Origin of the sequence: Pseudomonas tritici (assembly GCF_014268275.3) — a bacterium.
GTDB classification, from domain to species: Bacteria; Pseudomonadota; Gammaproteobacteria; order Pseudomonadales; family Pseudomonadaceae; genus Aquipseudomonas; species Aquipseudomonas tritici.
On sequence record NZ_CP077084.1, the window covers coordinates 3,792,726 to 3,848,241 of the forward strand.

The 55,516-nt window shown below is 59.7% G+C and carries 57 protein-coding genes and 1 pseudogene (2 of these 58 only partly in view); 32 read left to right on the forward strand and 26 right to left on the reverse strand.

The genetic code is table 11. The features are described from left to right. Positions 1-352 carry the beginning of an OprD family outer membrane porin gene (locus tag HU722_RS16955; protein WP_065890839.1) on the reverse strand. The gene continues 1,058 nt to the left of window position 1, outside the view, so the window shows 352 of its 1,410 coding nt (coding positions 1-352); the start codon lies at positions 350-352; its stop codon lies off the left edge, out of view. A gap of 288 nt (positions 353-640) precedes the next feature. Here HU722_RS16955 and hglS point away from each other — a divergent pair, with 288 nt between their 5' ends. Continuing rightward, entirely contained in the window at positions 641-2,017 is a 1,377-nt protein-coding gene (gene hglS, locus HU722_RS16960; RefSeq protein ID WP_065874692.1) for a 2-oxoadipate dioxygenase/decarboxylase HglS, read from the forward strand. Positions 2,018-2,173: 156 nt separating this feature from the next. Here hglS and HU722_RS16965 read toward each other — a convergent pair whose 3' ends face one another. Continuing rightward, positions 2,174-2,398, reverse strand: a complete 225-nt coding sequence (locus tag HU722_RS16965; protein WP_065874693.1) for a DUF465 domain-containing protein — start codon at positions 2,396-2,398, stop codon at positions 2,174-2,176. Between the two features lie 175 nt (positions 2,399-2,573). Between HU722_RS16965 and tkt the strand changes: the two genes are divergently transcribed. After that, positions 2,574-4,637, forward strand: coding sequence for a transketolase (gene tkt, locus HU722_RS16970; protein WP_065874694.1), 2,064 nt, complete (start codon positions 2,574-2,576; stop codon positions 4,635-4,637). Positions 4,638-4,934: 297 nt separating this feature from the next. Here tkt and uvrA read toward each other — a convergent pair whose 3' ends face one another. The 6 genes from uvrA to lexA all read right to left on the reverse strand — a co-directional run bounded on the left by uvrA (position 4,935) and on the right by lexA (position 14,991). Beyond that, positions 4,935-7,454, reverse strand: a complete 2,520-nt coding sequence (gene uvrA, locus HU722_RS16975) for an excinuclease ABC subunit UvrA (protein ID WP_065874695.1) — start codon at positions 7,452-7,454, stop codon at positions 4,935-4,937. Continuing rightward, a complete protein-coding gene (locus HU722_RS16980) occupies positions 7,451-9,163 on the reverse strand; it encodes an ATP-binding protein (RefSeq protein ID WP_065880671.1) in 1,713 nt (570 codons plus the stop codon). Before HU722_RS16980 ends, uvrA begins: the two co-directional genes overlap by 4 nt. Positions 9,164-9,271: 108 nt before the next feature. Then, complete coding sequence (locus HU722_RS16985) at positions 9,272-12,364, reverse strand: error-prone DNA polymerase (protein ID WP_210172774.1); 3,093 nt, start codon at positions 12,362-12,364, stop codon at positions 9,272-9,274. Further along, positions 12,340-13,752, reverse strand: coding sequence for a Y-family DNA polymerase (locus HU722_RS16990; RefSeq protein ID WP_065890841.1), 1,413 nt, complete (start codon positions 13,750-13,752; stop codon positions 12,340-12,342). The genes HU722_RS16985 and HU722_RS16990 overlap by 25 nt, the downstream gene beginning before the upstream one ends. A gap of 7 nt (positions 13,753-13,759) precedes the next feature. Continuing rightward, positions 13,760-14,374 (reverse strand): translesion DNA synthesis-associated protein ImuA, encoded by a 615-nt coding sequence (gene imuA / locus HU722_RS16995; RefSeq protein WP_065880669.1) that lies wholly within the window; start codon positions 14,372-14,374, stop codon positions 13,760-13,762. Further along, positions 14,374-14,991: a transcriptional repressor LexA gene (gene lexA / locus HU722_RS17000; RefSeq protein ID WP_065874700.1), complete on the reverse strand. Its 618-nt coding sequence runs from the start codon at positions 14,989-14,991 to the stop codon at positions 14,374-14,376. The genes imuA and lexA overlap by 1 nt, the downstream gene beginning before the upstream one ends. A 202-nt stretch (positions 14,992-15,193) precedes the next feature. On the opposite strand from lexA, the gene HU722_RS17005 reads away from it, so the two are divergent. Together HU722_RS17005 and HU722_RS17010 are read left to right on the forward strand one after the other, a co-directional pair. Beyond that, on the forward strand, positions 15,194-19,882 hold the full coding sequence (locus HU722_RS17005) for an RHS repeat-associated core domain-containing protein (RefSeq protein WP_218490438.1): 4,689 nt from the start codon (positions 15,194-15,196) through the stop codon (positions 19,880-19,882). Then, complete coding sequence (locus HU722_RS17010; protein ID WP_083207183.1) at positions 19,879-20,199, forward strand: contact-dependent growth inhibition system immunity protein; 321 nt, start codon at positions 19,879-19,881, stop codon at positions 20,197-20,199. The genes HU722_RS17005 and HU722_RS17010 overlap by 4 nt, the downstream gene beginning before the upstream one ends. Positions 20,200-20,263: 64 nt before the next feature. Here HU722_RS17010 and HU722_RS17015 read toward each other — a convergent pair whose 3' ends face one another. Together HU722_RS17015 and HU722_RS17020 are read right to left on the reverse strand one after the other, a co-directional pair. Then, positions 20,264-20,851 carry an NUDIX domain-containing protein gene (locus HU722_RS17015; protein WP_065872219.1) on the reverse strand — a complete coding sequence of 196 codons (588 nt, stop codon included), beginning with the start codon at positions 20,849-20,851 and terminating at the stop codon, positions 20,264-20,266. Between the two features lie 11 nt (positions 20,852-20,862). After that, positions 20,863-21,720, reverse strand: a complete 858-nt coding sequence (locus tag HU722_RS17020) for an SDR family NAD(P)-dependent oxidoreductase (RefSeq protein WP_065872215.1) — start codon at positions 21,718-21,720, stop codon at positions 20,863-20,865. 161 nt (positions 21,721-21,881) lie between these two features. Here HU722_RS17020 and HU722_RS17025 point away from each other — a divergent pair, with 161 nt between their 5' ends. Then, on the forward strand, positions 21,882-22,808 hold the full coding sequence (locus HU722_RS17025) for an alpha/beta hydrolase (protein ID WP_065872214.1): 927 nt from the start codon (positions 21,882-21,884) through the stop codon (positions 22,806-22,808). A gap of 192 nt (positions 22,809-23,000) precedes the next feature. On the opposite strand, the gene HU722_RS17030 is transcribed toward HU722_RS17025, so the two are convergent. Beyond that, a complete protein-coding gene (locus tag HU722_RS17030; RefSeq protein WP_065872212.1) occupies positions 23,001-24,161 on the reverse strand; it encodes an alpha-hydroxy acid oxidase in 1,161 nt (386 codons plus the stop codon). A 121-nt stretch (positions 24,162-24,282) separates the two neighbouring features. Here HU722_RS17030 and HU722_RS17035 point away from each other — a divergent pair, with 121 nt between their 5' ends. Continuing rightward, entirely contained in the window at positions 24,283-25,068 is a 786-nt protein-coding gene (locus HU722_RS17035; RefSeq protein ID WP_065882043.1) for a DeoR/GlpR family DNA-binding transcription regulator, read from the forward strand. On the opposite strand, the gene HU722_RS17040 is transcribed toward HU722_RS17035, so the two are convergent. Genes HU722_RS17040 through HU722_RS17050 form a run of 3 tightly spaced genes read right to left on the reverse strand, consistent with a single transcriptional unit; the run spans position 25,033 to position 26,425 of the window. After that, positions 25,033-25,770, reverse strand: coding sequence for a DUF72 domain-containing protein (locus HU722_RS17040; protein WP_065872208.1), 738 nt, complete (start codon positions 25,768-25,770; stop codon positions 25,033-25,035). The two genes, HU722_RS17035 and HU722_RS17040, sit on opposite strands and share 36 nt — an antisense overlap. Further along, complete coding sequence (locus HU722_RS17045; RefSeq protein ID WP_065890823.1) at positions 25,767-26,198, reverse strand: DNA methylase; 432 nt, start codon at positions 26,196-26,198, stop codon at positions 25,767-25,769. Before HU722_RS17045 ends, HU722_RS17040 begins: the two co-directional genes overlap by 4 nt. 2 nt (positions 26,199-26,200) lie before the next feature. Further along, the gene (locus HU722_RS17050; protein ID WP_065882037.1) at positions 26,201-26,425 is read right to left on the reverse strand and encodes a hypothetical protein; all 225 of its coding nucleotides are present in this window, start codon (positions 26,423-26,425) and stop codon (positions 26,201-26,203) included. Positions 26,426-26,621: 196 nt separating this feature from the next. Here HU722_RS17050 and HU722_RS17055 point away from each other — a divergent pair, with 196 nt between their 5' ends. Together HU722_RS17055 and HU722_RS17060 are read left to right on the forward strand one after the other, a co-directional pair. Continuing rightward, on the forward strand, positions 26,622-27,125 hold the full coding sequence (locus tag HU722_RS17055) for a DUF4142 domain-containing protein (RefSeq protein WP_065890822.1): 504 nt from the start codon (positions 26,622-26,624) through the stop codon (positions 27,123-27,125). A gap of 26 nt (positions 27,126-27,151) precedes the next feature. After that, positions 27,152-27,712 (forward strand): type 1 glutamine amidotransferase domain-containing protein, encoded by a 561-nt coding sequence (locus HU722_RS17060; protein ID WP_065872204.1) that lies wholly within the window; start codon positions 27,152-27,154, stop codon positions 27,710-27,712. A 59-nt stretch (positions 27,713-27,771) separates the two neighbouring features. On the opposite strand, the gene HU722_RS17065 is transcribed toward HU722_RS17060, so the two are convergent. Next, on the reverse strand, positions 27,772-27,978 hold the full coding sequence (locus tag HU722_RS17065; protein ID WP_065872203.1) for a PLDc N-terminal domain-containing protein: 207 nt from the start codon (positions 27,976-27,978) through the stop codon (positions 27,772-27,774). Between the two features lie 280 nt (positions 27,979-28,258). Between HU722_RS17065 and HU722_RS17070 the strand changes: the two genes are divergently transcribed. Continuing rightward, positions 28,259-28,735: a PA2171 family ribosome-binding persister protein gene (locus tag HU722_RS17070; protein ID WP_049712902.1), complete on the forward strand. Its 477-nt coding sequence runs from the start codon at positions 28,259-28,261 to the stop codon at positions 28,733-28,735. Between the two features lie 80 nt (positions 28,736-28,815). After that, the gene (locus HU722_RS17075; RefSeq protein WP_065872202.1) at positions 28,816-29,094 is read left to right on the forward strand and encodes a hypothetical protein; all 279 of its coding nucleotides are present in this window, start codon (positions 28,816-28,818) and stop codon (positions 29,092-29,094) included. Positions 29,095-29,169: 75 nt separating this feature from the next. Here the strand turns inward: HU722_RS17075 and HU722_RS17080 are convergent, their stop codons facing one another. After that, a complete protein-coding gene (locus HU722_RS17080; protein WP_065872201.1) occupies positions 29,170-29,715 on the reverse strand; it encodes a putative natural product biosynthesis protein in 546 nt (181 codons plus the stop codon). Positions 29,716-29,778: 63 nt separating this feature from the next. Beyond that, positions 29,779-30,162, reverse strand: coding sequence for a DUF2946 domain-containing protein (locus HU722_RS17085; protein WP_065872200.1), 384 nt, complete (start codon positions 30,160-30,162; stop codon positions 29,779-29,781). Positions 30,163-30,343: 181 nt separating this feature from the next. Between HU722_RS17085 and HU722_RS17090 the strand changes: the two genes are divergently transcribed. Both HU722_RS17090 and HU722_RS17095 read left to right on the forward strand, forming a co-directional pair. Continuing rightward, positions 30,344-30,952 (forward strand): SCO family protein, encoded by a 609-nt coding sequence (locus tag HU722_RS17090; protein ID WP_049712821.1) that lies wholly within the window; start codon positions 30,344-30,346, stop codon positions 30,950-30,952. Further along, positions 30,952-31,434: a copper chaperone PCu(A)C gene (locus tag HU722_RS17095; RefSeq protein ID WP_065872199.1), complete on the forward strand. Its 483-nt coding sequence runs from the start codon at positions 30,952-30,954 to the stop codon at positions 31,432-31,434. Before HU722_RS17090 ends, HU722_RS17095 begins: the two co-directional genes overlap by 1 nt. Positions 31,435-31,482: 48 nt before the next feature. On the opposite strand, the gene HU722_RS17100 is transcribed toward HU722_RS17095, so the two are convergent. Then, positions 31,483-31,812 (reverse strand): DHCW motif cupin fold protein, encoded by a 330-nt coding sequence (locus HU722_RS17100; protein WP_065872198.1) that lies wholly within the window; start codon positions 31,810-31,812, stop codon positions 31,483-31,485. A gap of 124 nt (positions 31,813-31,936) precedes the next feature. On the opposite strand from HU722_RS17100, the gene HU722_RS17105 reads away from it, so the two are divergent. Next, positions 31,937-32,425: an HIT family protein gene (locus HU722_RS17105; protein ID WP_065882025.1), complete on the forward strand. Its 489-nt coding sequence runs from the start codon at positions 31,937-31,939 to the stop codon at positions 32,423-32,425. Positions 32,426-32,726: 301 nt separating this feature from the next. Here the strand turns inward: HU722_RS17105 and HU722_RS17110 are convergent, their stop codons facing one another. After that, positions 32,727-33,197, reverse strand: a complete 471-nt coding sequence (locus HU722_RS17110) for a GNAT family N-acetyltransferase (RefSeq protein WP_065882024.1) — start codon at positions 33,195-33,197, stop codon at positions 32,727-32,729. A 175-nt stretch (positions 33,198-33,372) separates the two neighbouring features. Here HU722_RS17110 and HU722_RS17115 point away from each other — a divergent pair, with 175 nt between their 5' ends. Further along, a complete protein-coding gene (locus tag HU722_RS17115) occupies positions 33,373-33,708 on the forward strand; it encodes a hypothetical protein (protein WP_049712816.1) in 336 nt (111 codons plus the stop codon). Here HU722_RS17115 and HU722_RS17120 read toward each other — a convergent pair. Continuing rightward, on the reverse strand, positions 33,698-35,311 hold the full coding sequence (locus HU722_RS17120) for an ATP-binding response regulator (RefSeq protein WP_065882023.1): 1,614 nt from the start codon (positions 35,309-35,311) through the stop codon (positions 33,698-33,700). The genes HU722_RS17115 and HU722_RS17120 overlap by 11 nt on opposite strands. A gap of 116 nt (positions 35,312-35,427) precedes the next feature. Here HU722_RS17120 and HU722_RS17125 point away from each other — a divergent pair, with 116 nt between their 5' ends. From HU722_RS17125 to HU722_RS17135, 3 genes and pseudogenes are all read left to right on the forward strand, one after another. Then, positions 35,428-36,030 carry a LuxR C-terminal-related transcriptional regulator gene (locus HU722_RS17125; protein ID WP_065882022.1) on the forward strand — a complete coding sequence of 201 codons (603 nt, stop codon included), beginning with the start codon at positions 35,428-35,430 and terminating at the stop codon, positions 36,028-36,030. Between the two features lie 96 nt (positions 36,031-36,126). Then, positions 36,127-36,957, forward strand: a pseudogene (locus HU722_RS17130) (flavin-containing monooxygenase); the annotation flags it as partial. Next, positions 36,945-38,360, forward strand: a complete 1,416-nt coding sequence (locus HU722_RS17135) for a purine-cytosine permease family protein (RefSeq protein ID WP_065890821.1) — start codon at positions 36,945-36,947, stop codon at positions 38,358-38,360. The pseudogene HU722_RS17130 and the gene HU722_RS17135, both read left to right, overlap by 13 nt. Before the next feature lie 232 nt (positions 38,361-38,592). Here the strand turns inward: HU722_RS17135 and HU722_RS17140 are convergent, their stop codons facing one another. Continuing rightward, positions 38,593-38,889: a DUF3144 domain-containing protein gene (locus tag HU722_RS17140; protein WP_065872237.1), complete on the reverse strand. Its 297-nt coding sequence runs from the start codon at positions 38,887-38,889 to the stop codon at positions 38,593-38,595. A 217-nt stretch (positions 38,890-39,106) separates the two neighbouring features. Between HU722_RS17140 and HU722_RS17145 the strand changes: the two genes are divergently transcribed. The 6 genes from HU722_RS17145 to HU722_RS17170 all read left to right on the forward strand — a co-directional run bounded on the left by HU722_RS17145 (position 39,107) and on the right by HU722_RS17170 (position 43,356). Then, positions 39,107-39,310 carry a hypothetical protein gene (locus HU722_RS17145; RefSeq protein WP_175403059.1) on the forward strand — a complete coding sequence of 68 codons (204 nt, stop codon included), beginning with the start codon at positions 39,107-39,109 and terminating at the stop codon, positions 39,308-39,310. Between the two features lie 94 nt (positions 39,311-39,404). Further along, positions 39,405-39,806: a DUF8617 domain-containing protein gene (locus tag HU722_RS17150; RefSeq protein ID WP_065890820.1), complete on the forward strand. Its 402-nt coding sequence runs from the start codon at positions 39,405-39,407 to the stop codon at positions 39,804-39,806. A gap of 273 nt (positions 39,807-40,079) precedes the next feature. Then, positions 40,080-40,829 (forward strand): substrate-binding periplasmic protein, encoded by a 750-nt coding sequence (locus HU722_RS17155; RefSeq protein WP_065890837.1) that lies wholly within the window; start codon positions 40,080-40,082, stop codon positions 40,827-40,829. A gap of 576 nt (positions 40,830-41,405) precedes the next feature. Further along, the gene (locus HU722_RS17160) at positions 41,406-42,137 is read left to right on the forward strand and encodes a hypothetical protein (protein WP_065890819.1); all 732 of its coding nucleotides are present in this window, start codon (positions 41,406-41,408) and stop codon (positions 42,135-42,137) included. A gap of 210 nt (positions 42,138-42,347) precedes the next feature. After that, positions 42,348-42,761 carry a hypothetical protein gene (locus tag HU722_RS17165; protein WP_065872186.1) on the forward strand — a complete coding sequence of 138 codons (414 nt, stop codon included), beginning with the start codon at positions 42,348-42,350 and terminating at the stop codon, positions 42,759-42,761. Positions 42,762-42,945: 184 nt separating this feature from the next. Further along, positions 42,946-43,356: a hypothetical protein gene (locus HU722_RS17170; RefSeq protein ID WP_065872185.1), complete on the forward strand. Its 411-nt coding sequence runs from the start codon at positions 42,946-42,948 to the stop codon at positions 43,354-43,356. Positions 43,357-44,043: 687 nt separating this feature from the next. Here the strand turns inward: HU722_RS17170 and HU722_RS17175 are convergent. After that, complete coding sequence (locus HU722_RS17175) at positions 44,044-44,412, reverse strand: hypothetical protein (protein WP_065872184.1); 369 nt, start codon at positions 44,410-44,412, stop codon at positions 44,044-44,046. A gap of 167 nt (positions 44,413-44,579) precedes the next feature. On the opposite strand from HU722_RS17175, the gene HU722_RS17180 reads away from it, so the two are divergent. The 4 genes from HU722_RS17180 to HU722_RS17195 all read left to right on the forward strand — a co-directional run bounded on the left by HU722_RS17180 (position 44,580) and on the right by HU722_RS17195 (position 47,473). Beyond that, positions 44,580-44,819 carry a DUF7660 family protein gene (locus HU722_RS17180; RefSeq protein WP_065872183.1) on the forward strand — a complete coding sequence of 80 codons (240 nt, stop codon included), beginning with the start codon at positions 44,580-44,582 and terminating at the stop codon, positions 44,817-44,819. 395 nt (positions 44,820-45,214) lie between these two features. Beyond that, positions 45,215-45,775, forward strand: a complete 561-nt coding sequence (locus tag HU722_RS17185; RefSeq protein ID WP_065872182.1) for a hypothetical protein — start codon at positions 45,215-45,217, stop codon at positions 45,773-45,775. 778 nt (positions 45,776-46,553) lie between these two features. After that, complete coding sequence (locus HU722_RS17190; RefSeq protein WP_065890818.1) at positions 46,554-47,051, forward strand: GNAT family N-acetyltransferase; 498 nt, start codon at positions 46,554-46,556, stop codon at positions 47,049-47,051. After that, entirely contained in the window at positions 47,048-47,473 is a 426-nt protein-coding gene (locus tag HU722_RS17195) for a GNAT family N-acetyltransferase (protein ID WP_065890817.1), read from the forward strand. Before HU722_RS17190 ends, HU722_RS17195 begins: the two co-directional genes overlap by 4 nt. Before the next feature lie 15 nt (positions 47,474-47,488). On the opposite strand, the gene HU722_RS17200 is transcribed toward HU722_RS17195, so the two are convergent. Together HU722_RS17200 and HU722_RS17205 are read right to left on the reverse strand one after the other, a co-directional pair. Beyond that, on the reverse strand, positions 47,489-48,040 hold the full coding sequence (locus tag HU722_RS17200; protein WP_065890816.1) for a hypothetical protein: 552 nt from the start codon (positions 48,038-48,040) through the stop codon (positions 47,489-47,491). Between the two features lie 89 nt (positions 48,041-48,129). Then, positions 48,130-49,344 carry a TPM domain-containing protein gene (locus HU722_RS17205; RefSeq protein WP_065890815.1) on the reverse strand — a complete coding sequence of 405 codons (1,215 nt, stop codon included), beginning with the start codon at positions 49,342-49,344 and terminating at the stop codon, positions 48,130-48,132. 129 nt (positions 49,345-49,473) lie between these two features. On the opposite strand from HU722_RS17205, the gene HU722_RS17210 reads away from it, so the two are divergent. Both HU722_RS17210 and HU722_RS17215 read left to right on the forward strand, forming a co-directional pair. Next, complete coding sequence (locus HU722_RS17210; RefSeq protein WP_065872177.1) at positions 49,474-50,289, forward strand: alpha/beta fold hydrolase; 816 nt, start codon at positions 49,474-49,476, stop codon at positions 50,287-50,289. Next, entirely contained in the window at positions 50,279-51,421 is a 1,143-nt protein-coding gene (locus HU722_RS17215) for a PAS domain-containing sensor histidine kinase (RefSeq protein WP_065890814.1), read from the forward strand. The genes HU722_RS17210 and HU722_RS17215 overlap by 11 nt, the downstream gene beginning before the upstream one ends. Here the strand turns inward: HU722_RS17215 and dapF are convergent. Next, the gene (gene dapF / locus HU722_RS17220; protein ID WP_065872175.1) at positions 51,409-52,212 is read right to left on the reverse strand and encodes a diaminopimelate epimerase; all 804 of its coding nucleotides are present in this window, start codon (positions 52,210-52,212) and stop codon (positions 51,409-51,411) included. The genes HU722_RS17215 and dapF overlap by 13 nt on opposite strands. Before the next feature lie 74 nt (positions 52,213-52,286). On the opposite strand from dapF, the gene HU722_RS17225 reads away from it, so the two are divergent. After that, positions 52,287-52,850: a P-loop nucleotide/nucleoside kinase family protein gene (locus HU722_RS17225; protein ID WP_065881999.1), complete on the forward strand. Its 564-nt coding sequence runs from the start codon at positions 52,287-52,289 to the stop codon at positions 52,848-52,850. 112 nt (positions 52,851-52,962) lie between these two features. On the opposite strand, the gene HU722_RS17230 is transcribed toward HU722_RS17225, so the two are convergent. Further along, entirely contained in the window at positions 52,963-54,558 is a 1,596-nt protein-coding gene (locus HU722_RS17230; protein WP_065881997.1) for a L,D-transpeptidase family protein, read from the reverse strand. A gap of 40 nt (positions 54,559-54,598) precedes the next feature. On the opposite strand from HU722_RS17230, the gene HU722_RS17235 reads away from it, so the two are divergent. Both HU722_RS17235 and HU722_RS17240 read left to right on the forward strand, forming a co-directional pair. Then, a complete protein-coding gene (locus HU722_RS17235) occupies positions 54,599-55,312 on the forward strand; it encodes a murein L,D-transpeptidase catalytic domain family protein (protein WP_049712791.1) in 714 nt (237 codons plus the stop codon). Between the two features lie 32 nt (positions 55,313-55,344). Further along, a protein-coding gene (locus tag HU722_RS17240; RefSeq protein WP_065881993.1) for a creatininase family protein crosses the window boundary here: on the forward strand, positions 55,345-55,516 show its start. The gene runs 575 nt beyond the window's last position; only the first 172 of its 747 coding nucleotides appear in the window; it begins with the start codon at positions 55,345-55,347; its stop codon lies beyond the right edge, outside the window.

Consider the following 55,516-nt stretch of genomic DNA (forward strand, 5'->3'; position numbering starts at 1 on the left):
AACTGTTGCCGTTCCCCGCCAAGCCTGGGCCCGCGGTGTGACCATCGCCACCGTCCAGGCGCAAGGCGCCGAAGGCCATGACGTCGAAGCCGACGCCAAGGGTGCCTTGGGTGTAGCCGGATTTGTAGTCAAAACGCAGCGCGGTTGCCGCTTCGCGCAGATCGTTGTTGGTGCCCGAGCGGTTATCCGCGCTGTAATACATGGTCCGCGAACTAATCGCCGCATGACTGTCTTCAAGGAAACCGCTGTGACCGTTACCCGTGCCCAGAGCGCCGAGCCCGAAATCATCAGCGTAAGCCTGTTGTGCAAGAACGGCGGCGGTGATCGACAACGCCAGTGTAGAAATTTTCATTAATGACGGCCCCTAAACATATTTTTATGTGCGTGATGTGCATGACGGCGTTTTCATCCTTGCAAACGTGGCGATTCTTTCATGCCGACCGGGGCGCACTCCGTGAAGAATTAGTTAGGAAAACCGCCGGAAAATGAAATTTTGCACCGGCTGTTTTTTGTCATATTCAGGTCATCTCATTCATTTGCAGAATGAAGTCCTGAGGATTCTTCGTTTGCAAGCAAGCCTTGCGCTCAACAAACTCCGGGCAACGGCCACCCCCATCGCCATGCCATCAGGAATTTTTCTATGCCCACCACCGCACATGTCAGCCCAGACGAGATCCGCAAGGGCTTTTCCAAGGCCATGTCCGACATGTACCGAGATGAAGTTCCCCTGTATGGCGCGTTGATGGAGCTGGTGGCCGAGACCAACACCCGTGTGCTCGACGCCGAACCGAGCTTGGCGCAGCAGTTGCAACGCACCGGCGAAATCCAGCGACTGGACATGGAGCGCCACGGAGCGATCCGCCTAGGCACGCCTGCAGAACTGGCGACCATCAGCCGCTTGTTTGCGGTGATGGGCATGCAGCCAGTGGGCTATTACGACCTGACCCCGGCTGGCGTGCCCGTGCACTCCACCGCCTTTCGCGCGGTGCATGAACAGGCGCTGCAGACCAGCCCGTTTCGCGTATTTACCTCATTGCTGCGCCTGGAACTGATCGAGAATGCCGACCTGCGCACCTTCGCCGAGACCGCCCTGGCCAAACGTTCGATCTTCACCCCTGGCGCCCTGGCGCTGATTGAACAGTCGGAAAAGGACGGCGGCCTCAACCCCGTGGATGCGGATGAATTCATCCGCCAGGCGTTGGAAACCTTCCGCTGGCACCACACCGCTACCGTCACCGCTGCGCAGTATCAGCAATTGAGCGACCAGCACCGTCTGATCGCCGACGTTGTCGCTTTCAAAGGCCCGCATATCAACCACCTGACCCCGCGCACGCTGGACATCGACCAGGTCCAGGCCGCCATGCCCGGCAAAGGCATCACCCCCAAGGCCGTGATCGAAGGCCCACCGCGCCGTCATTGCCCGATCCTGCTGCGCCAGACCAGCTTCAAGGCGCTCGACGAACCCATTGCCTTCACCGACGCCAAAGGCAGCCACAGCGCGCGCTTCGGCGAAATCGAGCAGCGCGGTGTGGCGCTCACGCCCAAAGGCCGTGCGCTGTACGACCACCTGCTGAACGCCGCGCGCGACGCACTGGGCGCCTTCCCGAATGAGGGCAACGCCGCGCGTTACATGCAATTGATGGAGCAGCACTTCCAGGCCTTCCCGGATAACTACGGGCAAATGCGTGAGCAGGGCCTGGCGTATTTCCGCTATTTCGCCACCGAGCAAGGCCTGGCGGCGCGCGGCACAGCGGATCAACCGCGCACCCTGGAAGCACTGATCGCGGCAGGCCACATTAATGTGGAGCCGTTGGTGTATGAGGATTTTCTGCCGGTGAGCGCGGCGGGGATTTTCCAGTCGAACCTGGGGGATGCAGGGCAGAGCCACTACGCGGCGAACTCGAACCAGGCCGAGTTTGAAAGGGCGCTGGGGCGCCGGACGGTTGATGAATTGACGCTATATGGCGAGACTCAGCAGCGCTCTATCGATGAATGCACCCTGGCGCTGCTGGCATGAAATAAAGTACCCACCCGGCTCACCGGCGCAATCCTTACGCCGCAACAGTCCCCAGAGTCGGGTAGGCGGTGGGCATCATAGGCAGTGAAGAGAAGCCTGTCCTTCAGACAATTCTGAACAAATGTGTGCGCCCCCTGTAGGAACGCGGACTATCCCCTACCCCAACTTCGCCACAATGTCGTCTTTGATCAACAACCGTTTCTTCTTCAGCTTCTCCACCTCTTCATCGCCGGCGCTTGCTGATTCTGCCTTCAGCACCTCCTTGTCAGCGTCGTCGTATTGAGTGAGCAGCGAGTCCAGGCGTTTGTCATTTGCCCTGCGTTCGTGAACGACTTCCTTGCTCAACCCCAAGTCCTGATACAGGTCGTGTTTCACTGGCATGGCGTACCTCCGCAAGTTGATCAATGGCTTACGCCCTAGAAGCTAGACCATTGCGAGGGGTCTTGTCATGTTCGGGGTCAATACATCCCCGTTCGTCGCGGCATCGGCGATGCGATCAAACCTTCGTGGCGCCCCGCCCTCCACTGTAGATAGACACTCGAGGGAGACCGGATTCATGAATCACGCTGCCACCGCTGTCGACACGCAATGCATCAACACGATCCGCACCCTGGCGATGGACGCCGTGCAAAAGGCCAATTCCGGCCATCCGGGCACGCCCATGGGCCTGGCGCCAGTGGGCTACACGCTGTGGAGCCGCTTCCTGCGTTACCACCCGGAACATCCCGACTGGCCCAACCGTGACCGCTTTGTGCTGTCAGTGGGGCATGCGTCGATGCTGCTGTATTCGCTGCTGCACTTGGCCGGCGTGGTCGAGATTGATGAACATGGCAAGCGTTCCGGCCAGCCGGCGATCAGCCTGGACGATATCAAGCAGTTCCGGCAAGCCGGTTCAAAAACCCCAGGCCACCCTGAGTACCGCATGACCACCGGGGTCGAGACCACCACCGGCCCACTCGGCCAAGGCTGCGCCAACAGCGTGGGCATGGCCATGGCCGAGCGTTGGCTGGCCAAGCGGTTCAACCGCGAAGAAAAAGCCTTGTTCGACTACAACGTCTACACCCTGTGTGGTGACGGCGACATGATGGAAGGCATCAGCAGCGAAGCCGCGTCGATGGCCGGGCATTTGAAGCTGGACAAGCTGTGCTGGATCTACGACAACAACACCATCAGCATCGAGGGTCACACGGAGCTGGCGTTCAGCGAAGACGTGATCAAGCGCTTCCAGGCGTATGGCTGGCACACGTTGCACGTGACCGATGCCAACGACTTGCAAGCCCTGAGCAATGCGTTGGAAGCCTTCCATTGCAACCGCGGCGCGCCGACCCTGATTGTGGTCGACAGCGTGATCGGTTATGGCTCGCCGCACAAACACAACACCGCCGCCGCCCACGGTGAGCCCTTGGGCGAGGATGAGATTCGCTTGACCAAGGCCGCGTATGGCTGGCCGGAAGACGCCAGCTTTCTGGTGCCCGATGATGTCCGCACGCACTTGCGTGATGCCTTGCTTGACCGCAGCGAGTCGCTGTATGAAAAGTGGGCCGAGCACCTGTTGCAACTTGAGCAGTACGAGCCGGAATTGGCCGATGAATTGCGCCGCATGCGTGCCGGGGAAATGCCGGAACACTGGCAGAAACACCTGCCCAGCTTCGATACCGACGCCAAGGGTGTGGCCAGCCGTGCCGCCGGTGGCGAAGTACTGAATGCGTTTGCCGAGCAAATCCCCTGGTTGCTGGGCGGCTCGGCGGACTTGTCGCCGTCGACCAAGACCAACCTGACCTTTGAGGGCGCCGGCCGTTTCAGTGCCGACGACTACAGCGGGCGCAACCTGCACTTCGGCATTCGTGAACACGCGATGGGCGCGATTGCCAATGGCATGGCGCTGTCCTATCTGCGCCCGTACACCTCGACGTTCCTGGTGTTCAGCGACTACATGAAGCCGCCGATCCGCTTGGCGGCGATCATGGAACTGCCGGTGGTGTTTGTGTTTACCCATGACTCGATTGGCGTGGGTGAAGATGGGCCGACGCACCAGCCGATCGAGCACCTCACGCAGTTACGCTCGACACCGGGGCTGTTGACCCTGCGACCCGGTGATGCGAATGAAACCCTGGAGCTGTGGAAGGTGGCCCTGGCGCAAACCCATCGACCGAGTTGCATGGTGTTGTCGCGCCAGCCATTGCCGACGTTGGACCGTACGAGGTATGCAGCGGCGTCCGGCGCGGCCAAGGGGGCTTATGTGTTGGCGGGTGGCGATGAGCCCGAAGTCCTGTTGTTGGCGACGGGCAGTGAAATCAGCCTGGCCGTGGCTGCGTATGAGCAACTGAAAAGCGAAGGGATTGCTGCGCAGGTAGTCTCCATGCCCAGCTGGGAGTTGTTTGAAGACCAGGACCAGGCCTATCGCGACAGCGTATTACCGCCGGCAGTGAAAGCTCGGGTGGTGGTCGAACAGGCGGGGCCTTTGGGCTGGGATCGGTATGTGGGGCAGACCGGGGCCAAAGTGGTGATGAACAGCTTTGGCGCGTCGGCGCCGTTGGCCAAGTTGCAGGAGCAGTTTGGGTTTACGCTGGAGAATGTGGTTAAGCAAGCCAAGGCACAAATCCAACTGACTCAACACTGATCAAAACGGTGGGAGCTGGCTTGTCGAATCGTCGAACCGCTGCGATGGCCATAAGTATCTACACATCTTGAGGGAGCCCTCTGCGTAGCAGCTGTCGAGCCCTGGCGAGGCTGCGTTTGCGGCCTGTCTGACACACCGCTGACGCAGCCTCGCCAGGGCTCGACAGCTGCTACGCAATTTCACTTTGAAGATGTGTAGATACCTATGCTGCGATGGCGGATTGTCAGGCAATGCAACTTTGACTGATGGACCGCTATCGCAGGCAAGCCAGCTCCCACATTTGATCCGCTGTGTTTGTTAGATCAACTCTCGAGCCAGGAATGGCGCGGTGCGGCTGGTCTTGCTTTTGGCGACCTTCTGCGGCGTGCCGCAAGCAACCACTTTCCCGCCCAAATCCCCGGCCCCCGGCCCGATATCAATCACCCAATCACTCTGCGCGACCACGCGCATCTCATGCTCCACCACAACCACCGTATGCCCCGAATCTACCAGCTGATTGAGCTGGATCAGCAAGCGGTCCACATCCCGTGGATGCAGCCCCGTCGTGGGCTCATCCAGCACGTATAACGTGGCGCCCCGCGCATTGCGTTGCAACTCGGTCGCCAGTTTGATGCGTTGCGCTTCGCCGCCCGACAGCTCGGTCGCCGGTTGCCCCAGGCGCAGGTAACCCAGGCCGATATCCCGCAGCACCTGCAATGAACGCAACACACTGGGTTGTTCGGCAAACACGTCGACCGCCTGCTCCACCGTCAGCCCCAGGACCTGGGCGATGCTCAAGCCCTGCCATTTGATCGCCAACGTCTCGGGGTTATACCGCGCGCCGTGGCAGGTCGGGCATGGCGCGTACACGCTGGGCATGAATAGCAGCTCGACGCTGACAAACCCTTCACCCTCGCAGTTCGGGCAACGGCCCTTGGCGACGTTGAAGGAGAACTGGCCGGCGTCGTAATGACGCTTCCTGGCTGCCGGCGTGGCGGCGAACAGTTTGCGCACGTTGTCGAACAGCCCGGTGTAGGTCGCCAGGTTGGAGCGCGGGGTGCGGCCGATGGGTTTCTGGTCCACCTGCACCAGGCGGCGGATCAGCTCGAGCCCGGCGCTGATACGTCCACCGCTGGTTTGCGGCGTGTCGTCTTCCAGGCTCGGCTCATCGTCGTTTTCCACCACCCGGCCGAGGCCGCTGCCTACCAGCTCCAGCAGCGCCTGGCTGACCAGGCTGGACTTGCCCGAACCGGAAATCCCGGTGACTGCCGTGAAGCACCCCAGTGGGAAATCGACGTTAAGGGCCTTGAGATTATTACGCGTCACGCCGTCCAGCTTCAGCCAGCCGGAGGGCTCGCGGCGTTCCTGATTCGACACGCGTTTTTCAGCAAACAGGTATTCACGCGTCTGCGACGCCTCCACCTGCGCCAGCCCCGCCGGTGGCCCGCTGTACAACACTTGCCCGCCGTGCTCTCCGGCGGCCGGGCCCACGTCGATCAGCCAGTCGGCGCGGCGCATGGTTTCCAGGTCGTGCTCCACCACAAACAACGAGTTGCCCGCCGCTTTCAAACGATCCAGCGCGGTGAACAGCGCCTCGCCGTCTGCCGGGTGCAGGCCTGCCGACGGCTCGTCCAGCACATAGATCACGCCAAATAATTGCGAGCCCAGCTGTGTGGCCAGGCGCAATCGCTGCAACTCTCCGGACGATAAGGTCGGTGTGCTGCGCTCCAGGGACAAATAGCCCAAGCCCAATTCGGTCAAGGTACTGACCCGCTCGAGTAAGTCCTGGGCGATACGTTGCGCGGCCAGGCGTTTTTCCACCGACAGCTTCATCTTGTCCTGCCCCGCCGCCACCGGCCGCAGCAACTCGGCCAGTTGCGCCAATGACAACTGCGACAACTCACCGATATCCACCCCGGCGAACTTCACCGACAGCGCGGCCCTGGTCAGGCGTTTGCCCTCACATAACGGGCAAGCGCTGCCCTGCATGAACTGCGAGACGCGCTTTTTCATCAACGCGCTTTGGGTGTGGGTGAAAGTGTGCAGGATGTAGCGTCGCGCGCCGCTGAAGGTCCCTTGGTAGCTGGGCTCAAGCTTGCGCTTGAGCGCATCGCGGGTCTGTTCGGGGGTGAAGCCAGCGTATACCGGGACGGTGGGGGTTTCTTCGGTGAACAGGATCCAGTCGCGCTGCTTTTTCGGCAGGTCGCGCCACGGGATATCCACGTCATAGCCCAGGGTCACCAGAATGTCGCGCAGGTTCTGCCCTTGCCACGCCAATGGCCAGGAGGCCACCGCGCGCTGGCGAATGGTCAACGAGGGATCGGGCACCATCAATGCCTCGGTCACTTCGTACACGCGCCCAAGACCATGACATTGCGGGCAGGCACCTTGCGGCAGGTTCGGCGAGAAGTCCTCGGCGTACAGCATCGCCTGGCCCGGCGGGTAACTGCCGGCGCGGGAGTACAGCATGCGGATCAGGCTCGACAGCGTGGTGACGCTACCCACTGACGAGCGCGCACTCGGCGTACCGCGCTGCTGTTGCAGGGCCACGGCGGGCGGCAGGCCTTCAATGCTGTCCACATCCGGCACGCCGACCTGGTCGATCAGCCGCCGTGCATACGGCGCCACCGACTCAAAATAACGCCGCTGCGCCTCGGCATACACCGTGGAAAACGCCAGGGACGATTTGCCCGAACCCGAGACGCCGGTAAACACCACCAAGGCATCCCGTGGAATATCCACATCGACGTTACGCAAGTTGTGTTCGCGGGCGCCGCGGACGCGGACGAAGCCTGTGTGGTGGGCGGTGATCGAGGGGATGTTGCGCTGTGAAGTCATGGACAACCTTGTTGGGCGGCAAGCACGCTGCGGACCCGTTGCGTCAGGGCTTCGGGGCTGTAGGGTTTGCTCAGCAGATGAATCTCGGGACTCAGCAAATGATTGTTGGAGAGAATGTCGCGGGTGTGCCCGGAAGTGAACAGCACTGCCACGGCAGGCGTTTGTGCGCGAGCCCAGTCAGCCAGGTCGGTACTCTTGACGCGACCGGGCATCACCACGTCGGTGAAAATCAGCTCCGGCTGTACACCGGTCTGTAGCATGTTCATTGCGCGGTCACCGTCTTCGGCCGTGAGCACGGTATAACCCGCCTGCTCCAGCAGTTCCACGACCGTCTCGCGCACGTCTTCGTTGTCTTCGACCACCAGGATTGTTTCATGGCCATGGACATGCGGCAGAGGCTCGTCACAGGCGTCCTCGCACTCTTCGCCGAGGCTGCGCGGGAAATACATCTGCACCACGGTTCCGCGCCCTTCCTCACTCCACACGTCGACATGCCCGCCGCTCTGGCGCACAAAGCCAAACACCATGCTCAGGCCAAGGCCGGTCCCATGGCCGTTACGCTTGGTGGTGAAGAATGGCTCAAACACCCGCGCCAGGATGGCCGGCGGCATGCCCACGCCGATATCGGTAACAGCCAGGCGCACGTACTCACCGGGCTTGATGCTTTTACCCGCGCAATCGCCGGGGTTGAGGATAATGTTCTCGCCGGTGATGCGGATCACCCCCTCACCTTGCATGGCGTCGCGGGCATTGATCGCCAGGTTGAGCAGTGCGTTTTCCAGCTGGTTGCGGTCGACGTTGATGCACCACGAATCCTGGGGCAACTGCACATCGATATGGATGGTTTCTCCCAGCGCCCTTTGCAGCAGTTCGCCGAGGCCCGCGTAAATGCGTTGCGGGTTGTACACCGCCGGCGACAACGGTTGGCGCCGGGCAAACGCCAGCAATTGCGATGACAGCTTGGCACCACGATCCACCGCCGCAATGGCCGCCGCGACACGTCGCTGCACCTGCGCGTTGTCCGGCTCGTGGCGGGCGAGCAAGTGCAGGTTGCCGGCGATCACTTGCAGCAAGTTGTTGAAGTCGTGCGCCACGCCACCGGTCAGGCCGCCGATGGCTTCGAGTTTCTGCGACTGGCGCAACTTATCCTCGGCGGCAGAGCGCGCCTGCACTTCGGCGGCCACACGCTGCTCGAGGTTATGGGTGAGTTCCTGGCGTACCTGCTCGGATTTCACCAGCTCGGTGGTCTCCACCACAATCGCCAACACCCCGGCGGGTTGCTGACTGTCGCCGGCGACAGGGCTGTAATAGAGATCCAGCCACACGGTTTCCGGTTTGCCGTTACGCAACAACACCAGGTCTTTGTTATTGAACGACAAGGTCCCGCCTGCCAGGCAGGTGTCCACCACATGACGGTTGAAGTCGGCCACTTCCGGCCAGCCCAGTTCTACCGGCGTGCCCAGCAGGTAAGGGTGGCGGCCACCCGCAAATACCGAATAACTGTCGTTGTAGATCATGTACCCCGCGCGGCCCCACAACATCACCATCGGCACGGGTGATGCCAGCATCATCTGCACGTTGCAGACCAGGCTGGTGGACCACTGTTCAATGGGCCCCAGGTCGGTGTTCGACCAATCAAATGCGCGGATCCGCCGGGCCATTTCACCGGCCCAGCCTTCACAGCCATGAGAGTTGGATAAAAATTGCATCGGTTGGCTCTGCGCTAAGAGAGGACGGTCGCAAAAATTTGGAGCGCGTCGGACGCGGATGGTTCATCTCTTATAATTTAGGGGGTTACGCCTCTACAAGCCCCCGCCTCAGTGAAAGTCCCGGCTGCGCACATTTATCCCTTCCAACAGCGGCGTCAGGTCGGTAAGCCGGCCGGCGATCAGGTGCCGAACTTCACCCACCGCTTCCCAGCGCCCGTCCACTTTTAACAGGCGCGAGCCCACCAGCGCCTGGCGCTGACGCTCAGCCAGGTCACGCCAGACCACTACATTGAGGTTACCGAATTCATCTTCCAGGGTGACAAAGGTCACCCCACTGGCAGTGCCTGGGCGCTGCCGACCGGTCACCAACCCGGCGACGCTGACGTTGCGCCCATGCTCGACCAGCATCAGCTCTTGGGAACTGCGGCAGCGCCGCTTGCGCAATTCAGCACGCAATAACGCCAACGGATGCGGGCCAAGGGTGGTGCCGACTGTCGTGTAGTCAGCGTGCAGGTCTTCGCCCACCGTCGGTGCCGGCAACTCGACCACGGCTTCGTCGGGGCTGGGCAGGCCGGCAAACAGCCCGAGTTGTTTGTGCACCCCCGCCACTTCCCAGCGCGCCTTGTGCCGGTTGCCGGCCAGGGCGCGTAAGGCACCGGCATCCGCCAGCAACGCCTGCGCACGCGCATCCAGTCCGGCGCGTTCGTCCAAGTCAGCGATGTCGCTGAACGCCCGACGTTGGCGCGCCGCTTCGATGCGCCGCCCATCTTCTTCGCGAAACCCCGAAATCATGCGCAAACCCATGCGGATCGCCGGCTGCGCACCGTCGATGGGTTCCAGGCTGCAATCCCAGTCGCTGGCCTGCACATCCACCGGGCGAATCTGCAAGCGATGGCGCCGCGCATCCTGCAGGATCTGGTCCGGGCTGTAGAAGCCCATGGGCCAGCTGTTGATCAGCGCACAGGCAAACGCCGCCGGTTCATGGCACTTGAGCCAGCAACTGGCGTAGGTCAGCAAGGCGAAACTGGCGGCGTGGGATTCAGGGAAGCCATAACTGCCAAAGCCCTTGATCTGCTCGAAGAGCTGCGCGGCGAAGGCTTCGGTGTAACCGTTTTTGAGCATGCCAGTGCGCAGGCGTTCGCGGTGCGGCTCCAAACCGCCATGGCGTTTCCAGGCGGCCATGGAACGGCGCAGCTGGTCGGCCTCGCCAGGGCCGTAGTCGGCGGCGACCATGGCGATCTGCATCACTTGCTCCTGGAACAGCGGGATGCCCAGGGTGCGTTTCAGCACCACTTCAAGCTCCGGCGAGGGGTAAGTCTCAGGTTCCTCTTTGTTACGCCGACGCAGATACGGATGCACCATGCCGCCCTGGATCGGCCCGGGCCGTACGATGGCGACCTCAATGACCAGGTCATAAAACGTCTGCGGCTTGAGCCTGGGCAACATCGACATCTGCGCCCGCGACTCGATCTGGAACACGCCGATGGTGTCGGCCTTGCTAATCATCGCGTAGGTGGCCGGATCGTCCTTGGGGATGGTCGCCAAGGCCAGGTCCTGATTGCGATGGCGGCGCAGCAGGTCGAAGCAGCGGCGGATTGCACTGAGCATGCCCAAGGCGAGGATATCCACCTTGAGCAGTCCGACAGCGTCGAGGTCGTCCTTGTCCCACTGGATGATCGTGCGCTCGGCCATGGCCGCATTTTCCACCGGCACCAGGGTGTCCAGCGGGTATTCGGAAATCACAAAGCCACCGGGGTGCTGGGACAGGTGCCGGGGAAAGCCGATCAGTTGTTGAGTGAGCGTGAGCACGCGGCGCAGGATCGGGCTTTCGGGGTCAAAGCCGGCTTCACGCAGGCGCGCCAGGGGCGGCGTGTCGTCGCTCCAACGCCCGCAACACTCGGCCAGCGCGTTGATCTGATCCGGCGGCAAGCCCAAGGCCTTGGCCACATCGCGTACCGCGCCGGTCGCGTGGTAACTGCTGACCACCGCCGTCAGCGCTGCACGTGTGCGGCCGTAGCGCTGGAACACGTACTGCAGCACTTCTTCACGGCGTTCGTGTTCGAAGTCCACGTCGATGTCCGGCGGCTCATTGCGCTCCCTGGAGAGAAAGCGCTCGAACAGCAGACGGGTCAGGCTCGGGTCGATCTCGGTGATGCCCAAGGCAAAACACACCGCCGAGTTGGCCGCCGAGCCCCGGCCCTGACACAGGATCGAACGGCTGCGGGCGAACTGCACAATGTCATGCACCGTGAGGAAGTAGCTTTCGTAGCCCAGCTCGCTGATCAGCGCCAGTTCGTTGTTGATCTGCTGCAAGGTCTTGGCGTCGACACCCTGCGGCCAACGCTGGGCGATGCCTTCTTCGGTCACGGCGCGCAGCCAGGATTCGGCGTTGTGGCCGGCGGGCACCAGCTCGCGTGGGTAGTGGTAGCGCAATTGGCTGAGGTCGAAGGTGCAACGACGGGCGATCGCCTGAGTTTCGTCGAGCAACGACGCGGGGTACAGCGCGCTTAGCGCCTCCAGGCAACGCAGGTGCCGCTCGCCATTAGGGTGTAGCCGCGTGCCGGCTTCAGCCACCGGTACGTGATGACGGATGGCGGTCATGGTGTCTTGCAGGGCACGGCGGCCGCGCGCATGCATATGCACATCACCGCAGGCCACCGCCGGGATTTTCAGGCTGGCCGCCAGTGCCAGGCGCTGCTCAAGGTGGCGCGCATCGTCCTGGCCGCAATGCAAATGCACCGCCAGCCACAAGCGCCCGGCAAAGGTGCGGCGCAGCCATTGGATCTCGGTTTGAGTGCTGCTGTCTTCGGCGACCCACAGCGCCAGCAGGCCGGACAACGGTTGCTCGAAGTCCTCCAGCAGCAGGCGATAGCTGCCTTTTTCAGCACGTCGCCTGGCCAGGGTGATCAAGCGGCACAGGTGCTGGTAGCCGCTGAGGTCTTCCACCAGCAGCACCAGTTTCGGGCCGTTCTCGATGCGCATCTCGCTGCCGATAATCAGCGGCAGCTCCACCGCCTTGGCCGCCTGCCAGGCACGCACGATGCCCGACAGCGTGCATTCATCGGTGATCGCCAGGGCGCTGTAGCCTTGGCGCTTGGCCCGTTCGAACAACTCCAGCGCACTGGACGCACCGCGCTGGAAGCTGAAGTTGGACAGGCAGTGCAGCTCGGCATAGCTCATGCAAACCAGCCTTGCAGCCACAGCCCATCGCTTTGCCCCACGGTGCGATAGGCCCAGCCTTGCTGGCCGGCGCGGGTCTGGATCAGGTAGTAATCACGGCGGATATCGGCGCCGTCCCACCAGCCGGATTCGATGCGTTCCGGGCCCATGAGGATGTGCACGCTGTGCTCGGCCAGCAGTGTGGGTTCGTGCAGCAGCCAGCCGGGCCGTTGCACCTTGTTCAAGGCCTGGCACGGGTTTTTATCCGCCGCCGCTTGCCAGGCGCATTCTGGACGATGGTCGGCGTGAAAGCGCAGGCCCCGCACGGCCTCATCCCCCAAGCGCGCGCGCAGGCGCTCGCGCAATTGTTCCCACGGCAGGGTCTGTTGCGGGCGGTCGTCGAACAGGTCATGGCGCTGCGGCACGAACACTGGCAGGTCCTGGGCCACCAGGCGAAAGCCGCGTACCGGCGAGGTCACTTGAACGTGCTCCAGGCGGCCACGGGCCAATTCAAACAGCATCGCCGGTTCACGCTCGGCGCTGAGCAGGCCGACCTTGATCACAGTGTCCGGCGCCTGGGCGTGTTCCAGGTGCAGGTCGAAACGCTGCACGCCACTGTCGCGACCGCACAGAAACGCGGACAGATCGCCGGTCAACCGTCTTAAAGGAAACAGCAGCGCCTGGTGGGATTGCACATCGAAATTCAGCTCGATACGCACATCAAACTGGTCCGGCGGCTGATAGAACGCCAGGGCCAGCGGACGCTGCCCGGTCAGTGCGTCCAGGTGCTTGAGCAAACTGGCATCAAAACGTCGCGCCAAGGTATGCCGGGGCAACGCCTGCACCTGGGCCAAGCTGCGTAGGCCCATGCGCGACAGGGCCGTGGCGGCCTGTGGTTCGAGCCCGGCGCGGTCGATGGGCAGCGACGCCAGGGCCTGCATCAGGACGTCATCGGTAACCGCCAGGCCATCATCGATATTCGCCAGCACCCGCGCGGCGGCCGGGTTGGGCGCAGCGACGATCCGGTGACGAAAACCCAGTTCGGTCAATTCCTTGCGCAAGCGCGCTTCGAACCGCGGCCACGGCCCGAACAGCCCCAGGCTCGATTCGATCTCGAACAGCAAGGCACGCGGGTAATGCAGGCTGACTTGGGAGCTGAACTGGTAGGCCCAGGCGGCAAGGAACTGTTGGTAGCGTTCGATCTCGGCAGGGTCGTATTCGGCACTGGCAAAGGTCTTGGCCAGGGCATTCGCTGCCGTCAGGGATTGGCCAGGCCGCAGGCCCAAGGCACGGGCGGCGTCATTGACGGTTTGCAGCACGCGTCGCTGCGGCGTGCCGGCCAGCAGGGCCAGGGGTTGGTCCGGTTCAGGGTGCACACGCAGCACCCCGTCCAGCGCCAATTGCGGGAAAACAATACACACCCAGCGCATGGCAACCTCAGTGCCCCGCCAGCGCAATCGGCGCCGGATGAGCCAGACCGCCCCGGCACTTGAGCACTCGCACCTGCGCGGGCTTGGCCTCGACCGCCAGGCGCAAGGCGGCGGGCGATGAGTTGATCGCCTCGCCCAAGGCGCGCCAGGCAAATGCCAGGGTTTGCCCGGTTTCCGCCGCGACTTGCAGACGACGCAGCGCCCGGTCATCAGCCTTGCGCGGCCAGCACAACACCGCGCCGCAACTGCCGGAACGCAGGCACTGCTCCACGGCCCATAAGGCGTCGCGCTCCTCGGCCTGAATCACTGAGAGCAGGCGCAGATCAACCCCGGCGTTCTGCCACGCATGCGGGTATGGCGTATAAGGCGGCGCCACCAACACAATCCGCTCCCCCGCCTTTGATAGGCGCGCCAGGGTCGGCAGCACCAGTTGCAGCTCGCCCACACCCTCCTTGGCCATGAGGATTTCACTCAAGGCCGCCTCCGGCCAGCCGCCCGTGGGCAACACCGCATCCAGCGCCGCCAACCCCGTGGGATGCACACTCGTCGGCGGCGCGGCGGGTCGGCCTTTCCAGACACGCCCGCCATTGAACAGCGTGTCCAGGGCAATCACGGCGCCCATCAGCCTTGCCTCACCAAACCGCAGAACACGCCTTCGATGGCCAGGTCCTGGTCGGGCCCGACCACAATAGGCTGGTACGCGGGATTGCGCGGCAGCAGGCGCACGCTGTCGCCGCTGCGTTCGAAACGCTTGATGGTCACTTCGCCGTCGAGGCGCGCCACCACAATCTGCCCATTCAAGGCCTCGGCACTGCGCCGTACGCCCACCAGGTCACCATCGAGGATGCCGTCCTCAATCATTGAGTCACCCTGCACCCGCAACAGATAGTCCGGCGTTTTTGCGAAGGTAGACGGGTCAAGTTGCAGGCGGCTGTGTACTTCGGCATCGGCGCCGATGGGCAAGCCGGCAGCGACTCGACCGAGCACCGGCACATCCAGCCATTCCGGACGCGGTGGCTGGTTGAGCAAGCGAATGCCCCTGGCCTGGTTAGGGTTGACCTCGATAAACCCGGCTTCGGTCAGCGCCAGCACATGCTTGCGCGCCACGCTGCGCGAGGCAAAGCCGAACGCCTCGGCGATCTCGGCGAGGCTGGGGGGCTGGCCTTGCTGCGCGATGCGGTCGCGGATAAAGGTCAGGATGGCGGTACGGCGGGGGGTTAGAGTCGTCATGGAGTACATTTGTACTCCTGTGGGAAATTTCTGACAATAGCCGTCAGTCGCGTGGAGGAAGGACGAGCGTTGTCGAAATGTCCCACGTGATGGTCGGATTACCTCTACTCCCCTCCCCTGAAAAGGTCCGCAAAGTCCTTCGCCTGAATACACAGTGCGAGGGATTGCAGATGGCGTTTTTTGTGTGGGCCCCGGTTGATGGGGTTGTTTCATGATAGGCGTGACCAGCCAAGCCATTGGCTACCTGGTGCTGGCCACCATGGATTCGAAGGCGCGAGACGTCGAAGCCGTTATCAACGACTTCAAGCGCTGTCTTAACCACTACGACGCCTGGGCCGAGAATTTTTTCAGCTTTTCGGCATTGGATATCGAACAGGTATTCAAGGTCGGGGATGAAGTGACGCTGGTCGCGCCGATCAGCCCTTCGCTTTTTCCCAGCACCACCACCGCAACTTGCCAGGCCAACGGCACGTTGACCCTGGTGCATATGTTCCAGAGCTCACGGTTCGTACCCATTGGTAATACGCCCGTGATGGTGCAACGCATCGACCCCAACGGTGGCCCGCTGGGTGAGCCGATCCATAAGACGATTGGCCCCAGCGGCATTCTCGAAATCACAGAATGTGATCGCAACCAGCAGTACCGGGTCAGTTTCTACCCCACTGTTTCCAAAGCGCATTACAAGGCGTTGTACGCCTCTTATCAGTCGGTTATCGCACCGCTGGAAAGTTGGCTGCGCGCTGAATGGAGCAGCACCTTCGAGCCGCTGTGGAAAGGGTATTCCGAAGCCAACTTCCTCAAGCGCTACCTCTCACTGCATCAAGGCTATGCCCGCGGGTTTGGTGAGGCGTTGTATTCGCTGTGGGACACCATCAAGCAGCTGTTTCAGTGGCTTTCAGACCCGCTGGGGCATGCCGAAAAACTCCTGCATTACCTGTCTCAGGACCAATTTGAACAGCTGCTGAAACTCGGCACCGAAAGCATCGCTAAGGGCTTGTTGGTGCTTAGTGATGAGCCGCTGCTGTTTATCTATCTGTCGGCGATGGTCAGCTGGATGCGGCTGTTGCCGCCGGCGTACATGAACGAGTTGCTGGGGGAAATCAGCGCTGAAGTATTGATCAATTTGTTGCTGGGTCTTGCCACTGCCGGGATGGGCATGGCGGTGCGCATGAGTGCGAAGGTGCTGGAGGGCATCAAGTCTCAGCGGGCGCGCAGGTGGTTGGAGCATATGGCCGGGCAGTTCGGGAAGGCACGCGTGGAAGACCATGCAGCGCTGGCCAAACCGATTCTGCTGGGGGGCCCGGCGACGCCGATCAGGGTGATTCCGGATGTGCCGTTGAAGGCTGGGGATCAGGTGGTTTCCAATCCGGTGCCGATGGTTCGGGACAAGGCCCAGCGGACGGTGTTGGTGCGGCAGGAGCCTGTGAACGATGTGCCTGTTGGTTCGAAAAATCCGGCGGGGGATGCGACGGCTTCTGCGGATAAGACCGCGACCAATGGCTGCCCGGTATCGATGGTTACCGGGGAGGAACTGCTGACACTGACCGATGGTGCGCTCGATGGGATTTTGCCGTTTGAGTGGACACGGTTATATCGCACCAGTGCGGTGGAAGTGGATTGTGGGTTGGGGTTTGGCTGGAGTCACTCGCTGGCGCATCGGCTCGCGGTTTCCGGTGATTCGGTGGTGTGGACAGACCATGAGAATCGCTCGACTACCCTGCCCTTGCCGTCTGTTTCTCGGCCCGCAATCACCAATAGCCTGGCTGAAGCGGCGATCTACCTGGGGTCTTTGCCTGATGAGTTAGTGCTGGCTCAGGCGTCGCGTTTCTACCACTTCCGTGACGGTGTGCTGACGGCGATCAGCGATGCGTATGACAACCGGTTGCGCATTTTCCGTAACTACCTGGGGCAGATCGAGCGGCTGGACAACGGTGTGGGGCGCTCGCTGTTTTTGCGCTACGCATCGGGCCGCATTGTTGCGGTGGATTACCAGATTGAGCGGGCTGTGGATGACGGTCCGTTTGTCTGGGTGACGGAGCAGAACGTTGTTTCCTACGCCTATGACGCTGCTGGTCGGTTGGTTTCAGCGACTAACGCTGTAGGCGAAAGTGAGGTTTATCGGTACGACGATCAGCACGTCATTCTTGAGCGCGGATTGGCCGGTGGGGCGAGTTTCTTTTGGGAATGGGAACGGTCTGGCAAGGCTGCGCGGTGTGTCCGGCATTGGGCGAGCTTTTCGCAGATGGACACGCGGTATGTCTGGGATGACAACGGACAGGTCACGGTTCATAACGCCGATGGCAGCCAGGAAGTCTACGTGCATGACCAGCGGGCGCGGCTGGTGCAGCGGGTGGATCCGGATGGTGCTGAGCATTTCAAATCCTACGATAACAAAGGCCGGCTGACGGTTGAGCAGGATCCGCTGGGGGCGGTGACGGCGTATCAGTATGACGACGCTGGGCGTTTGGTGGCGTTGTTTCCGGGGGATGACGAGCCGACTTCCTACGAGCATGAGAATGGGTTCGTACGGGTTGTAAGGCGGGGTCTGGCGGTTTGGAAATATGAGCGTAATGACCAGGGCGACGTTACGCGTAGGACCGATCCAGACGGTCATTCCACGGACTACAGCTACAACAAATACGGCCAGCTAATTGGGGTTTGGTTTCCGGATCACAGTTGTCAGCGGCTGGTCTGGAATGAGCGTGGGCAGTTGCTTGAAGAGCAATTACCGAATGGCGGCGTAAAGCGCTATCGCTATGACGATCTGGGGCGGCAGATTGCGCGTGAGGATGAACAGGGTGCGCTGACCCAGTATCAGTGGGACAGCGTTGGGCGATTAGTCCAAATCGTCTTGCCGAGCGGTGACACGCGCATATATTCCTACAACGCTTACGGAAAAATCACCGCTGAACGCGATGAACTCGGCCACGTCACCCGTTACGAATATGCCGACGGCCTGCACCTCATTAGCCGCCGCATCAACGCCGACGGAACCCAGGTCAAATACCGTTACGACAACGTGCGGTTGTTGCTGACCGAAATCGAAAACGAAGTCGGCGAAACTTACCGGCTCCAATACCACAACAACGGCCTGATCCAACAGGAAACCGGGTTTGACGGCCAGCGCACTGCCTACGTTTACGACCTCAACGGCAACCTGCAAGAAAAGACCGAACATGGCGACGATGGCAGTCAGTTAGTCACCCGCTACGAGCGCGACCACGCCGGTCGACTCGTAAGAAAAACCCTGCCCGACGGCAACATTGTCGATTACGCCTACGACCGCCAAGGCAACCTCCTCAGCGTCGAAGACGGCCACTGGGCGCTGTCCTACGAATACGATCCGCAAAACCGCCTGACGGCCGAACACCAAGGCTGGGGCACTTTGCGTTACGGCTACGACGCCTGCGGCCAACTTCAAAAATTGCGACTACCCGACAACAACCGCCTCACCTTCAACCACGACAAAGGCGGCCATCTGGCCACTGTCGACTTGAACGGTAAAAACCTCACCTCGCACCTGTTCAAAGCCGGCCAGGAACACCAACGCCAACAAGGCCAACTGATCAGCCATTACCACTACGACGATCAGCAACGCCTGCATGCCCACGCCGTCACCCAACAGCAACACACCCTCTACCAACGCCACTACGACTACGACAAAGCCGGCAACCTCACCCGCCTCAATGACACCCGCAAAGGCGAACACCACTACCACTACGACCCGCTAAACCGCCTAACCCGCGCGAACCATTCCCAAAGCGAGCAGGAACGCTTCGCCCACGACCCCGCCGGCAACCTGCTCATGCAAGACCGCCCCGGTCCGGACATCGTCGCCGGCAACCGCCTGATGATCCAAGGCGACCACCATTACGACTACGACGCCTTCGGCAACCTGATCCGCGAAAGTCGCGGAAAGGGCCATCAACTCGTCACCGAATACCGCTACGACTGCCAGCACCGCCTCATCGGCCTCACCCAACCCAACGGCCAAACCGCCAGCTACCGCTATGACCCGTTCGGCCGCCGCATCAGCAAAACCATCGACGGCCTAACCACCGAATTCTTCTGGCAAGGCGACAAACTCATCGCCGAACACCACGCGGACCGCCACCGCAGTTACCTCTACGAACCCGACAGCTTCCGTCCGTTGGCGCTGCTGGAAGGCTTCGGCCCAAAAGAAACAAAGCCCTACCACTACCAACTCGACCACCTTGGCACCCCACAGGAACTCACAGCCCAAGATGGCGAAATCGTCTGGTCCGCGCATTACCGCGCCTACGGTGAAATCACACGCCTCGACATAGGAAAAGTCGACAACCCGCTGCGCTTCCAAGGCCAGTACTTCGACCAGGAAAGCGGACTGCACTACAACCGCCATCGCTACTACAATCCGGATATTGGTCGTTACCTGACGCCGGATCCGGTAAAGCTGGCGGGTGGGATCAACGCCTACCTATACGTCCCTAACCCTACGGGATGGATAGACCCATTAGGATTGAGTTGTAAGATTGGAAATTGCCCTGGCGGCATACTAGATACACACGAAGATGCAGGGGGGCATTTGCTCAAGAAGCACGTTGAGCAGACGGATGCACAATTGTTTGCAAGGCTGGAATTGGAACCACATATTCCAGCGGCATCTACGTTCAGAAACAAAAAGGAAGCAGAAGCTCTTGTTTCTAAAAGCTTAACCAACCGTAGACAGGAAATCTTAAATTTTTTAGAAGGAAAAAAAGATAAACATATCATCAACGAAAGTTCAAACTTTCCGGTAGGATTGAGCGCTATTAGAGGCGCTGAATCGTCCATTCCAGCCTACAACTTCATTCTGGTTCTGAAGAGAAAACCTAAGATGCCAGATGGCTATTTATTACTGACGGGATATCCTGAAAAATGAACCTACCACTGACTGAACTTCAGCAATTTTTTGGCGCCTACTTTAATCAGGATTGGACAGCGGAATACTCTTCAGCCGATGAAGTAATTGGCTCATTCCTACTTGACTCACAAAGAGATGTCATCACCACTGTAAAAATGGAAATAATAGAACTAATAAAAACCTACACAAATGAACCAGAGTTCCAAAATAACTTATTTCATGAACAGCACTGCTACTATTACTACCCTAATCAATGGGCATCAGGACCCTCATGGTTAAATCACATCATTGTTAAATTCGATGAGCACTTACTGAAACAAGAAAACCCTATTTAAAAGCAACCTATGTGGCGAGTTTTCTCGCTCGCCACAATAAATATGCCGCCGAGGAATAACTGACTCACCACCCTTCTTTCAACATCCGCAACTCCAGATGCTGCAACAGCATGATGGTCTTCCCGTCCGCAATCTCCCCGCTTTGCACCATCGCCAGCGCTTGCTCAAAGCCCAGCTCCAGCACCTCGATATCCTCGCCCTCTTCTTCCAGACCGCCACCGCTGCCCACCTGATCCCCCGGTTGATATTCACCGATGAAAAAGTGAATCCGCTCCGTCACCGAGCCCGGGCTCATGAACGCCGCATAAACCTTCTCCACATGCCCCACGCGATACCCGGTTTCTTCTTCCGCTTCCAGGCGAATACGTTCTTCGGGACTGGCATTGTCGAGCAACCCTGCCGCCGCTTCGATCAGGTATCCGTGGTAATCATTGACGAACGTCGGCATCCGAAACTGGCGAATCAACAACACTGTGCGCCGCTCACGGTTGTACAGCAGGATGGTCGCGCCATTGCCACGGTCGTACACCTCGCGGGTCTGGGCTTGCCAGCTGCCGTCGCGGCGGCGCAGGTCGAAGCTGTATTTTTTCAGCAGGTACCAGTTTTCCGAGAGTGTCTCTTCTGCGGTGATGCGAACGGGGCTGTTGTCCATGATCGGTTTTCTCAAGAAAGTGTCTGCGTTTGTTTGATGCGATCCCAGGCGGCAGCGACTTCTTCTGCGCTGCGGGCTTTGATTCGGGCCAAATCACGGGGGTATTCCACACCGGGATTTTCCGTAAAGCGCGTGGCGGTGAATTGCCCGTTGCTGGCACGCAGAATGTAACCCGTGTCGTCGCACTGCGTTGATGCAAGGAACACAACCCCCGGCGTCACCCACTCCGGCTTGAGTTCATCCGGTTCTTCGGTCACGCCCCACATGCGCGTCTTGGCGACCGGTGAGATCGCATTGACTCTGATGCCCGCATCAAAGCCTTCATGGCTCAACGCGTTCATGATCCCCAATTGCGCCATCTTGCCTGCGCTGTAGGCCACCAGGCCGGTCTGTTCATATTGCGCATACATGGCGCGGTCGGAGGTGGTGAGGATGATGCGCGGCGCAGATGAACGCAGCAGGTGCGGCCAGGCGTGCTTGCACAGCCAAAGTGGTGCGTAGAGGTTGATGTCCATGGCACGTTGCAGGAACGCCACGTCGAGGTCGGCGATGTTCTGGTAACCCACCCAGCCAGCGTTGTGAATCAGGATATCGAGTTGGCCGAATGCCTCGATGGCGTACGCAACCAGTTGTTGGCAGCCCTCGTTCGTGGACAAGTCACCGCCATGGCCGATGACAGTCAAGCCTTCGGCCTGCAAAGCCTCTGCCGCCGACAGCACCACCGAGGCATCGCTGCCTGAGCCGGCATTGTCGGCGCCGATATCGCTGATCACCACTCGCGCGCCACCTTGGGCCAGTGCCCGTGCATAGCTGAGTCCCAACCCGCGGGCGCCACCCGTGACGATTGCGGTTTTGCCTGTGAAATCCATGTGCTTGCTCTCCTGTTCAGCCCCCACCCTAACAATCCCGGCACGCATTGTTCAATGCTGTAACACTTTGCAAGCAATCCCGGTGGACGGCTGTCGAATTAATTCCTGCCTGTGTGGGCCATCTGGTAAAAACCCTGCTTCAACTTTTCTCTGGAACCTTCATGTCTTCACGTTTTCTCTCGCGCCTGAGCCTGCGCTGGTTTCCGCTGTTGTGCATGGCGCTGTTGATCGTCGGCCTGCCGGTGGGGTGCGCCGTGCTGCAACACAAGGAGCGCGAACTGGTGTTTCGCATCGAGCCGGGCACCGCCAGCTGGTACAGCGGCTTGCCCAAGGCCGTGCAGGAGTTCGAACTCAAACCTACCAGTTTCAAATCGGGGCAGAACATACATGGCTGGTGGTACCCGGCGGATAAGAAGGACGCACCCGCAATCCTCTACCTGCACGGCGTCCGCTGGAACCTCACCGGGCAACTGTTTCGCATCGAGCAATTGCACGCCCTGGGCTACTCGGTGCTGGCCATCGACTATCGCGGTTTCGGCCAGAGCCACGGCGAGCTTCCGTCGGAAACCAGCGTGTATGAAGACGCTCGAATTGCCTGGGAACGTTTCCAAGTGCTGCAACCGGACCCCGGCAAACGCCTGATCTACGGGCACTCCCTGGGCGGTGCGGTGGCCATCGACCTGGCCGCCGAGTTAGGCAAACAAACACCACTGCCGGTTCGCGGCTTGGTGATTGAATCCACCTTTACCTCGCTGGCAGATGTAGCCACGGCGGTGGCCAATACTTCGTTGCCGGTGCGCTGGCTGCTGTCGCAGAAATTCGATTCCATCGACAAGATTGCCGATATCCATATGCCGCTGCTGGTGGTGCATGGCCTGGACGACCGCTACGTGCCGCCGCGTTTCAGCCAACAATTGTTTGAAGCCGCCCAGGAACCTAAACGACTGTTATTGGTGCCCGGCGCCAGCCATAACAACAGCATGAGCCTGGGCGGTCGCAGCTACGGCCAGGCGCTGGACAAACTGATGCAAGCGAAGATGCCGCCCCAGGTTGTCACGCACGCCACAGGCCGCAACGGCGACTCTTGAAAACACTTTCCGGCACTGGGTTCGCGCTTGCCTGTCAAGCGCAAACCCTGCCCATGCTGGGCCAAATCAGAAGTTGATCAAATATTGATCTTGGCTTAAATCGCCAACCCTGCCGGGGCTTCGCAAAGTTATCCACAGAGATACCCACGGTTTTCGTGGACAACTCTTTTTATATTTTTACGTTTTTTTTGCTCAGTAAACGTTTTCTGGAAATGTACCCGGCAACAAAATCTCGCGATTCACATCGCGTATATCGTTATACCCACACAGCGCCATCGACACGTCCAACTCACGGGCGATGATCTCAAGTGCCTTGGTCACGCCCGCCTCGCCCATCGCGCCCAGGCCATATAAATGCGGCCGACCGATCATGGTGCCCCTTGCCCCCAACGCCATCGCCTTAAGCACGTCCTGGCCGGAACGAATGCCGCCGTCGAGCCACACTTCAATACGCTCGCCCACAGCCTCCACGATTGCCGGCAGTTGGCTGATGCTCGACGGTGCGCCATCCAACTGGCGACCGCCGTGATTGCTCACCACCAGTGCATCGGCGCCGGAATTCGCGGCTAGGCGCGCATCTTCTACATCGAGAATGCCCTTGATGATCAACTTGCCGCCCCAGCACTTCTTGATCCACTCCACATCGTCCCAGCTCAGGCGCGGGTCGAATTGCTGGGCCGTCCAGGAAGAGAGTGAACTCATGTCCGCCACACCTTTCACATGCCCGACGATATTGCCAAAACCACGGCGCTTAGTGCCCAGCATGCCCATCACCCAACGCGGCTTGGTGGCCATGTTGAGGATATTCGGCAAGGTCAGCTTGGGCGGTGCCGACAGGCCGTTGATCAAGTCCTTGTGGCGTTGCCCGAGGATCTGCAGGTCGAGGGTCAGCACCAACGCATCCACGCCGGCAGCCTTGGCGCGCTCGATCAATTGTTCGATAAAAGCGCGGTCGCGCATCACATACAACTGGAACCAGAACGGCTGGCCGACGTGTTCGGCGATGTCTTCCAAGGAGCAGATGCTCATGGTCGACAAGGTGTAGCGCAGGCCAAACGCGGCAGCCGCGCGGGCGGTCAGAATCTCGCCATCGGCATGCTGCATGCCGGCCAATCCGGTCGGTGCCAGCGCCACCGGCATGGCCATGTCCTGGCCGATCATGCTGGCACGGATCGAGCGCTCGTCGATATTGCGCGCCACCCGCTGGCGGAATTTGATGCTGGCAAAATCGCTTTCATTCGCCCGGTAGGTGCTCTCAGTCCAGGAGCCGGAGTCGGCGTAGTCGTAGAACATCCGTGGGACACGCTTTTGCGCGAGCTTGCGTAAATCTTCGATGGTTGTAATCAACGACATCTAAGTCACCTCTCCCTGAACTGAACACTGAGAGTAACCGCCCATCGGCTGCTCAACCAGCCATTGCGTTTATATCGGCAGGCGCATAATCTCGCATAAACCCGCAAAATGATGCAGAACCATGCACAACACTCATCAAGCCATTGACCTGCCTTCTTTGCGCAAACAGAAGATCCTGTTGTTGCTGGAACGCGACGGCAAGGTCACCGCCTCGGAATTGGTGGACCACTTTGCCGTATCCCAAGACACCATCCGCCGCGACCTCGGCGAACTCGCCGCCGCCGGCCTGTTGCAACGCGTGCACGGCGGCGCCCTGCCTCGGCCAAAGGACACTGGCAAAGACTTTTTCACCCGCGTTGGCGAAACCAACGAGGCCAAGCGCCGCCTCGCCCGACTGGCGGCCGACCGCGCGCAAGATGGCCAGATCGTGCTGTTCGATTCCGGGTCCACAACGCTGCAGATCGCGCAGTCACTGCCCCGCTCGATTCGCCTGACCGTGGTCACAACGTCGCCCATGATCGCCATCGCACTGGCCGACCACCCCGATGTAAAAGTGATCCTCACCGGTGGCCAACTCAACCCCGCGACTCTCTCCACCAGCGGCCACGAAACGGTGCGCCTCATCCAAAGCATAAAGGCCGACCTGCTGTTTACCGGGGTGTGCGCGCTGCATCCGCAAGTGGGCATCAGCTCGCTGCACTTTGATGAAGTGGCGGTCAAGCAAGCCTTGCTCGACAGCGCCTCCCATGTAGTGGCGGTGACCCTGGCGGACAAGCTCGGTGCGGTGGAGCCCTTTGTGGTGGCGCCCTGCAGCCGCATTCATACACTGATTACCGAATGGCATGTGCCGAGTGTGGAAGCGTATGAGCAGTTAGGCTTGGAAGTGTTGCGAGTAGAGGTAGAGTAGTGACAAGGCGTCGGGCGTCGCATGCCCGCTGGCGGTATTGTCGAAGATGCACCACGTGGGAATGCCGGCGTTCGTAGCCTGAACCAATGCCTGCGCAAATGCCTGCACTCGCTCAGGGCCATAAGCACTGTGATAGATACGCGGTGATCCATGCAGGCGCCAATAACTCACGCCCCGCCAACCGCCGGGCACGCCGCCGGTTTCAATCACCGCAGGGTCAGCGGCGACCCTGCCAATTTCAAAATCCTGCAACATCACCTCGGCTGCGAGCCAGGTAGCGTGACGCGGCTCAAGCACCACGGCGCCGGCAAAGCGTTGGCGTAACGCCGTAAAAAAAGCGCTGGCGATGGCAGGTTCATAGCTCAGCGACGGCGGTAGTTGAATCAACAAGCAGCCGAGCTTTTCACGCAGCTGCAGGCTGTGTTCAAGAAACTCATCCAGCGCGGTTTCACAACGCTGCAAGCGCAATTCATGGGTGATGCGCTTGGGCACTTTGACCGAAAAACGAAACGTCGACGGCACTGATTGCGCCCAACGCTCATAGGTCTTTGACAGATGGGGGCGGTAAAACGAGCTGTTGATTTCCACTGCATTGAAGCGTGACGCATAGCGCTGCAAATGCGTGCCCTCGGCCACAAATGCCGGCCAATGCTCACGCGGTAAACTCCAGCCCGCGCATCCCACAAAAAGCGGCGCGGTCAAAACAGCACCGTCGCCGCATCACGCATGAAAATCTCGATGGTTTTAGGTCCCACGCCGTCGAATTCCCCGAGGCGCTTTTCAAACGCCTGCCGGTCTTTACTGGCACTGCGCATCTGGGTGAGCTTGCCGGCGTACTCGGCATTCAGCTTGGCACTGAGGTCCAGCAAGCGCTGCGCGGTGGTTTCGTCATAACGCACGTAGTGAGCACGCCCTAACATTGCGACCAATTCCCGTGAAGTGCAGTGCTGCAACTTGCGTGCAGTGTCGCGACCTTGTTCTTCAACGATCACCTTGTAAGCCTGCGCAGCGATGGGTGCCTGGATCCGCTTGCCCATCAAGAAGCTGGCGATCAACCATTTGAACAGGCTCGCGTCATCATCAGGCTTGAGCTCGACGCCCAATTCAGACGCGCTAATCGCCCGAGCCATGGCTAGTGCCCCAACTTGCGCTCGGCTTTGTCGGCCTGCTCGTTAATGGCATCGGTCTGGCGCTCAGTCTCTTTGATCGAAGTCGGCGTCAGCACTTTATCGACGGTTTCGGTCTTGGGGTTCGGACGGTCCAGGGTCTTCCCCTTGGACGGCTGTTCAATGCCTTTCTGCACGTTTTCCGAGCTGATCGGGTCTGGGGTTTTGTCAGCATTTTTGTGATCGGTCATGGTCAATCTCCTGGCAGTTGCAGCCCGCAAAAATCCGCGGGCACCTAAGCAGCAGAGGCCACTGAATTTCGATAGTTCAAGAATTCAACCGGGCACGGCCACTGGCGAAATAAGCGCGAATTAAATTAAACCTTTTGCACAGCCGCCCTCTCAACACTCAGGTAACGGCATCAAGCCACCTTTAAGGAGCCACACCATGACTACTCAGTTAATGAAACAAATGGGCCTGACCTTCGTATTGGTTGCAGGCTCGATTTCGACCGCCATGGCCGCCACGTCCAATAGTTTTGTCGACAATGCGGCCGAAGGTGGCATCACCGAAATCGAAGCGGGCAAGCTGGCCCTGCAAAAGAGCAGTTCGGCTGATGTGAAGACCTTTGCCCAACACATGGTGACCGAACACACCAAGGCGAATCAGGAACTGGCGACCCTGGCTAAAAAGCTCGACATCGAAGTACCGGATGATGCTGCCCTGACGGATAAGGCCAAGAAAGCCATCCTGGAAATGCGCGACGAATCGTTTGACGAGGCCTACGCCAACAATCAGGTCGCCGCCCATGAAAAAACCGTCGAGCTGTTCAAGAAAGAATCCACGTCTTCGGACAATGCCGAGTTGAAAGCCTTCGCCACCAAGACGCTGCCAACCCTTGAAGCTCACCTGAAGGCCGCCAAGGATCTGCAAGCCAAATACGCCAAGTAACCCCACGACTCAGGAGGTACTCAAACATGAGTTCGCAACTCAACGGCAAGAACATCCTCATCATCACGTCCAACACGGGTATCGAGCGCGACGAACTGCTTAAGCCCCTGGAAGCGCTACGCGGTTTTGGCGCTACGGTGACCCATGGATCCAGTGAGGGCGGCACCACCCAGACGTTTGTCGGCGACACCGAAAAGGACCGCACCGTAGAGTCAGACGCCAAGCTGTCGGCACTGTCCGGTGCGGATTTCGATGCCCTGGTGATCCCCGGTGGCACCGTCAATGCCGACACCTTGCGCCAGGATGCAGCAGCCTTGAAGTTGATCAACGAATTCGTCACGGCGGGTAAAACCGTGGCAGCGATCTGCCATGGACCGTGGGCGTTGATCGATGCGGGCGTGGTCGAGGGCAAGACCCTGACCTCGTATAAGAGCGTGCGCACCGACTTGGTCAATGCCGGCGCCGCGGATTGGGTCGATGCCGAGACCAAAACGTGCACAGCCAATGGCTGGACGCTCATTACCTCACGCACGCCGGACGACTTGCCGGCGTTCAACGACACGATTGCCAAGGCTGTCGCAGGCTAAACAGCTGGCTTTGAACGCAAACAGGCGCCCAATGGGCGCCTGTTTTTTTTACCTCTGATTTAGCCTCGATGCTGCTCGGGCATCTCACGTTTCGGCCCGAGCACTGCCCATGCAATCAACCCAAACAGCGGCACGAAGATCAGGATTATCAGCCACAACCCCTTAGTCTCCCAGCCACTTGTGCTACGCAACACAACGTTAATCGCCCACAGCTCCGCGAGCAGCAAAATCACCGCCAAACCGATCCAGATATATTCTAATTGCATGAGTCACCTCCTGAGGTCTTGTGCATTAGGTCAAGTATCGGCGCTGAGGGTTCATTAAAAATACCTGCAACAGCTAATACGCCCGTCATTCAGGGTGGAATGCAACCCTCCACGCAGGCAACCATGCAAGCTGCACGACACCCGGCCTGTTCTGTAGCAGCTAACCGCATGATTTATCTGAACATTCAGAAAAATCTCAGGTTGGTACACCTGATGCAATGTTTCCTCAGGACGAGGCGTGCATTTCGACACGCCCTGATTTTCCCGTGAGGTGTCACCCATGAATGCCATTGACCTGCTCAAAGCCGACCACGAACGCGTGAAGGCCCTGTTGACTCAATTGAGTGAGTCAACCGAACGCGGGGTTAAAAAGCGTACTGAGCTACTGGCCAAGCTGGAAGCAGAAATCAGCCTGCACACTAAGCTGGAAGAAGAGATTCTATACCCGGCATTCAGAAAGGCCGGCGGCAAGGAGCAGGACATCATGTACCACGAAGCCAAGGAAGAGCATCGCACCGTCGACTCGCTGGTGCTGCCGGACTTGAAGCAGACTGAGCCTTCGACAACCGAGTTCTCCGGCCGCGTTAAAGTGGTCAAGGAGTTACTGGAGCACCATATCGAAGAAGAGGAAACCGAGATGTTCCCGCAGGCTAAAAAACTGCTGGGTAAGGCGCTGCTGGAAGAGTTGGGCGCTGAAATGGAAGCCATGAAAGCCGCGCATAAAAAGGCGCAGTCGACCAAGCCAATGGCGGCTTGATCGAAGCATGACCGAAGCCTGGACGTGATCCAGGCTTCGGGGCTGTTTCTGGATGTACCCACACGGTAGGGGATTGCGTCATGAAGACCAGATCGTACCAACGGATTTTGCATATCGTCGGCCTCTCAGCCTTGCTCGCGGGCCCCGCCCTCGCCGCTTTTGGCGATAACCCCGAGCCTGCCGCTAACGCCTTGACTGGCGACAGCGCCGCCGGTTCCGCGCTGCCGCCTGGGACCTACCCCAGCAGCCCCTCCGACAGCGACAAGAAAACCAAAGACACCGACAAACCGCCGAGCAAACCGGCTAAGCCCGCCGATAGCCATAAAGACAGCAAGGAAAAACCTCGCTCAGGCAGTTGACGGCTCATCCGTGACCCGGTGGTTGGTGGTTGGGGTGAAGCGGAAAAAGCTCGACCAGAGGCACTCGGCAGCCGCTCAAGGCACCGGCAACCATCCGCTGAAGCCACGCGATACCGTCAACGGGCACCATGCGAAATCCCAGGGTGGCGGTGGCAGCGCCGGGAGTTCGGTCCCGGTACGCTGAGCGTGTTTCCAATCGACAACCCGCGACGACTGCCAGGCCAGGACCACACCCTGGGCCTGGCTTTCGTCCGTATTGACCCAGCCCGCGGCCGCCGCCGCCATGAATGCCTCGATGGGCTCATCATCGATCTGCGCGCCATACACCGAGCCCAGCAGCCAGCGGCAGACATTCACGTGGTAGGTCCAATCCAGCGGCGGCCGGTTGCGATAGGCCCAGGTCATGAAGCTGCGAAACAGGTTGAGGCCTTCGGGCGGGTCGAGCTTGAGCAGCGCCGGGCAGATATCGAACAGGGTGTGCCAATAGGGCAAAAGGCGCGCATCCAGATGCACGAAATTACGCGAATTACTGGGATATTCAGGCGGAACAGGTTCCGCGTGCAGGCGACGGGACGCCTTGCTGACCAGGCGGCTGGCGCCTGCGGGCAATAGGAGGTTCATCAAACGCACTCACAGTCATGACGATGGAACGCCTCCTGGTTTCAGGAGGCCCCGGGGCGTACGTCAGCATGCAGGTGAAGCGCGGGGGTTGGCCGAGGGCCAGGAATAACGCGGCGGCGCCTTGTTGCGCCGTTCATGGGCCGGACGTGGCGTTCGGCCCAGGCCCAACAGCCAGGCCAACCCGACCAGAAACACCAGCGCAGGCGTCAACGCGTTGCAGACTGGGCAGGCAAAGTAGTTCGAGATGTTGCTGGAAGACGGGCTGCCCAACCCTTTGTCGGAAACTGGCGCCTGGCTGCCGTCCACCGAACAGAACGTCCCGCCGACGCCATTGAGTGCCTGGCCCATCATCTGCCCATGACCCAAACCGCAGACGAACAGGTTCATCAGCACGCAAAAGTACAGGGCCCAGGCGATCAGTGAACGGTCGGGGTGGCTCAATTTCATGGCGGCGACTCTACCACCAGAGCCGCAAAAGGATGAAGCACGGCACGCCCCTGTGACAGAACGTCGCAGATTACGTGTCGCAGCCAGGGTTGGTAGACTTGGCGCCCTCCTCCTTTACTCCTTTTCAAAGCCTGATGTGTAGATCCAGAGCAATGCAGGCGTTTCACAGGACGCACCGTTGATGAGTACGCTATTCACCCGCCGCAAAGTGCTGACCGGTATGGGCCTGCTGGGCCTGGGCAGCCTGCTGGGCGGCTGTGACTACAGCCCCAAGCTGAACTTCAAGTACGGCAAGGACTTGAGCGACAAGATCATGGGCCGCACCTTCAAGCTCAAGAACACCGCCGGCGAAACCGTCACCCTCAGTTCGTACCGTGGCCTGATGCCGGTGGTGTTCTTTGGTTTCACCCAGTGCCCGGCCGTGTGCCCGACCACCCTGGCGCGTGCTGCCCAGGCCAAGAAGCTGATGGGCCGCGACGGCGAAATCATGCAGGTGGTGTTTATCACCCTGGACCCGGAACGCGACACGCCCGAGATTCTCGACAAGTACGTCAAGGCCTTCGACCCCAGCTTCGAAGCGCTGTATGGCACCCCGGAAGAAATTGCCGTGGCCGCCAAGGAATTCGGCATCTTTTATGAAAAGATCCCCGCCGGCGACACCTACACCTTGTCCCACACCGCCACCAGCTTTGTGTTCGACACCCGTGGCAACCTGCGCCTGGGCCTGCAGGCATCCCTTACCGCTAAAGAGTGCGCAGAAGACCTGCTCACCGTCATGGAGGTCTGCTAATGACTGCCGTTCAACACCTCAAGCGCCTGACGTTCGGCCTGACCCTGCTCGGCCTCGCAGCGCACGCCAGTGCCCAGGTGCAAGTGACCGACGCGTGGGTGCGCGCCACCGTGCCGGGCCAGCCTTCCAGCGGTGCGTTCATGACCGTCACGGCCGACAGCGACAGCCAACTGCTGAGCGTGGCCTCGCCCGTGGCCAAGGACGTGCAGATCCATGAGATGAGCATGAAGGACGATGTGATGCGCATGGGCCCGGTGGATTCGGTGGCGCTGCCCGCCGGCAAGGCCGTGACCCTCGACCCCAACGGTTACCACGTGATGCTGATGGGCCTGACCGGCCAGATCAAGGAAGGCGACCAGGTGCCACTGACCCTCACCGTGAAAAACGCCAAGGGCGAAAAGCAGGTTGTCGACGTCAACGCCAAGGCGCGTGGGTTGGATGGCATGGACCATGGCCATATGGACCACAGCAAGATGCATTGATGGAAGACCGTAGGCGCGGGCCTGCTCGCGCCTACGGAGAATGACGGTTTAGTCCACGATAAACAGCTTCGCCCCGACGCCCGTCGATGAGCGATGCCCTTCCATGTCATTGCCCACCTGGTAACTCATTCCAGCTGTCAGGGTGAACTGGCGACCATCTTCCAGCTCCGTGTGCAACTCGCCTTCAAGGCACAACAGCACATGCCCGCGCCAGCACCAGTGATCCGCCAGGTAGCCGGGCGTGTACTCGACCATGCGCACCCGGGTGGTACCAAAGTGACAGGTACGCCATAAGGCGCTGCCGGTGACGCCAGCGTGGATACTGGGTTCGAGGGTGGACCAATCGGTGGTGCCAAAGGGGACGGCGGTGAGATCCATGGTGGGCTCGGTGGTGGTTGGAGTCGTTTGAGGCTATCCACCGGGTGCCGCGTGCGATAGACACAGATCGACCGCATTTGTGGGATACAGGTATTCTGCCGGTCCAGCTCCCATGGATACGCTTATGCAGATCGACCCTGCCTTCGTCCTCCACCAAACCGAACACTGGCGCCTCAACCACCACGTGGCTTCGGCACTGCCGGGGTACCTGATGCTGGGTGCCAAAGCGCCAATCCACTCCCTGGCGGATATGCCGGACGCAGCGCTGGCCGAGTTGGGCGGATTGCTCGCGAAGACCCAGCGGGTGATGGAGGCGCAGCTCAAGCCGAAATGGCTGTACATCAGCCGATATGGGCACATGCCGGGATTCCCGCTGCATTTTCATTTCATCCCGGTGTACGACTGGGTGGAGGACGCGTTTTGGCGGGATGAGCGATATCGGATTCTGCAGGGTTTTGGCCCGCAGCCTCCCGCGCAGGCGCTGACCGACGGGGCCGAGCTGACGCTGTTTGTGTGGCGCGAATTTGGCGAGAGCACTACGCCGCCGCAGGTCCAGGGGGAATCAATCTACCCAGTGATTGCGCGGTTGCGCACGGCCTTTCGGTCGGCGTGATGAACGTTGGCGCTGTCGAGTCCCGGCGAGACTGCGAAGGCGGCGGCACTGCCAGCATTTTCGTCGCCTGACACTCCGCTTTCGCAGCCTCGCTAAAGCTCGGCAGCTCCCACAGGGGATCTGCTGTGTTGGCTGGATTTCGGTTATAGCTGCGGGCGCAATTGCAGCAGCGACGCAGATCAACTGTGGGAGCTGTCGAGCCCCGGCGAGGCTGCGAAGGCGGCGGCACTGCCAACACTTTAAGCGCCTGACACACCGCCATCGCAGGCAAGCCAGCTCCCACCTCTTGAACCGTGTTCAGTCAGGCACTCAGTCGTTTTGTCATCGGAATACACGCTAACGCTAACCCCGAGGGCGAGTGGTAAATCGCCTGCTCGTCCCCCACGTAGCCGCAGGCTCGATAGAATGTCGCTGCGTTCAACGTCGCATCCAGCACCACGGTTTCAATCGCCCGTTCCTGCGCAACGTTTTCGAGGTGATCGAGCATTGCCTTGCCATATCCACGCCCGGTGAATTCGGGCAGTACAAACAGCGCACCTACTTCGTTGTTGTCCAGGTCGAGCATCCCGGTGGCAACCGGCTCCCCCTGTATACACCCCAGGTAAAACAGTTTATCCATCAGCACGTCGTAGCCATCCTCGGCCTTTCCCCGCGTCCACAGCATCATTTGCTCGCGCGTATAGGCGCCGATGCACTGGCTACGGATGGCCTGCAAGCGGATGTCGAACGCCACCTGGGCATCCTCCGGGGCAGCCCGTTTTATCTCCAGCATTTCACTCTCCCTCCATGAAATCATCGCGCCACTAGCACACTTGTGCTAATCGACCCCTCCCCCTTGCGGCGCTATATTCCTCGGCACTTCCAACGCTCCTCTGGCACCGCGCATTTATCGCGGGTGGGCCTGTTGCGCGCCGGAAAAGCCCTAACAACCCCAAGGAAGAATCACCATGAAACTGCAATCCTCCGTTACCCGCCTCACCTTGTTGGGCGCCTTGATCATTGGCGTGGCCGGCTGCAGCAACATCAAGCCCACCGAAGACCATCTCAAGACGCTGTCGGAAACCAACCTGGGCGAGCCGGTAAAGCGTATTGCTAACGTGCGCAGTGACTCCATGACCACCTATTACATCGCCAGCACCGCGTCCGGCGACTATAACTGCGTGCTCTCAACCGGCGTCGGCGGGGCGCTGCATGCGGTAGGAAGCTTTGGCCTGATAAAGCCTGCAGCCTACTGCCAACCCAAAGGTGCGCGCGGCAATGCATTGCAGGGCTTCACTCAGTAACGGCCTCCTGGCTCAAGTCCCGCAGAACACCGCGCAGTTCAGCGGGGCGCACCGGCTTGGAGAGAATCGCGATCTGACGGTCGTGCAACGCGGCCTGGATTTTCTCCACGTCGTGCCCGGTGAGGATCAGCGCCGGGACTGCCCAGCCGCGTTGTTCGCGCAGGGCATCGATGCATTCGATACCGGTGGCGTGGTTTCCCAGGTCGTAGTCGGCAACGATGATGTCGCAGTCGCTGACCAAGTCGCGCCCCGAGGTTTCAGCCTGTACCTCACAGCCCCAACGCTCCAACAGCGCCTGGGTGGCGAGCAATACGTTGTAGTCATCTTCCACCAGGCACACCTTCAAGCCGGTCAGCAGGCCGGTCTGACGTGTGTCGTCGCGAGGTGCCGCTGCATGCGGCGCGGTGGCCAGGGTCAGGCCGTAGAGGCTTACCGAGGTGCCACGGCCGACCCGTGAACGCAGGCTCACTTGCACGCTCATCAACTGCCCCAGGCGCTTGACGATGGACAGCCCCAGGCCTACGCCTTCGACGTCTTTGTCACGCAGGTGGCGCACCCGATAAAACTCTTCGAAGACCTTTGACAGATGCTCCTCGGCAATCCCCCGCCCCCGATCATGAATCTCCACTGCCAAGCCGCCGTCGCGAATGCGCACGCCGATCAGCACCGGCCGTTGCGCGCCGTATTTGAAGCAATTGGAGAGCACGTTCTGCACCATGGTCGCCAACAGCGCCGGATCGACCAGCACCCAATGCGCACAAGGCCGCAGGCGCAACTCCACGCCGGCCCAACGTGCGGCCTCGGCGTTCTGGCGCACCAGGTCGGCGAGAAACTCGCCCAGGTGCACCGCCTGGTACTTGGGCAGCAAGCGGCCGTTGTCGAGGGTGTAGAGGTCGAGAATCGAGCGGAACAACTGCGACACGTTAAGCAGCGAGCGGTCGATGTTGTCCACCAGTCGGCGCTCTTCATCGCCCAGCCGGGCTTCGCGCAGGCAGGCGGTGAACAGGCCGATGGAGTGGATGGGCTGGCGCAGGTCATGGCTGGCCTGGGCGAGGAAACGCGATTTTTCCAGATTGGCGGCGATGGCTTGCTCGGACGCCTTGCGCGTGCGCTCCAGCAGGATATGCGCGTACACCGGGATCACCGTGCTGGTGGTCATCAGCATCAGCACCATGAATGGTTGCGCCTGCCACACCGGCGTGAGGCGGTACACGATCAACAGCGCCAGCAACGCCAGGCCCGTGGCAATCGCCAGGTAACGCGAGCCATAGCGCATGCCGTTGCCGAGGTTGACCCACACCATCACCGCATACAGCGGCAGTGCCGCCTCGCCGCCGACCACCATGCCGAACGAGGTGCCGGTGTAGTCCTGGATCATGCCGAAGATCCGCCGCGCCGGGTAATGCCCGGGCCATCGGGCGATCACCTGGCGAAATACGATGGAGGCCAGCAGGAACAGGACGATATACACGATTACCGGCAGGTACGTGTCCAACGAATGCCCAGGCAAAAAGCCGAGGATGCTGATGTAGACAATCGCGATACCGGCCACCACGATGCGCAGGTTGGCCTGGTCGAGCTCGGAGTTGGTCTCAAGACTCATGGGGTTACGTCCTTGTGCGGCAATCATCAATTCCTTCACGCTCCACAGGCAGGCCCCGGGCGCAGTGGTAAGGTAGCATGCCAGAGCACAACCCTGCCCCAGGAAGGAGCACCCTCATGACCGGTCGCATCATCATTGCCGACGACCATCCGATGTTTCGCGAAGGCATGCTGCGCACCGTGCAGCGCCTGCTGCCCGAGGCCGTGGTGCAGGAGGCCGGCGACCTGGACGGGGTGCACGCGCTGCTCCGTGAAGACGGCGAGATCGACACCCTGATCCTCGACCTGCGCTTTCCGGGCCTGACCTGCCTGAGCCAGCTGGCAGAACTGCGCCAGCAACTGCGACGCACCACGTTGATCGTAGTGTCGATGGTGGACGACCCGGCGCTGATCGATCAGGTGATGGCCTTGGGCGCAGACGGTTTTATCGGCGAGAACATCGCCCCCGACGAAATCGGCCAGGCGCTGCTGGCCATCCGCGAGGGCGAAGTGCTGGTCAAGTTCGCGCCCTCAGGCTTGTTGCCCCTCGACACCCACACCCTCACCGCCCGCCAGCATGACGTGCTGCGCCTGATCGCCCAGGGCAAGACCAACAAGGAAATCGCCAAGGCCCTGGATATCTCGCCGTTTACCGTGCGCATCCATGTGTCGTCACTGCTGCGCGCACTGGATGTGCCTTCGCGGGCAGCAGCGGCGGTGAAGTATTCCGGGGAGTTCTAGTCACAGCCGGGCCCGCCTCGTTGCATCCGATATTTATGCTCAATTCCCAGCTTAATAATATTTTATTTATAACCCCCCTCCCCCTACCTTGAAGTCATGCCAACGCTGAATCCAACTGCATCACGCAAGGACAGAGACATGACTGAAGCAATAATAAAAACAGACACCCTGGTGGTGGGCGCCGGTCAAGCGGGCGTGGCCATGAGCGAGCATTTGAGCAAGCAAGGCGTGCCCCACCTGGTGCTGGAGCGCAGCCGCATCGCCGAGCGCTGGCGCACCGGGCGTTGGGATTCGCTGGTGGCGAACGGACCGGCCTGGCATGACCGGTTTCCAGGCCTGGTATTCGATGATGTCGCCCCGGATGGCTTCGCGCCGAAAGAACGCGTAGCGGATTACTTTGAGGCTTATGCGCGCACGTTCAATGCGCCGATCCGCACCGGCGTGAACGTAACCTCCGTTGTACGCAATGTCGGCCGCCCCGGTTTCACCGTGCACACCAGCGACGGTGTGATCGAAGCCAACCGCGTGGTGGCGGCGACCGGGCCGTTCCAGACGCCAGTGATCCCAGCCATCGCACCCAAAGACACGGCACTGCACCAGATCCATTCCGCTGACTATCGCAACCCTGCACAATTGCCAACGGGCGCCGTGCTGGTGGTGGGTGCCGGCTCGTCCGGTGTGCAGATCGCCGATGAATTGCAACGCTCGGGCCGCCAGGTCTACCTGTCAGTTGGCGCCCATGACCGCCCGCCCCGCGCCTATCGCAACCGCGACTTCTGCTGGTGGCTGGGGGTGCTGGGCGAGTGGGATCAGGCAGCCATGAAACCGGGCCGTGAACACGTGACCATCGCGGTCAGCGGCGCACACGGCGGCAAGACCATCGACTTCCGCGAACTGGCCCAGCAAGGCATGACCTGGTTACCACTGCAACATCCTCCGCCCCGCTTATCGAAAAACACACGATTGGATACGTGCCCCCGGAAGATCGCCATGGAAAGGTAAGAGACCTGTTCACCCTGTGGTTCGGCGGGAACATCGCGCCGCTGCCGATCGTTACCGGTGCGCTGGGTGTGCAATTGTTCCACCTCAACCTCATCTGGGGTATCGTCGCCATCCTTGTCGGCCACCTGGTCGGCGGCGTGCTGATGGCGCTGCACTCGGCCCAGGGCCCGCAAATGGGCATCCCGCAAATGATCCAGAGCCGCGCCCAGTTCGGCTCCCTCGGCGCACTGCTGGTGGTGGTCATCGCCGGCGTCATGTACATCGGCTTCTTCGCCTCCAACATCGTGCTGGCCGGCAAATCCCTGCACGGCGTGGTCGACGCAGTGCCCGTACCCGTGGGCATCGTGATCGGCGCCATCGGCTCCGGGATCATCGGCATCATCGGCTACCGCTTTATCCACGTGCTCAACCGCATCGGCACCTGGGTACTGGGCGCCGGGATCGTGCTCGGGTTTGGCTACATCTTCACCCACGTGCAGACCACGGACTTCCTGACACGCGGCAGCTTCAACATCTCCGGCTGGCTGGCGACCGTGTCATTGGCGGCGCTGTGGCAAATCGCATTTGCGCCCTACGTCTCCGACTACTCCCGCTACCTGCCGGCAGACGTACCCGTCGCGTCCACGTTCTGGACCACCTACCTCGGCTCGGCATTGGGTTCCAGCCTGTCCTTCATCTTCGGCGCCGTCGCCGTGCTCGCCACCCCGGTGGGCATGGACACCATGGACGCCGTCAAACTCGCCACCGGCGCCATCGGCCCATTGATGCTGGTGCTGTTCTTGCTCAGCGTGATCAGCCACAACGCCCTCAACCTGTACGGCGCAGTGCTGTCGATCATCACCCTGGTGCAGACCTTTGCCTATCGCTGGATTCCCACCGCGAAAAGCCGCGCAGTGATCTCGATTATCGTGCTGGCCGCCTGCGCGATTGCAGCGGTATTCGCCTCCAAAGACTTCATCGGCCACTTCGTCGACATGGTGCTGGTGCTGCTCGTGGTACTGGTGCCGTGGACCGCGATCAACCTGATCGACTTCTACGCGATCCATAAGGGCAAGTACGACATTGCCTCGATCTTCCGCGTGGACGGCGGGATCTACGGGCGCTACAACCCGCAGGCCTTGTTGGCGTATGGGATTGGGATTGCGGTGCAGATTCCGTTCATGAGCACGCCGCTGTACGTGGGGCCGATTTCGGAGCACATCAACGGGGCGGATTTGTCGTGGGTGGTGGGGTTGGTGGTGACGTCGCCGTTGTATTTCTGGTTGGCGAGTCGGGACAGTGCTTATAAGCGCAGGATGGAGGGGGGCAAGTTGGTGGGCGGGATTTGAAACATCCGTCGGCTGTGACTTGAGCTGTCAGAAAACCCGCCTTGGCGGGTTTTCTGATTTTAGGGGATGGCCGGGCATCGCCTTTTTTGTAGTGAGCGGGCTTGCCCCGCGCCAGGTTGTGAAGCGGCAGCCAATCTAACCGTCGAGGTGTACCAGCATGCGCCTGGTCGATAGTGGCCCATCGAGATCGACTGCCAAAAAACAGTCAATCACCGAGAGTAACCAAGATTAATCAGGCGTCTTGCGCAGTCATGTACTTGCTGAAGTTGTTGATATGGTCGTCGAGATTATCCTCAAGCATCATCCGGTACTGCTCACAAAAATACTTCAACATCGCTTCGCGAGCCTGCGCCATTTCCTCGCCTGATTTGAAGTTGCGAGTGCTCACCCAAGCATTGAATCGAGTGGTGCCAAACATCATCGACGCGCTAACCTTTCCAAGGTCTCCGAGCGCCCTAAGCTGCTCGTTCGACAGGTTTATATGCGCGTCTGCACGATCAAAGAATGCTTCATCGGTGGCATCTGGCATTGCTGGGTACCTATCTATCATTGTCGGAAATTCCGTAATTGGAACACTTCCCGCATCGGCTATGCTACGACACGTAAACAAAAAAATGCCAAGGTTTGACGCCCGCTATTGGCACTCGCCGCTCACCACGCGGGTGCCCTTCAGCAAGCGTTGAACCTGGCGATAACCTGTTCGGCGACTCGCGCGGACTCAAGCGCGTTCCCACTGCGGCGATGACATGGACTTCGATTGCTTTGTGCTGATGACCGAACAGGTGATTGACGGAGAGACTCTGCACTGGCGCCGTTTTGGGTTGAGCGTATCCAACGGTCTGGAAGTCGGTATTACCACTCGATGGGACGCCGAGAATCGCCCGATCAGTTTTTCCCTGGCGGAATTTCGCGAGGCGCTGGAGGACTTTTACAGGCTGATGAAAGCCTAAGGGCTGAATGAATTACCCCTGCCCAAGTCGAAAATTTTGCCAAAGAGTTGCCCGCCATTTAACGAAGTGATCGAACACTAGGGATGAACCGCAAATGAGCAAACTGGGTTGTAAGTGTGGTCATGTGATTACCGATCAAACCGACAGCTTGCCCTATAAGGCGAGCCTGCTTCGCGACGAGGTAGAAAATGAATGTTGGGATGAGGTGCACCGCGAACTCAAACCTCTGGTAGAGGCTGCGGAATCCGGAGACAAGGCTGCGATAGCTGAGGCATTTGGCGGGTTCGCACCCTGGAGCAGCGCTACTGACGAACTGCAAGGCCGAATAGCCCGCATCTACATTCACCGCATGTCGAATGTCTACGAATGCCAGAACTGTGGACGCCTTTGGGTGCAAAAGGATGCCAGTGACAGATTTGTTTCCTATGTCCCTGAGGAAGGCGCATATGGGGCGATCTTGTCAGTGGCATCAGGAGAGTCTGAGAAGCGAGATTGAGCGTGCGCGATTGGTCGAAATCTGCAGTTGCTATTGGCTGCGTTCGGCCAGAACCGGACGGTCACTATATGTCCCAACCGATACCGATAAGAGGCAATCCGCTAAACGCTCTTGAGAAACCTGTGCCATGCGTACTGGTTCGTATGTATCAATCGCCGTGGTGACGGTTTACGGGACTGGATCAGGCGTTTGACGCGTGTCAGGGTCTATACTAATTTCGCTCTTTTGATCAGATCCACCCTTGATCACCGCACAGCCCACCAGGCAGAACACGTGAAACATTCGACACTTACTGCCGCGCTGCTCTGCCTATTACTTGGCACTCCCGTCAGGGCCGAGCAGTATCAGGTCGTTACTGAAGAGTGGGCGCCGTACAACTACCAGGAGAACAATCAGCTCACCGGCATGGCCACGGAGATCGTTCGAGCCATAATGGCGCGGACCGGGGATGACTTTGAGGTGGTGCTGCTGCCCAGTATGCGAAGCGCCCGCGCATTGAAGACCCGGCCCAAGACCATCATGTATTCACTATTCCGCACGGCAGAGCGCGAACCGCTATACAAGTGGGTCGGACCGATCGTGGAAGAGTCCATTCACCCCTATCAGTTAGCCAATGCGCAGCAGCCGGTGAATTCCTTCGAGCAGCTACTGCACGCCCCAAAAATTACCACGAGACATGCCGGCCTGATACCCGAGACTCTGCAGTCGCGGGGCTTCAACAACCTCGAAAAAACTGCAACCGAGAGCCTGCAGCTCTATCGCATGCTGCTAGCCGGACGCACCGATATCATCATAGGCGACACCGATGCGGGAGTGGCTTACTACAGCCGCCAGTTGAACATCGTCCCCGGCACGCTGCGGCAGATTCCCATCGAGCTCTATCGCTCATCGCTGTACATCGCCTTCAGCCGCGACTGTGACGACGAACTGGTAGCCTCCTGGGCCCGCGCCCTAGAGCAACTGCGCCACTTGGGCGAGCTGGAGCGCATCCAGGATCGATACAATCAACCCATCGGGCAATGAAAGCGCGGAACCAGCGCAAGCCCGCCTCGCACTTATCCAGCCTTGCTCTCACTCAACGCGGAGGATAAGTCATGAACATTTTCGCAACATGCAGCCATCAGCCTTGGAACAAGGAAACGGCTTAACCCGGCCACGCCAAAGGAGCTTGCGGAGCAGATGATGCTTCACCAAAGTGAGCAGTCAGAGGTGCTCGAGTGGTTCCGGTCGACACTGCCGTTGGGAACGCTCGGAACAACGGCCCGGATCTGATCATTGCGAAGTAGCTTGGCCATAGTGGTACCCGCATGCTCGTCCAGCGGCCGCACTTCCTAAAGACTGCTATCGGCCGATTGTGTTGAAAAAGTCGGTTCGCCCAAACGGCCTGGTCACTGACCGGTTAAAACGCGTTTTTTTCACGCTGCTATGTGAAATCCGAGCCCGTATATGTCTGCCGAAAGTAAAGATTTCAAGCTCGGACGCATACTTTTCTACCGCGGAAACCATGGTCGACTTTTTCAACAGAATCGGCCAATAGCACACACTCAAGTATCGACTATGCTTGGGGCGATTCAGCCCTGTACCTGAAGGATCTAAACAATGGGGTACCTTGTCGTTGCTCACGCGATGAATGTGAGGCCGGAGCTAAAGCCACTTTCTACTTTGCCGATGAGTATTGGGTGGTCATTGCACCAGGATGAAAGCGCCACGTCGTTCTACCTAGACACGTTCAAGGCTGGCGAAGAACGGAAATGGCCCTTTACATCGATGCCACCCACCAAGGATGTACCACTTGAGCTCCCTCAAGAATTGGCAGCTTTATCGCGAATATACAAAGTGCTTAAGGATGCTCAGCTCGCTGACTACTTCAAGAGAGCTTTCCTGAATGTAAATTTAGCGCTAAGTAAAAGCCTTCAATTACCCGTTTGCAGCTTTTGCACGGATGACGACGGGCTGGATTTTGTGTGTGTATCGTCGAATGGTGAACTGCAGAAGCTGCGTTGCGTTTGCGGTGATCTGGATATCACCTATGAGCTTGGGACAGTCATCATCCAGCCGCTTCTGATAGATGGCGTTAAAGGCACCGACGTGAGTAGTCTGCATGACCCAGAGAGTGGCATTCACGTCTTGAGTCGGAATATAACGCCTTCGTCGTTACTTCATGCAGTGGCTTCAGCAGAAACCACTCGCTTTCTACAAGCAGAAAGACCCCCTCTAGGCCTAGGTAGCTTCGAAGGTATGGAGGTCGCTCCGATAACGATTGCAGGTTCTGAGATCGTCTCGCTAGCGCCTAAGGTGGTTGCTCAGAAGACGTGGTGGAAGCGGTGGTAGTCGTATCGACGCCTTCGACCTAAGCCAGGAGGATTTTTCGGTGAAAAGTAGTCAATTATCAGCATCGAAAAATTGGGGCCGATAATGGGGTGCCAAGGCTCGAAAATTGACCGGAAGCGGTCTGTCATGAGCGGCTACTGTCGGCCAGAAGCGGCCATTGCGACCATGCAGTACGATGCACTCCTACCGTTAGATCATTAGGGCTAATCCATGCAATTCCATGGTTTCGTGTTTGGCCATATCGAGGTCGAGATTCACGACCGTGCGTACGATCTGCATAACTTCTACCAAGCCAGCGGCATTAATTACGACATCGTGGATCGGTCGGTTGTACTTAGCTTTACTCGACGGAGTGACGCTTGGGTGCCGCCTGAAGAAGCACGCAAGATTACTATCAGCTTCCATGAGGTTGACTACTTTTCAGCGAGTGGCCGGGATGGAAACCCGGTTGACAGTGACGGTAATATTCTTCATTCGATTGGGGCGGTGGAGTCCGGTGCTGAGACACAAACCTTCTACCTCACAGATAACATCCAACCAGATCATCACCTTGTCATGCGCTTCGAGTCTGGTCTGACATTACGAATACAGGCCGCTGAAGCACGGTGCGAAATCGTTTGCTGAGCGGCACATAACTAGGGCCCTCGACGTCTGATGTGGGTCAAAAGACGTCTTTCGGTAAAGACATCGGGACGTCGCTACGCCCCGCGCGGACCGGATAGCAGCGTGGAGATGGGAGTCGCCTGAGTCGTTGCGCGTTTGATAGGTCATCGTCATTCTGGAAGCGACGATTTTTGAGGAGATTGAAGTGGACATTGGCCGTCTGTTAAAAAAGCGGCAACTGAACGTGCAAGAGCAAAATGCTCTTGTGGCCCACACACTCATGGTAACCGCCAAAGCTTGGTTGGCCAGAGGGATTCCCCTAGCCTTAAAAAACTATGGCGAGTCGAAAGGCATTAGATGGTCAGAAACCGTAGTACTGGATCTTGAAGTCGACTTTCCCGGTATGCCCAGCCTTTATGGTCTTTTGCTCACTCACGCAGAGCGGTTCATAGAGTTTGAAATTGATACCGATGACACTCATAGCTACGTGGAATCGGTGAGTCAATGGGAGGATGTTTCTGCTAATCAGGACTACGCGCCCCGCAAGCGCGGTACTGGAAAGGGCTTCGCAGCAATTGCTCTTCAGGTGAGGCGCGAACTCCTATGCGGCTTGTAGGTGTGAATCACAGAAGCTGAGATTCGATTGTTGATCGGAAGCTGCTTTTGCGCCGATTTCTTCCGGCAACTCGTGTCCCCTTTGGGTCGATTACGGCCTGTCGCGAGGGCCGTAATCGACCCAAAGCGGATGCCCAGACATTCAAACCAAACAAGTAGATAATCGACTGCCATTCCAGCCATTTCCAGTGCGTATGAACAACGAATTTTCCCAGCGCGAATCTACCGGCAGCAGTACAGCATATAACCTTGCGCAGGCCCACGGTGCCTGGCCCCTGTCCGTTGATGGCTATCATCAAACGGTAGAACTGTGCGGTCGCGTCGCCTGCGGCTGGCTGTTCCGCTACAGGATCATTTGCAGCTTGGACATCCCAGCGCATGACCAAGAGTCATTCGCTGGATCTGTAGGTTGCTTGGTTGCTGACGACGGAGAGATACGTGATCTCTCAGGTCCGATGTTCATGGACATGCTTCACATGCTGGCATAGTTCGCGGGACCACTTTGGCCGACCTCTGCCGGTCACAATGGGAGGGAGTCGCCCCAAAGCGGACGGCTCTGCGGGACGCCTCTTGGTCGATAGCGGCGTGTCATCAGTTTTTAAATTGCCCATCATCAGACTTCACTGGGTGAAGCCCCGAAAGTTGCAGTCTCAGCGCTAAGTAGATGTCGTATTGGAGGTTCTTTCACCTACAAAAAATCAGCAATCACAAGTGGTTTCTCTGTGGCAAAGATTGACTCGTAAATTGCTTCGCAGGGTGCCTCACGAGCCAGCCAAGCGCTGGCGCTATAGGCTCGACCCTTACAGAAAAACGATAGGTGCATTTCATCTCCGCGCTCGAAGAGTCTGAAATACTGCATCTCCATCTCAGAACAAAGGTTGTCAAAAAGCACTGGATCTAGCTTTGACAGCGTGACCATAATTTCGGCTGGATCTAGCCCTGCGTCACTCGCCGCCCATAGGGCAATACGCGTAGCCACGTCCAATTTTTTGCTTGGAATAATCGCGTCCAATGCATGTTGAACATCTGGGTAGCTGGATGCCAAACGTGAAGGCATGTCTTTTTCCTGACCCGCTTTAGATGGAATGTGAAAGACCTGAGGTTGTTTGTCTAATGCTATTTGGATTCATCGGCAATGTTTTCACATGGCCTGGCCCCATAGCAGACATTAGTCGCTCGATGGATAATCCGACGAGCTATTTATGACGTTGAGCGGAGAAACCCATGGAGCTTCATGAGCAATTGGATCAGGTCAAGGACGCCGCGACCTTTCTGGCTTTTGCCCACGCCCTAGCGGCAGACAAATCGAATGACGACTGGGAAAACGGGACTATAGAAGCTTTCCTAGACGGAGCTATTGCATGGGCCGAGGCCAGTAATTTTGGCGTCGATCAGGGGCTTCAAGGCTCCAACCCATGGGGGCAATTCGCTAATTTTTTGTACTGCGGAAAAATCTACGAGTAAAACGGGTGAAGTGTTTATTCGCTTTAAGCGTTGCGTCTAACGGGTAGCGGAACGGGCTCGGATCCACCTCACGATCAACCGATTCTGGTCGATCACTGCCAATTGTCACTGGCTGCATCGGGTCAATGTCGCCGGTGGCTACCGGCAACAACCGGCCAATAAGAGCCGCTGGACAGCTTGGGCAGGTGTTGTCGTTCAGCGTTTGCCTTCAACGTTCGCGGGTTCGCACTGGGTTGGGGTAAAGAAAGCATGGCGGCGGCCTTTTCTCTCTCCCGAAGTGTCGCGCGTACAGTCTGCCCTGTTATGCTGATTCAGCCGTCCGGCGTGTAGATAAGATGCTATACGGCGTTAAGTGACAGGTATGTTGGCTAATTGATAGTTAGGGAAAACTGAGTATGCGTCGCTTAATAGCCAACGGGTTTGTGTTTGTCAGCATTGCGATACTCTGTTGCGGCTGCACATCTTATTCGTCCCAGCCGACAATCAACGAACCCGTTGAACCCGAAACACAAGAAATCATCTCCAGCTTCAGTTACGCAATAAACTCCCCATGGAAAGACAGTCGCTTCGGCAAGGACGCATACGCAGCGACACTCAACGTTATTCCCGATGCACAGGATAAGAACTCCAGCCTTGCCGCCCCGAGTCTGCCGGCATTAGAAATAAAGATCTCGGAGTTCTCATCTGACGGCGCTTGCGGACAAGATTACTTGACGGGCCTGAGTCTGGGTTTGATCCCCAGTTGGTGTACGCGGACAAACCTTTTCAAGTTTGATTTTATATTGAATAAGGACCAGCGCTTTTGCAGGCAGAAAACCTACTCGATAAACTCCACGTCGTTTTCACATCTCACGATGATTCCGTTTGCACTCTTCAATACGGGCAATCAGCCATTGACGCTCTATCAGGCGGTGCTTAAAGATTTTCTTCGCAGAGGTCAATGTGCGACGCGTTGAGAGGCTGCTTTTGGCCGACAGACGTCTATCATGACGGGCAGATGCCGACCCGAGCTGACATCCTGACCTTGCGGCGGCAGGCAGTATAAGTGGAGTCGGGCTTGCACTCCGATAACAGGAAGGTTGACCGGGGCTGGAGCGATGCCAAAATGACACAAATAATGGTGGTCTGACCCCGTTTTTATTGGAGTTCTCGACTGAGGGCAATGCGGAATCAGGGACCGGCCCTGGGCCACCCGTAGTGAAGAGCGCAACCTGCCCGACGGCGTCGGTGGCGACCCATCCAACATCAAAGTCTTGAAGAACGAAGGGAGTCACCATTTGCACCTACTTTAAAAAAGGGAAGAGATGATTTCCAAACTCTACTTGCAAGCCCAGAACGTGTGAACGCGCGTCGGCAAATTGTCAAAGCGGGAAGAAATGCCAAAAGTCTACTTTCCCAGCTTCAAACAAACGAATGGCTTTGGGAGTGCCCCCCCGACAACTTGGCAAGTTCACCTATGTACATCCATCTCCCTCTTTCATTACCCAACTCCGGTTCGCAATTTACTGGCCTTGCCCGGATGTTGTCTTGGCGCACCCCGCGAGCTGTACGCCTTCGCAGCCTCGCTAAAGCTCGTCAGTTCCCCACATTTTGATCGCCGAACAATCAGACAATGCAGTTCCCCTGTGGGAGCCGTCGAGCTTTAGCGAGGCCGCGAAGACGGCAGCATGACTGGCAGTGATCTTGCGTGATGCCTATGATGTGGCCTTTCGCTCAACACCCCCAGGACACCCCATGCCCGCCCTCACTTTCCGCAACGCCCTCCCCGCTGACGCCGCTCGTTGCTTCGAGATTGAAACCACCGCCTACGAAGGCGACGAAGCCGCCACCCTGGAAAAAATCGCCACGCGCATTGCGCAATATCCGCAGGGTTTTCTGATCCTGGAAGCCGATGGCGAGGTGATAGGTTTTATCAACTGCGGCTGCGCTCATAACGTGGTGATGTCGGACGAGGCGTTCAAGGAGTTGGTGGGGCATTCGGCCGAGGCGCCGAATGTGGTGATCATGTCGGTGGTGGTCGACCCGGCGCATCAGGGCAAGGGGTATTCCACGGCGTTGATGACCGAGTTTGTGCAGCGCATGCGCGGGATGGGCAAGCAGACGATTCACTTGATGTGCAAGGAGCGGCACGTGCCCCTGTACGAGCGCATGGGCTATCGCTATGTGCGACCGTCGCCGCCGGATCACGGCGGGATGGCGTGGCATGAGATGGTCATGGCGCTCCAGGGATGAACGTGCCGCGTATTGAGGTCAGCGACCAACCCAACCCCGACGCCGAGCGCATCCTGGGCAGCGGCCTCGCTGCCTTCAACGAAGCCATCACCGGCTACAACGACCGGCGCTTGCTCACGGTGCTGATCAAGGACCCCGACACCCAGCAAATCCTCGGTGGTATCACCGGCAAGACCACCTTGGGGATGGCCTTCCTCGACCTGTTCCACCTGCCCGATTCGCTGCGCGGCACTGGGCTCGGCAGCCAATTGCTGCAAGCCTTCGAAGATGAGGCCCGGCGCCGGGGTTGTGCTAACGCGGTGCTGTATACCCTGAGTTTCCAGGCGCCGGGGTTTTACGAGAAGCGTGGCTGGGTGCGGTTCGGTGAGATACCGTGCGAACCGCAGGGCAGCAGCCGGGTGTTTCTGTCTAAGGTGTTGTGACGCGCACCGGCGGGGTCATTCTTCCTCACCCGGCAATGGGAAAATCACTTCCTGGGTGTCCAGGTTCCGGATGCTCGAATAGGTGCGGTATTCAGTGCTGTAGTTCGGCCCCACAGGCCCGATACCTTTGGTGCTGGCCGTCAGGCGGTAGGTCACCATGTAACGCTGGCCGGCTTTGAAGTCGACGTCGTCCGCGCCTTTGTTGCAGAACGCGCCACCGGTGCCCAGAGCATTCATCGACACGTTGCACCAGCGCAGCGAGTGCTTGCCCGGCGTGAGTTTGAGGGCTTGCTCGCCGCTGACGTCGAGGATCGAGCGACGCCCTGCCCCGGGCAGCGGCTGGCCATCCACTTCAACAGCCAATACCAGGCGGTGGAACGGCACGCCCAGCTCGCGCTCGCGCCAGGTGTCGAAGTACACCAGCACGGCGTCCGGCGCGTTGTTGGAGAGGTCGACGGGGTGAAGTTTTTCCGGGGCCCAGTCGCCCTGGTAGTTTTTGTAGTGGTAGTCGGAGCAGGCGCCGAGCAGTGGAAGGGTCAACACGGCGGCGAGTTTCAACAGTTTCATCGGGAGGACTGTCCTTGTGAGCGATGAGATCCTATCGACATCATCGCGAATATCTTGAGGTGAATGCCACTGGCGATTTGCAGCAGCTGCTACCAGCTTCCGGACGCTCCGCCGCCACCGCTGGAACCACCGCCACCAGAGGAGCTGCTGCTCGAGCTGCTGCTGGAGCTGGAACTGCTGGAGCTTGAGCTTGAAGAGTCGTCCGAGCTCGACCCCACCCCACCGCGGGTCTTGCCAAAGATGAACAGCGCCGCAAACGAAGCAATGGGGAACGCGTACAGCCAGCCATTACGGCCGAGTTCCATCAGCGTCCCCGCCGCGACATAGACCGCCACAGCAGCCGCCAGCCGCGCGAAAAAGCCCACTCGGCTTTGCTTCCAGGCGTCCCTCAACACCACGAACAGGATCAGGTATAAGCCCAGTACCACCAATGCTCCCACCGGAAACCCCAGCCAGTGGATGAAGTTGACGTCTGCGTACCACCGATCCACCGCCACCAACCCAAGGATGTAGGCCAGCAGCCCGATCACGCTGTAAAACACCCCGCGCGCCAGCCACAACGCGCCGAACGCGGCGCCGCCGATCAGCAGGATCAGCGGCATTACGATAAGGAACATCGGCCATTCGCGGCCGCCGCAAAAAATCGCCAACAGGACGGTGACCGCCACTGCGGCAATCACGGCGCGGCGCCAATGCAGCTTGCCGGCGGCAAGCAGCACACCGCCAATGGCACCGATGATAAACGCGAGAAATATCCCAATGAACTGGGGATTGATCCCTGGCTCCGCGATTTTGGGCAAGTCGCCGCCGTCCACCAACACCACCAGGTCGTTCACGCCCTCGGAGACACCGCCTGCAAAATCCCCCTGAGCAAACGCCGGCTTGATGTGCGCTTCGATGATCTGATGCGTCAGCAAATCGGTGACCGTGCCTTCCAGGCCATAGCCCACTTCGATGCGCACTTTGCGGTCGTCCTTGGCCACCACCAGTAGGATGCCGTCGTCAACGCCCTTGCGCCCCAGCTTCCAGGCCCGGAACAGTTGGTTGGAAAAATCCTCGATACTCGCGCCGCCGGTGCTGGGCACCAGCAACACGGCAACCTGCGAGCCTTTGCGCTGCTCCAGATCGGCAAGTTGCTTTTTCAGACGGGTGGTAGTGATGGCATCGAGGGTGTTGGTGAGGTCGATCACCCGCTGGTCAAGGGCGACGCCGATGGGCGAAGTGTCTGCCTGGGCGGTGGTAAACAGGCTGGCAATCACCAGCACCAGCAGACTCAAGACGGATTGCCGCACACACCGCATCATGTTTTGTTACCTGAAGTTTCTTCCTGAAGACGCCGACTTTACCTTATCAGCGCTATAACGCGTGACCCTACGGCGTTGACTATTTAAACTGCCCGCACGCATAGCAATACGCCATAACCGGGGCCCTGCATGGACTTACAAAAGCGCAACAACGTCAGTGTCATGGGCAACGGCGCCTCGACGCTGGTGTTTTCCCACGGGTTTGGCTGCAACCAAGCCATGTGGAATTACTTGGTCCCGTCATTTTGCGAGCGTTTTCGGGTCGTGCTGTACGACTTGGTTGGCGCAGGGCTGTCGGACCTCAGCGCCTTTGACAAGGCTAAATACAGTGCTCTGGATGGCTACGCCCGCGATCTGAACGAGATCATTGATCAATACGCGGTCGGCCCCGTCATTCACGTGGGCCACTCGGTCAGCGCGATGATCGGCACCCTCGCCGACCGCCTGGCCCCCGGCCGTATTGCCGCCCATGTGATGATCGGCCCGTCGCCGCGCTATATCGACGAAGACGGTTATGTCGGCGGCTTCAAGCGCAGCGATATCAATGACCTGCTCGACACCCTCGACAGCAATTACCTCGGCTGGTCCAGTGCCATGGCCCCGGTGATCATGGGCGCGCCCGACCAACCGGCGTTGAGTGACACGCTGACCGACAGTTTCTGCCGCACCGAACCCGACATCGCCAAGCAATTCGCGCGGGTCACGTTTATGTCGGACAACCGCAAGGACGTGATCGGCCTGACCACCCCGGTGCTGATCCTGCAATCGACCGATGACCTGATCGCCCCCATCGCCGTGGGCGAATACCTGCACAGCGTACTGCCCAACAGCACCTATTGCCTGGTGGACAACGTCGGCCATTGCCCTCACATGAGCGCGCCGCACGCCTGCGCGACTGCCATGCAAGCGTTTCTGGCACCGTGGGCCGTGCCCGATGCCGGCTGAGCTATTCGACAGCGCCGCCTGCGCCCTGGCAGTCACCGCGCAAGACGGCACGATCCTGCAGGCCAACGCGCGCTTCAGCGAGTGGCTGGGGTTCAGCACTGCCGAATTGTGCGGCAAGCGTTTCCAGGACCTGCTGACCATGGGCGGGCGGATTTTCCACCAGACCCACCTGGCGCCGATGCTGCGCATGCACGGCAGTGTCGCCGAGGTGAAACTGGACCTGCTGCACCGCGACGGGCACAAGCTGACCATGCTGCTCAACGGCAATAAACGCGAACTGGCCGATCACGTGGTCTACGACCTCGCGTTGTTTGGCACGACTGATCGCGACAAATACGAGCGGGAGCTGCTGAACGCCCACAAAACGGCCGAAGCGCTGCTGCAGGAAAAAACCGCCGCTGAACTGGCACTGCATCAAGCCCAGGTCGAGTTGAGCGAGGCCTATGCCATCGCTCAACGCCGTGCGCTGTTCGCCGAGCAGATGGTCGCGATTGTCAGCCATGACCTGAAAAACCCGCTCACCGCGATCCGCATGGCGTCCGACTTTCTCAGCCGTGGCGAACGCACGGCCAAGGAACGCCAACTGCTGGGGCATATCGGTCAATCGTCCGAGCGCGCCCAGCGCATGATCGCCGACCTGTTGGACTTCACCCAGGCCCGTGTCGGCCAGGGCATCGTCATCAAGGCGGCCCCTCTGGATTTGCACAGCGTGATTCACCGCGCCGTGGATGAACTGCGCGTGGCGTTTCCCAAGGCAACACTGGAGCATCACGCACAAGGCCATGGCGATGCCAACCTGGACGCCGACCGCGTGCAGCAGATCATCGGCAACCTGGTGGCCAACAGCGTGGCCTATGGCGACCTGCAACAGCCGATCACGGTGACGTCGCGGCTGGGCGATGGTGCCTGCGAAGTGTCAGTACACAATTATGGGGCGGCGATTCCCAAAGTGCTGCTGGCCGGGCTGTTCGAGCCCATGACCCGTGGCACCGACCAAGGCAGCGATGTGCGCAGTGTGGGCCTTGGCCTGTATATCGTGCGCGAGTTGGCCAAGGTACACGGCGGGGATGTGGCGGTGAGTTCCTGTACCACACTCGGCACCACATTTACCGTGAAGTTTCAGGGCACGTAGACGCTGCCCTGCATGACCGGCTCCACACTGCCCGTCAGCACCACATCGCCCTCGCCTGCCCAGTGCACGGTCACGGTGCCGCCGTCGCATTGCACCTGCACCGTGGCATCCAGCAACCCACGCCGAATCCCATTGACCACCGCCCCACAGCAGCACGAGCCGGAACCCAACGGCACGCCACCGCCGCGCTCCCAGATACGCAGGCGGATGTGGCCCCGGTCGAGCACCTGCACGAAATGCACATTGGTCTTGGCCGGGAACAGTGGGTGGTTTTCCAGCGCCGGGCCCAGGGCCGCTACGTCGACAGCCGCGATGTCTTCCACGAAAAACGTGCAATGGGGGTTGCCCATGCTGCACGCCGCCGGGTTGCCTTCCAGAGGCAAGGTGCGTGTGTCCATGGCTTCAGCCAGCGGTACTGCCGACCACTCCAGCGAAGGCTCGCCCATATTCACCGACACTTGCCGCCCCGGCGCACGCACGCAGGTCAGCAGGCCCCGATCAGTGCGCAGCACCACCGAATCCGTGCCGGCCTCATGCATCAAACGGTCGGCCACACCACGGGTGGCGCTGCCGCAGGTTGCCAGTGGCGTGCCGTTGGGGTTCCAGAACTTGATGCGCGCGGCGGCGTCTTCACAGTCGAGCAGCACAGCCAGCTGGTTGAAGCCGATTCCGGTGTGGCGGTTACCCAACTGGCGGGCGATTTGCGGGCTAATCGGATCGTCGAGTCCACGGCGGTCAACGATGATGAAATCGTCGCCGTGGGCGTGCATTTTTACGAACGGCAAAGGCATCGGCTGTCCCGTGGTCGACCTGTGGGGGAACTGAAGGATACTCTGAACCGGCCCAACCCCATCGAGAGCAACTCATGTTAATTGTCTTCAGCGGACTGCCCGGCACCGGCAAAACCACGATTGCCCAGGCATTGGCGCGCCAGATCGGCGCGGTTTACCTGCGCATCGACGTGATCGAACAGGCGATCCGCGAAGCTGGCGTACTGTCGACTGATGTGGGCGCCAGCGGCTATGGCGTGGCGAATGCGCTGGCGTTGAGTAATCTAAGCTTGGGCCACACCGTGGTGGCCGATTGCGTGAACCCGGTCGAGGAAAGTCGGGAAGCGTGGAAGACCGTAGCGGCAACGGCAGAGGTGGCGTTGCTGGATGTCAGGGTGATTTGCTCTGACCGGCTGGAACATCAACGGCGGGTAGAAGCCCGTGCGGGGGATATTGCCGGCCTGGCGCCTCCAACCTGGGCGTCGGTTCTGGTGCATGAGTACCAAGATTGGAATGAAGCACCGCTGACAGTCGACACCGCCTTCATGACGCCAGATCAGGCAACTGCAATGATTTTGACAAGTCTCACTTCTACGGCAAAAGAGGTCTTTGTAGTGAGCGGGCTTGCCCCGCGCCGGGCTGCAAAGCAGCCCCAGTAAGACCACCCCGCATCACTCCCGCGAGAACCTAGCCCGAATTCAGGGCTGCTCCGCAGCCCGGCGCGGGGCAATCCCGCTCACTACAGGCCCGCGGTGGTGTCGAGCGAGTGCCTCAGAGCACACTCCCCATCGCCTTCATCAACACCAGGTCCCGCGCATAAATATCCGGCGCGTACACCAACCCACCCTGGCGGTCGACCTCGACCGTCCAGTAGCCCAACAGCACCGGCACCGGTGTCGCCAACCTGAACTCATGGGTCACGCCGGTCGCCAGCAGCTCATCCGTACGGGCGCGCTCAGCCGGGCTTACCAATAAATCCCTGAGCAACAACGGTTGCTCGACCCGCACACAGCCCGAGCTGAACGCCCGCGGCCCTTTGGTAAACAGCGGCTGGCTGGGCGTGTCATGCAGGTACACCGAAAACGGGTTGGGAAAGCGCATCACAATCTTGCCCAGCGGGTTGCGCGGGCCGGCTTCCTGGCGCAGCAGGATATTGCCGGGGCGCGCCCAGTCAATTTGCTCGGGTGCCAGCGGGTGGCCTTCGGCGTCGAGCACTTGCAGGTTTTGCTGGCGCAGGTATTCGGGGTTGAGGCGGATGGCCGGGAGCTTGTCCTCGCGCATGATGGTGGGCGGGATGGTCCAGGTGGGGTTGAGCGTCAGCCGCGTGATGCGCGATTTGAGCAGTGGCGTCTGACGTTCGGCGCGACCCACTTGCAGGCGAGTTTGCCATACCGGGATGCCGCTCTGATACACGCTCAGTTGCGCAGCGGCGACGTTGACCAGCACGCCTTCAGGCTCCAGGTCCTGGGCCAGCCAGCGGAAGCGTTCAAGGTTGATGCGCAGTTGTTCGCGACGGATCGCCGGGCTGATATTCAGTTCCGCGACGGTGCCGGCGCCGATCACGCCGTCAGCCTGCAATGAGTGGCTGAGCTGGAAGGCCTTGACCGCCTTGACCAGCTCGTCGTGGTACTGCTTGCCGCTGGAGGCCTTGGCCAGGTAGCCGCCACTGATCAGGCGTCGCGCCAGTTCCGGCACGCGCGGGTCTTCCATGCCGGGGCGCAACAGTGGGCCGCTGGCGACCGGGTCCCAATGGGGCAACGGCTGCTGGCGCACAGTGGAATAGGCGTTACGCAGGCTGCGGTAGAGGTCCGCGCTGGGACGGGCCTGGTCAAACGCCTGGGCCATGTCTTGCAGGCCGGTGGCGGCAAAGGCCAGCACTTCGATGTTGGGGTCGCGGGTGGGCGGTTGGGAATGCCACAACGGTTCGAAGCGCGATTGCTGCAGGCGCCCGTAGTGCAGATCCTGCAGGGCTTGCAGGTAGCTTTGGCTGATGCTGATATCGCTGCACAGCACGTTGGCCGTGGCGTCCGCCGAAGGCAAGCTATAGTGGGTGGGGTTCAGGCCGTCATCGGCGAGCATTTGCAGTTGGGTGTGCAAGGCTTGGCGGCGCTCTTCGGCGGACCACAACGGCGCGTTGCCCTGCTGTTGGTAGAACGCTTGCAGGCGCAGTTGGCCGACGGCATCGATCTGCGTTGCCAGGCCTGGGCAGACACTGGGCAGTTGCGCCAACGCCTGTTGCACGGGCGCCAGATCGACCGGCGCCGGCGTGGTCACCGGCAACGGCTCAACCGGCAGTGCCTCGGCTGTCGCGACCAATGGTGCAACGAGCAGGCAAATGCTCAAGTAACATGCGTGTTTTTTGAACAATTGTCTTAGCTCCAATCCACAGCGGGGGGATGTACTGTAGATGTTGAATTTTCTTTGCCGCCTCGGCCTGATCGCCATGCCCTTGGTTACGTTGAGCAATTTTGCGCTCGCCGCCAATGGGATTCCTCCTTCCTTGTATAGCAGCCTGGCGCGCTCGGCTCCAGAACTCAATCCCACTGTCTTGAAAAGCGCCCTGAACGCGGTGCAGTGCGCGGTGAATAACGGCGAAGAACGTTCCGATCGCCTGGCCGTCATTGATTACTCCCAGCCCTCGACCGCCCGTCGGCTGTGGATCTTCGATTTGCGCAAGAAGACCCTGGTGCTGCGCGACCTAGTGGCCCATGGCGCCAAATCCGGGGAGAACTTCGCCACGCAGTTCTCCAACCTGGAAGGCAGCCACCAATCCAGCCTGGGCCTGTTCCGCACCCAGGAGAGTTATCTGGGCACCCACGGTTACTCATTGCGCATGGATGGCCTGGAGCCGGGCTTCAATGACCAGGCCCGCGACCGCGCCATCGTGATTCATGCCGCCGACTACGTGAGCCCGTTGTGGAGCAAGCGCGAAGGCCGTATCGGCCGCAGCCAGGGTTGCCCAGCCGTGCGCCCGCAGGTGGCGCGCCAGGTAGTGGATAAACTCAAGGATGGGCAGTTCATGTTTTCGTGGTACCCCGACCAGCGCTGGTTGAAGTCCTCGACGTACCTCAATTGCAAACCCCAACAGGTGGCGAGTAGTCGTACAATCCGTGGCGGATAGCCTGTCCCCATAGATAAAAAAGAGAGCGTCGAATGCTTTTACACCAATCCACCTGGATCGAGATCGGGCAGTTTCTGGAGCGCAGCCGCACGGTGGTGATCCCCATCGGTTCGAACGAGCAGCACGGCCCCACCGGCCTGCTCGGTACCGACTGGATGTGCCCGGAAATCATCGCCCACGAGGCGCAAAAGAATGCCGACATCC

Coding starts and splice junctions, on each gene's coding strand:
- HU722_RS16980 (WP_065880671.1), bottom strand. CDS start 9,163: ATGCAATTTTTATCCAACTCTCATGGCTGTGAAGGCTGGGCCGGTGAA.
- HU722_RS17070 (WP_049712902.1), top strand. CDS start 28,259: ATGAATGCCATTGACCTGCTCAAAGCCGACCACGAACGCGTGAAGGCC.
- HU722_RS17110 (WP_065882024.1), bottom strand. CDS start 33,197: ATGCTGGAGATAAAACGGGCTGCCCCGGAGGATGCCCAGGTGGCGTTC.
- HU722_RS17030 (WP_065872212.1), bottom strand. CDS start 24,161: ATGTCGTTGATTACAACCATCGAAGATTTACGCAAGCTCGCGCAAAAG.
- HU722_RS17090 (WP_049712821.1), top strand. CDS start 30,344: ATGAGTACGCTATTCACCCGCCGCAAAGTGCTGACCGGTATGGGCCTG.
- HU722_RS17175 (WP_065872184.1), bottom strand. CDS start 44,412: ATGCCTTCACGTTTGGCATCCAGCTACCCAGATGTTCAACATGCATTG.
- HU722_RS17075 (WP_065872202.1), top strand. CDS start 28,816: ATGAAGACCAGATCGTACCAACGGATTTTGCATATCGTCGGCCTCTCA.
- HU722_RS17020 (WP_065872215.1), bottom strand. CDS start 21,720: ATGGATTTCACAGGCAAAACCGCAATCGTCACGGGTGGCGCCCGCGGG.
- HU722_RS17125 (WP_065882022.1), top strand. CDS start 35,428: ATGACCGGTCGCATCATCATTGCCGACGACCATCCGATGTTTCGCGAA.
- uvrA (WP_065874695.1), bottom strand. CDS start 7,454: ATGACTTCACAGCGCAACATCCCCTCGATCACCGCCCACCACACAGGC.
- HU722_RS17010 (WP_083207183.1), top strand. CDS start 19,879: ATGAACCTACCACTGACTGAACTTCAGCAATTTTTTGGCGCCTACTTT.
- HU722_RS17050 (WP_065882037.1), bottom strand. CDS start 26,425: ATGACCGATCACAAAAATGCTGACAAAACCCCAGACCCGATCAGCTCG.
- HU722_RS17055 (WP_065890822.1), top strand. CDS start 26,622: ATGACTACTCAGTTAATGAAACAAATGGGCCTGACCTTCGTATTGGTT.
- HU722_RS17195 (WP_065890817.1), top strand. CDS start 47,048: ATGAACGTGCCGCGTATTGAGGTCAGCGACCAACCCAACCCCGACGCC.
- HU722_RS17185 (WP_065872182.1), top strand. CDS start 45,215: ATGCGTCGCTTAATAGCCAACGGGTTTGTGTTTGTCAGCATTGCGATA.
- HU722_RS17045 (WP_065890823.1), bottom strand. CDS start 26,198: ATGGCTCGGGCGATTAGCGCGTCTGAATTGGGCGTCGAGCTCAAGCCT.
- HU722_RS17180 (WP_065872183.1), top strand. CDS start 44,580: ATGGAGCTTCATGAGCAATTGGATCAGGTCAAGGACGCCGCGACCTTT.
- lexA (WP_065874700.1), bottom strand. CDS start 14,991: ATGTACTCCATGACGACTCTAACCCCCCGCCGTACCGCCATCCTGACC.
- HU722_RS17225 (WP_065881999.1), top strand. CDS start 52,287: ATGTTAATTGTCTTCAGCGGACTGCCCGGCACCGGCAAAACCACGATT.
- HU722_RS17145 (WP_175403059.1), top strand. CDS start 39,107: ATGGACTTCGATTGCTTTGTGCTGATGACCGAACAGGTGATTGACGGA.
- HU722_RS17005 (WP_218490438.1), top strand. CDS start 15,194: ATGATAGGCGTGACCAGCCAAGCCATTGGCTACCTGGTGCTGGCCACC.
- HU722_RS17235 (WP_049712791.1), top strand. CDS start 54,599: ATGTTGAATTTTCTTTGCCGCCTCGGCCTGATCGCCATGCCCTTGGTT.
- HU722_RS17105 (WP_065882025.1), top strand. CDS start 31,937: ATGCAGATCGACCCTGCCTTCGTCCTCCACCAAACCGAACACTGGCGC.
- HU722_RS17065 (WP_065872203.1), bottom strand. CDS start 27,978: ATGCAATTAGAATATATCTGGATCGGTTTGGCGGTGATTTTGCTGCTC.
- HU722_RS16990 (WP_065890841.1), bottom strand. CDS start 13,752: ATGCGCTGGGTGTGTATTGTTTTCCCGCAATTGGCGCTGGACGGGGTG.
- imuA (WP_065880669.1), bottom strand. CDS start 14,374: ATGGGCGCCGTGATTGCCCTGGACACGCTGTTCAATGGCGGGCGTGTC.
- HU722_RS17215 (WP_065890814.1), top strand. CDS start 50,279: ATGCCGGCTGAGCTATTCGACAGCGCCGCCTGCGCCCTGGCAGTCACC.
- HU722_RS17060 (WP_065872204.1), top strand. CDS start 27,152: ATGAGTTCGCAACTCAACGGCAAGAACATCCTCATCATCACGTCCAAC.
- HU722_RS17205 (WP_065890815.1), bottom strand. CDS start 49,344: ATGATGCGGTGTGTGCGGCAATCCGTCTTGAGTCTGCTGGTGCTGGTG.
- HU722_RS17100 (WP_065872198.1), bottom strand. CDS start 31,812: ATGGATCTCACCGCCGTCCCCTTTGGCACCACCGATTGGTCCACCCTC.
- HU722_RS17210 (WP_065872177.1), top strand. CDS start 49,474: ATGGACTTACAAAAGCGCAACAACGTCAGTGTCATGGGCAACGGCGCC.
- HU722_RS17160 (WP_065890819.1), top strand. CDS start 41,406: ATGGGGTACCTTGTCGTTGCTCACGCGATGAATGTGAGGCCGGAGCTA.
- HU722_RS17025 (WP_065872214.1), top strand. CDS start 21,882: ATGTCTTCACGTTTTCTCTCGCGCCTGAGCCTGCGCTGGTTTCCGCTG.
- HU722_RS17140 (WP_065872237.1), bottom strand. CDS start 38,889: ATGCCAGATGCCACCGATGAAGCATTCTTTGATCGTGCAGACGCGCAT.
- HU722_RS17095 (WP_065872199.1), top strand. CDS start 30,952: ATGACTGCCGTTCAACACCTCAAGCGCCTGACGTTCGGCCTGACCCTG.
- hglS (WP_065874692.1), top strand. CDS start 641: ATGCCCACCACCGCACATGTCAGCCCAGACGAGATCCGCAAGGGCTTT.
- HU722_RS17150 (WP_065890820.1), top strand. CDS start 39,405: ATGAGCAAACTGGGTTGTAAGTGTGGTCATGTGATTACCGATCAAACC.
- HU722_RS17200 (WP_065890816.1), bottom strand. CDS start 48,040: ATGAAACTGTTGAAACTCGCCGCCGTGTTGACCCTTCCACTGCTCGGC.
- HU722_RS17115 (WP_049712816.1), top strand. CDS start 33,373: ATGAAACTGCAATCCTCCGTTACCCGCCTCACCTTGTTGGGCGCCTTG.
- HU722_RS17080 (WP_065872201.1), bottom strand. CDS start 29,715: ATGAACCTCCTATTGCCCGCAGGCGCCAGCCGCCTGGTCAGCAAGGCG.
- HU722_RS16965 (WP_065874693.1), bottom strand. CDS start 2,398: ATGCCAGTGAAACACGACCTGTATCAGGACTTGGGGTTGAGCAAGGAA.
- HU722_RS17085 (WP_065872200.1), bottom strand. CDS start 30,162: ATGAAATTGAGCCACCCCGACCGTTCACTGATCGCCTGGGCCCTGTAC.
- HU722_RS17165 (WP_065872186.1), top strand. CDS start 42,348: ATGCAATTCCATGGTTTCGTGTTTGGCCATATCGAGGTCGAGATTCAC.
- HU722_RS17120 (WP_065882023.1), bottom strand. CDS start 35,311: ATGAGTCTTGAGACCAACTCCGAGCTCGACCAGGCCAACCTGCGCATC.
- dapF (WP_065872175.1), bottom strand. CDS start 52,212: ATGCCTTTGCCGTTCGTAAAAATGCACGCCCACGGCGACGATTTCATC.
- HU722_RS17035 (WP_065882043.1), top strand. CDS start 24,283: ATGCACAACACTCATCAAGCCATTGACCTGCCTTCTTTGCGCAAACAG.
- HU722_RS17015 (WP_065872219.1), bottom strand. CDS start 20,851: ATGGACAACAGCCCCGTTCGCATCACCGCAGAAGAGACACTCTCGGAA.
- tkt (WP_065874694.1), top strand. CDS start 2,574: ATGAATCACGCTGCCACCGCTGTCGACACGCAATGCATCAACACGATC.
- HU722_RS17190 (WP_065890818.1), top strand. CDS start 46,554: ATGCCCGCCCTCACTTTCCGCAACGCCCTCCCCGCTGACGCCGCTCGT.